This is a genomic window from Paenibacillus sp. Soil766 (assembly GCF_001428105.1).
In the GTDB taxonomy this organism is placed as follows: domain Bacteria; phylum Bacillota; class Bacilli; order Paenibacillales; family NBRC-103111; genus Paenibacillus_E.
Genome location: NZ_LMSJ01000058.1, coordinates 237,246 through 294,916, shown reverse-complemented (window position 1 = coordinate 294,916; position 57,671 = coordinate 237,246). Strand labels below are relative to the sequence as shown.

Here is a 57,671-nt window from a genome sequence, read left to right as displayed (position 1 = left end):
AATTGAATTAGGACAGCAATTCATTGTAAGATGAATGGATGAATGAAACATATCTCAGAAAGGTAGGTTTAACCATGGATACTTTGAAGCTTAAAATTCTCGATTTACTAAAGGAAGACGCCCGCAGGAGCGCGGATCTGATCGCCACCATGTTAGGAACGGCGGAGGCCGAAGTTGCGCGAGCGATAAGCGAGATGGAAGCGGATAAGGTCATTGTCAAATACGCGACAGTTGTGAACTGGAGCAAAGTAGATGACGAAAAGGTTACCGCCCTAATTGAAGTGCAAATTACGCCGGAGCGCGGGCGCGGGTTTGATGCGATTGCGGAACGGATCTATTTATATCCGGAAGTCAAATCGGTTTATCTCATGTCTGGAGCTTATGATTTACTCGTTGAGATTGAGGGGAGCTCGCTCAAACAGGTGGCTTCGTTTGTTTCCAACAAGTTGTCGCCAATCGACCGTGTGCTTTCTACAAAAACGAATTTTATTTTGAAAAAATACAAACAAGACGGCATTATTTTCGAAGATCAAGAAGATGATCACCGAATGCTTGTTTCGCCGTAAGGGAGAGGTAGCGCTATGATCAAGGATGGGACTACGATTCAATCAAGCAAAAAATCGATGAAAGACTACCTCGCTCCTGCGGTGCGAGAAATGAAGCCGTCAGGGATTCGGAAGTTTTTTGATCTCGTAAACAATAGTAAAGAGGACATCATCTCCCTAGGTGTTGGCGAACCTGACTTTTCCACACCGTGGCACGTTCGTGAAGCAGCTGTACATTCCTTGGAACGCGGCAGAACGAAATATACGCCAAACTCGGGTATTCCTGAGCTCCGCGAAGCGATTGCGAACTATTTGTATACCTCCTTTAAAGTGAAGTATGAGCCATCGAACGAGGTCCTTGTAACAGTAGGCGGCAGCGAAGCTATTGATCTAGCATTGCGTTCACTTGTTACACCTGGGGATGAGATTCTGATTCCGGAGCCATGTTATATCTCATACTCGCCAATCACTGCCATTAGTGGTGGTGTGCCAGTGGGGATCGAAACTTATGCAAAGGATCAGTTCAAACTGACCGAACAGGCACTTCGTGCTGCGATAACGCCCAAATCCAAAATTTTAATTCTATGCTATCCTAGTAATCCAACTGGCGGCATTATGACGTATGAAGATTGGCTGCCGATTGCTAAAGTTGTAGAAGAACATGATCTAATCGTTATTTCCGATGAAATTTATGCAGAATTGACGTACGGTCAGAAGCATGTGAGCTTCGCAGCAGTTCCGGGGATGCAGGATCGGACAATTCTCGTCAGCGGATTCTCGAAGGCTTTCGCAATGACAGGTTGGCGGATGGGCTATGCTTGTGGTCACCGTGAGCTAATCTCGGCAATGACCAAGATTCACCAATACACAGTCATGTGTGCACCTGTCATGGGGCAAGTAGCCGCTCATGAAGCATTGACGAATGGGTTGGAAGAGAAAGATCGGATGATTGAATCCTACAATCAACGGAGACGATTGGTTGTCAAAGGCTTCCGTGAAGTCGGGCTTGAGTGTCATGAACCACAAGGTGCATTCTATGCGTTCCCTAGCATTGTGGCAACGGGATTAACCTCCGAACAATTCGCGCAACGACTTTTATATGAATCTAAGGTGGCTGCAGTGCCTGGTGATGTCTTTGGACTAGGTGGAGAAGGATTTCTGCGGTGCTCTTATGCCTATAGTGTTTCCCAGCTGAATGAAGCATTAGAGAGAATCGGTAATTTCTTAAGGAAATTATAATATTCTTTGTAAAATCATATGTTCATTATGGAAGAAAGCTGTTATTCTTAGAGTAAGGAGGGATGAGCATGGCTTTTATGGAATATCAGCTTACTAACTTTCAAAAACAATTTCAAATTCGCGAGCAAGATTTCGGACAGCGTTGGCTGACCAGAAATGCCAAGAAGCAAAATTCCCTAGCTTTACTTGAAGAAGAGATCCATACGTTGAGACGAAAAATGGAACAGATGGTCATGGAAGGTCGAGAAATGACATCTGATGCTGTTGTTGAATTAAGTACGATGCTGGATCACAAAATAAATGAATATATGACATCTGGAAAGAAAAGTCGGTGAAAACCGACTTTTCTGGCGACTATCGATAAATAGAGAGAGTACTTGACGGAGGGAATTACATACATGAAGGCAAAATGGTTATTGGTTGTCATGCTAGGAATGATGTTGATGCTGATGACGGCTTGTGGTGGACCGAAGGCAGATGTATCGGTATTCATGATGGGACCTAACGGGTTCCCAAGTGAAGCGGCGGAAAAGTTGGAAGTGTCTTTGAAAGATAAGGTTGGGGAGCTTCCTACAGTAAAGCTGAATACATCTCCTATTTTTTCACTGGAAAAAATGATTGTTGAGCTAGCGGCTGGTGGTAACGGGATCTTCATCTTAGGAGAAGAACAGTTCAAAGGCTTGAGTAACCAAGCGGGATTTGTTTCTTTGGATAGCATCATTAATCCTAAGGATTATCCAGATGGGGTAATCGAAATTAAAGAAGAAGGTAAGGCGGCGGAGAAGCATTTGTATGGCATCCCACTTACCGGCAACAAATGGATGAAAGAGCAGGGCTTTGAAGGTAAAGGCTTATATGCGTTCATTCCTCAGAATGCTCCGAAAATGGACGAGGCGTTGAAAGTCATCCAAATTATTGCGCAAAAATAAGAGAAGCTTTATAATCGACAAATAGCTTGAATCTATAATTTGCAACTATAGGTACTAGTAAGCTTCCAATTGGAACCTTATTAGTTAAGGGGAAGCCGGTTCAAATCCGGCGCGGTCCCGCCACTGTATTTCAGTCTTGTGAAAGGCTGGAGAGTCAGGATACCTGCCTATGGTGCCGATACAACATCCTTCGAGGAAAAGGATCGCGTTAAATCAGGAAGCAGCACATGTTCGTCTGTTGCCCAATACCGCGATTTATCGTCTCCTTCGTTCCTAGTGAACAAGGGGACTTTTTTATTTGGCTATGTTGCCAACCCTAGGGCATCCTGATCAAGCGAATAACTGGATTTTCTGCAGCTAATTCAAGCGAAAAGAAATAGATGTAGAAAATCCAGTTAATCCCCAAAAGCTACCCAGCCTGAGAATGAATGCAAAAGAAAGAATCGTTACCTTCCAAGAAGGACGGTGTAGACAATTGTCTCATTTGGCTGTAGAACCAAAATAATGAAAAGAGGGTTTAAGTGATGAAACAGAGCAATTTCAAAAAGGGTCTAATTCTTACATTAGTGGTGGCGACCGCGATCTCGTTAGCGGCTTGTGCGAAGAAGGAAACAGAAATTTCGGATCCATCGAAACTAGGCGGGACGGGGACGAAGGAGCCAGTAACCTCGGCAACACCGGCCGCTGCGAAGAAAACGACATACCCTTTGACAGTAAAAGATGCGACAGGTAAAGAGTTTACGTTTGACAAAGCACCAGAACGAATCGCATCCGTGTCGCCGTCTGAGACAGAGTCGCTGTTTGCGATCGGGCTTGAAGCGAGTATTGTCGGTGTATCGGACTTCGATGATTATCCCGAAGCCGCTAAATCGAAGCCGAAGCTAGGCAGCATTACGAAGCCTAATATGGAAGCAGTCATTGCTGCGAATGCGAGTATTGTTATCAGTGGTATTTCTATGGATGCTAAAGCAGTTGATGATCTTCGTGCGGTGAACATTAACGTCTTTAAAGTAGATCCCAAAACGCTTGATGATGCGATTAACAATATTCAAACATTTGGACTCATTACGGATCATCAAGAGCAAGCGGAGAAAGTTATCGCCAAAATGAAGGCAGACCGTCAGAAAGTTGTCGATGCTGTAAAAGATGTGAAGCAAGAGAATAAGAAAAAAGTGTATATGGAGTTTGCACCGGGCTGGACAGTAGGAAGCGGTGTGTTCATGGATGAATTAATTACAATCGCAGGTGGAATTAACGTTGCTGCGGATAAAGCGGGCTGGTATCAAATCAGTGAAGAGAAAATCATTCAACAGAACCCGAACGTCATCTTATTCGCAAATGGGATCGTCGATATCAAGAGCAAGAAACCATTAGAAGAGATTATTCGTACACGCGGTGGGTGGGATGCGATTGACGCCGTGAAAAATAAACGTGTGATAGGTCTTGACCAGAACTCCGTAAGTCGCCCAGGTCCGAGATTGACGGATGGTCTACTGGAAATGGCGAAAGGGATCTATCCTGAATTGGTGAAGTAATGAAAAGAAAATTGATGCTTGGAGGAGGAGTAGGCATTATACTCCTTCTTCTTTCTATTGTAGTGAGTTTATCCATTGGGTCAGCGCAACTCCCTATTTCACAGATCGTGGGGATTCTGGCGAAACATCTACCTTGGATAGGTAGTCACATCGAGGTGAACTGGCCGCAATCTTCGGAACAAATCATTAATAAAGTAAGAATTCCTCGCGTGTTACTGGGTATTCTTGTAGGGGCTGTACTCTCCATAGCTGGTGCTGGTTTTCAGGGGGTTCTGCGCAATCCGCTTGCCGATCCTTACTCGTTGGGCGTATCTTCAGGAGCTTCTGTTGGGGCTGCTGTTCTTATTTATTTTGGGTTGCAGTTCGCTTGGTTCGGGCAATGGTCGATCCCCATTATGGCTTTCGCGACGGGGCTTATTTCTCTGTTCCTGGTCTTGAAGCTAGCCATGATTGAAGGAAAGCTAAAGATGGAAACGCTGATTCTATCCGGCGTTGTGATGCAAGCCTTTCTAGGGGCGTTTGTGTCGTTCTTAGTTTCGATTTCGAATCAAACGGTTAATGAAATTATTTTTTGGCTCATGGGCAGTCTAGCGATGCGTGGATGGGCATATACGTATATGATTTTACCTTATCTACTAATCGGTATGGTGATTCTGCTAAGCTATGCGAGATCATTAAATCTGCTAGCCTTAGGAGAGCGTCAGGCTGCACATCTTGGTGTACATGTTGAGCGTACGAAACTGATCGTACTGATCGCTTCGACGTTGATCACAGCTGCAGCCGTGTCTGTGGCAGGGGTAATCGGCTTTGTTGGCCTGATTGTGCCGCACTTGGTGAGAATGTTGGTAGGTCCAGATTATCGACTCATCATTCCTTTATCTGCAATTGGCGGTGGGATTTATGTCTTATGGGCAGACACGTTGGCTCGAACACTACTTAGTCCTACGGAAATTCCACTTGGGGTCATTACTGCATTTCTAGGTGCACCATTTTTTGCCTATCTGCTCCATAAAGATAAGAAAACGTTAAGAGGTTGATCACAATGATTCAAGTGGAGGGGCTCTTTCAGAGCTTTCGAGAGCAACAAGTGTTGAATAGTATGAGCTTTGAGGTCGGGCAGGGGGAGTTTTTTGGGATTATTGGTCCTAATGGCAGCGGAAAATCAACGTTGCTGCGACTCCTATCCGGCATGGATCCGGTCATGCATGGTAATGTGCTTTTAAAAGGAAAGCAGGTTTCTTCGTATTCACGCAAAGAATTAGCCAAGTGGCTCGCTGTTCTTCAGCAAGATGCATTGCCACCAGTTGGCTTCACGGTTCGTGAAGTCGTTGAAATGGGACGCTATCCGTTCCAAAATTGGCTTGGCGAAGATATGGCTGAATCGGATGGACTTATTGATGCCATTATCACAAAGCTTGAGCTGGAAGGGCTTATAGATCGTACGATTGAGCGTCTGAGTGGTGGAGAACGTCAACGGGTTGCTCTGGCCAAGGTGATGGCCCAGCAACCAAGCTTGCTCATGCTCGATGAGCCGACTACCTTTCTAGATATCGGTTATCAGATACAGATGATGGATTATATACGTTCTTGGCAGCAAGAGTCGGAACTAACGGTTATTGCTGTTTTGCACGATTTGAATTTGGCAGCGCAGTATTGTACGAGATTGATGATTGTCCATGAGGGGCGAGTAACCGCCATTGGAACGCCTGCCGAAATTATTACGAGTACACAAATAGCTGAAGTATACGGAACAGAGCCGATTGTACTTAAGCATCCTGTGAGTGAAGTACCGCAGATTTTATTACAACCTGGAAAATAATGAAAGTTCGGAGGAAGACGATAATGAACAATTTACATAATTTGATTAACGCGATTGCACCTATCCATCAAGAGGTGGCTCTTCAAGCCAATGACCATTTGAACCAATTGACGAAGCCGCAAGGAAGCTTGGGAAAGCTTGAGGATATTGCACGCCAAGTAGCAGGGATTACAGGTGAAGTGATGCCGACTTTTGAGCAAAAGGCGGTTATTGTCATGGCTGGTGATCATGGTGTTTGTGAGGAAGGCATCAGTGCCTTCCCAGCGGCAGTGACACCGCAAATGGTGCTTAATTTCCTCTATGGCGGGGCTGCTGTTAATGTCCTTGCTAGACATGCCGGAGCTGATGTGGTTTGTGTGGATATGGGGGTTAATGCAGATTTAGAGCATCCCAATCTCGTCTCTCGTAAAGTTAGAAAAGGCACGCGCAACATGGCGAAGGAAGCGGCACTTACCCTGGAGGAGACCACTCAAGCGATTGTAGCAGGCAGTGAAATTGTGGACGATTTGGTGGCAAAAGGCTACCGACTTTTCGCTACGGGTGAAATGGGGATTGGCAATACGACGGCGAGCGCAGCTATCTTGTGTGCGTTGACGGGGTTAGACCCTGCTCTCGCTGTGGGTCGTGGGACGGGCATCGACGATGCGACTTGGCTGCACAAGCAGTCGGTTGTGAATACGGCGTTGGCCGTGAATGGGTTGCTTGGGCGTGAGGCAGGGGTGACAGAGGCGAGTGCAAGTGCAAGTGCAAGTGCAGGTGCGAGAGAAAGTGCAAGTGCGAGTGCAGGTGCAAGTGCAAGTGCAAGTGCAAGTGCAAGTGCTGGCTCAAGCGGTGATTATGCGCTTGAGGTGTTGAGTAAGGTAGGCGGCTTGGAGATCGCCGGGCTCGTTGGGGTGATTCTGGGCGCAGCGAAGCATCGCTGCCCGGTTGTTGTCGACGGCTTCATCTCGTCGACCGCGGCGCTCGTGGCGAGCCGATTAGCTCCGCTAAGCGCGTCCTACATGCTCGCCTCGCACTTATCGCAGGAGCAGGGACATAGGAAGGTGCTCGAATCGACTGGCCTCGCAGCGATGCTGCAAATGGATATGCGACTGGGCGAAGGCACAGGAGCAGTGCTTGTGTTCAACTTGATCGATGCCGCAGGCAAGATCATGAAGGAAATGGCGACCTTCGAAAGCGCAGGCGTTTCGAGGGAGTAACAGACAGAGAGACGGAGGCGAACACGATGGCGGTTCTGGTAACGGGCGGGGCGCGAAGCGGCAAAAGCTCCTTCGCGGAGAAGCTGACGATGCATCGCGGCAAGCAGGGGATTTACCTTGCGACCTCCCACATCTACGATGAGGAAATGAGGGAGCGGATAGGTTTGCATCAGCAGCAGAGGCACCATTCGGGATTCCCTTGGGAAACTCGGGAGGAACCGTATGCGTTGCGAGACTGTCTCACGCAGCTTCACAAGAGCGGTGAGGGTGCTGTGGTGTTAGTGGACTGCCTGACGCTATGGCTGACGAACTGGCTGCTCTACTACGAGCAGGAGAGCAATGCGGTTCAACTCGTATCCGATCAAATTGACGAGCTCGTGAATGTCGTGTCCTCCTACAGTGGACAACTTATCTTAGTTACGAATGAGGTAGGGGATGGTATTGTGCCTGAATATCCGCTTGGCCGCCAATTCAGAGATTTGGCTGGACGGATGAATCAGCGCGTGGCCGAAGCTTGTCAGCAGGTGTTTCTGGTCACAGTCGGTATCCCGATCGAATTAAAAAGTAGAGCTTATATGTTAGACGAATAGATATAGATACTTGAAGTAAGTACGGAATGGTGAAGCCCTTATGTGGATATATTCATGGCAGGAAATCGTCTGGATGACGGCAACTGCAATAGCATTGGACTGGCTGATTGGTGATCCGAAATGGCCCACTCATCCTGTTATTATTATTGGACGCTGGATACGATGGGTGGAGGATAGGTTGCATCCACGGAAAGTTACATCAAGCAACCAGAAGGATGAACACCCTTCACGCCTGCGAGCGAAAGGCCTCTTGCTCATGCTTTCTACAATTACACTGAGCTTTGTTGTTGTACTTGTGCTGGTCCATTTCGCAAATGATATTCATCCCTGGCTAGGGTACGCCGTGTCAACGTGGCTGATCTCCACGACGGTGGCGATCAAAGGCTTAAAGGATGCCGCGTATTTGGTCTACAATCCGCTGCGTACAGGCAATCTCGCGGATGCTCGCAAGTACACCGGCTACATCGTAGGCCGGGATACGGATGCGCTCCACGAGGAGGAGCTCACGCGAGCCGTCGTGGAGACGGTCGCGGAGAACATCGTGGACGCGGTCATCGCGCCCTTGTTCTATGCGCTCATCGGCGGTGCGCCGCTGGCGATGCTCTACCGTGCATCGAATACGCTGGATTCGATGGTCGGCTACCGAAATGACAGATACCGTCATTTCGGTACCGCGTCGGCCCGCTGGGACGACGCCCTGAACTGGATTCCGGCGCGGCTCACCGGGATCCTGCTCATCCTCGTGGCCCTGGCGAAGCCGGGCCTCTCCGCACCGCGCGCGGCGGCGGCGATTCGCCGCTTCGCGCATCTACACCCCAGCCCGAACAGCGGGATCCCGGAGTCGGCGGTAGCCGGGGCACTCGGGATCGAGCTCGGCGGGCTGAACGTCTATGGCGGCGCGGCGAGTGAGCGCGCCCGCCTGGGCTGGCCGCTGCGTCCGCGAACGCAGCGGGATATCGTGAACGCCGTTAGTATGCTCTACGGCGTAAGTTTTGTAGTGATGGGAGGACTCCTGTGCGTCGTACTCATGCTTTGGTAGACTGGCTGCGAGCCTGTCTAGCCGCCTTTCAATTCCTGACGCGTCTGCCGATTCCGGTGCAGATTGATTATACGGAGCGCGTGTTTCAGCGCAGCTCTATCTATTACCCGCTTGTTGGCTTCGTGATCGGATTGCTTCTCATGTTGGCAGGAGCTGAGCTTTCCTACGTTCTGCCAACCATGCCGGCAGCTGTTTTGCTTCTAACGATCTGGGTTATCCTCACAGGCGGACTGCATCTAGATGGCCTAATGGATACCGCAGATGGGATCCTCAGTCACCGTCCTCGCGAGCAAATGCTCGAGATTATGAAGGATAGCCGTGTCGGTGCGATGGGCGTTATTGTGTGTGTCCTGCATCTATTACTAAAATTTTCCTTGCTCTATACTTTGTTGGATGCCAGTCAAGCAGAGGGACAAGGAAGTCTGCTTGTCCTACTGGCTATCGTTCCCATATGGAGTCGTTGGTTCATGGTTGCAGCTATTCGAATGTGGCCTTACGCAAGGCCGAATTCGGGGTTAGGCAGTCTGTTCCGTGGTGTAAACAGCACGCATGTCACAGTATCACTTATAGTAGCCCTATTAACAACCACGCTATGTATTTGCACCACAAACCCTACTTCGTTACCGAGCTGGAGTATTGTTCTAAGTTTTATGACCATCACCAGGCTAGTAGGAGGCGGGATTGCAGCTTATATCTCCTCCAAGCTTGGCGGACTTACCGGAGATACGTATGGCGCTTTAAATGAGCTGCTGGAAAGTGTGCTTTTGCTAGCTGTCATCGTAATCATTGGCTTGTAGGATAGGGTCTGTAATCTTTTCGTGAAAGGAATGACTATATATGTTAGAGCGTTACGGACACGGAGGTGATCTGTGGACAGCGGAGGAAGCTTGGCATCTGCCGAAGGAACAGTTTCTGGATTACAGTTCGAATATGAACCCTCTGGGGCCGCCTGACGTGGTCAAGGAGATTCTAACAGCGAGTTGGCGCGATATTGTCAAATACCCAGATCCTGCTGTACGTGAGCTTCGTCGAAAGCTAGCTCAGAAATACGAGATTGATCCGGAGAGTATTTTAGTTGGAAATGGTGCCGCAGAGCTAATTGATTTGATCATCCGTGTAGTTAAGCCAAATACGACGGGGCTTGCTAGGCCGTCTTTTAGCGAATACGAGGAAGCGGTTCACAAGACGGGTGGCAAGCTAGCCAATATCCCCCTACTCCCTCAAAATCAATTCGAACTACAATGGCAGGATGTGGAAGCAGTGCTGCCAGCTCTTGATTTGTTTTTCCTCGGGCATCCCAATAATCCGACAGGCAAACTGATTCCTCGCAACGTACTAAGCAATCTGCTTCAGAGTCAGCGGAAGCTTGTGTTGGATGAGGCTTTTATGGATTTTGTTCCACAGGAGTCAGAGCATTCGATACTGAAACTCGCCTCAACAAGCCAAGACCTCATTGTGATTCGTTCGATGACAAAGTTTTATTCGATCCCAGGCATTCGTTTAGGTTTTATGGTAGCTCACCCTGATCTCATTACACAACTGCGACAGCAGCAGGTACAGTGGAGTGTGAACTATTTGGCTCAACGTATGGGGGTTGCGGTTCTGGAAGATGAAGCATTTGAACAATCTACGAGAGAATGGCTGAGCATTGAGAAGCCTTGGCTAATCGAGCAGCTGCGCCACATTGGCTTGGAAGTTGTACCAAGTGATGTGAACTTCTTGTTATTTTCATTTCCGGTGTCGAGTGGGATTAGCGTCAAACAGGCCCAACAGGTTATGGGTCGCCAAGGAATTCTGATTCGGGATGCATCGTTATTCGAAGGGCTGAATGAACGTTATTGTCGCGTAGCCATTCGTCTTCGTGAGGATAATGAGCGGTTATTACAAGCCTTACGCAATATGATGAACGAACTAACAAGAAGCGGAGGTACAGGCCATGCGTGAATCCAAATCAGCGGTTCTTATGATTCAAGGTACAGCTTCTGATGTTGGCAAAAGTATTCTTACGGCTGCCTTATGCCGTATTTTCTTACAGGACGGCTGGCAGACAGCGCCTTTTAAATCGCAAAATATGTCCCTCAATTCTTACATCACGTTCGATGGCAAAGAAATAGGCAGGGCGCAGGGTGTGCAAGCAGATGCTTGCCGAATTGTCGCTACAACAGATATGAACCCGATTCTGCTCAAGCCTAAGCAAGACATGGTCGCACAAGTTGTTGTTCATGGTAAGCCTTATGCAGATTTGGATGCAAGGACGTATAGAGAGTCTTATCTGCCACAAGCGGAAGCGATCGTGAAAGATGCCTTAGAACGCGTACGCAGCGAATATGACATTGTGGTACTGGAAGGGGCAGGAAGTCCAGCAGAGGTCAATCTGAAAGATCGCGACATTGTCAATATGAGGCTTGCTGGTTGGGCAGATTCACCGGTTCTGTTGGTCGCTGATATTGATCGTGGCGGGGTGTTTGCTTCGATTGTGGGAACGCTTGACATCTTGACCCCAGAGGAACGAGATCGGGTGCAAGGCTTTATCATTAATAAATTTCGGGGGGATGTCAGTCTGCTGAAGCCAGGCTTAGATTGGCTGGAAGAGCGTACAGGGAAGCCAGTTCTTGGTGTCATTCCTTATATGCAGCAGCTGGGTATTGAGGACGAAGACTCGGCTTCACTTGATTCCAAACGTGCACAAACCAGAAGATCCCCGAGCAGTCAAGGAAAACAAGCAGATCAATTGGACATCGCAGTAATTCGCTTGCCCCGCTTGTCTAACTTTACAGACTTCGATCCACTCCAAGAGGAATCCGATGTGCATTTCCGTTATATTGAGCATCTCGCCCAATGGGGAGAGCCGGACGTCGTTTTACTTCCAGGAAGTAAGAATACGATGGAAGACTTACATTATCTGAAGGAGTCGGGTCTCGCTGCGCGATTAGTTTCTTTTGCTCATGAGGAGAAGGGGTGGATCGTAGGTATTTGTGCAGGTTACCAAATGCTAGGTGTCACACTCTTGGATCCTGGCAGGTATGAGTCGGAGCATGCTGAGCTTGAAGGCTTAGGTTTGCTTCCAACAGAAACGGTGTTCACGCCGGATAAACGAACTGTAAGGGTACAGGGTGTCAGCACGCTTTTCGCATCGAATTTAGTAATCGACGGCTATGAAATCCACATGGGACGGACGCAGTATGTGCATGAAACCGTACCTCCTTTCCAGATAGCTCCTCAATTAAGCACAGAGTCAACGGAGCCTCTTGAAACATGCTCACATCATGATGGAGCAACCTCACTAGATGGCCGAGTGTGGGGAACATACATCCATGGAATTTTGCACAATGATGATTTCCGTAGAGCTTGGTTAAATGAGATTCGATTACATAAGGGTTTAACTCCTATCCTACAAGGACTACGTTATAAGGAACGCCGAGAAGCTGCGTTTGATCGATTAGCTGACCATGTACGAGCTCACTTGGATATGAAGCGAGTTTATGAGATGATGGATATCACACATCCTACGAAACGGGAGGGGTTCTAAGATGAAAATTTATACGCGTACGGGAGATGCTGGCCAAACTGGTGTGATTGGTGGACGTGTGGACAAAGATGATGATCGCGTCGAGGCCTATGGAACGACAGATGAGCTGAATAGCTTTCTAGGTCAAGCGATGAGCTTCATGGATCCGCAGAAATACCCGGATTTATTGCCTGAGTTGCTGCAGGTTCAACATGAGTTGTTTGACTGCGGTTCCGATCTTGCGCTGCTGAAACAGGATTTGCACCCTTATAAAGTAACGGCAGATATGGTAGATGCGTTAGAAGTTTGGATTGATAAATATGACGCCGTGACGCCAGATATCACTCGTTTTATTTTGCCTGGTGGCGGGACGGTATCCTCTTCGTTACATGTTTGTCGTACGGTTTGCCGGAGAGCCGAACGTCTTGTCGTTACACTTGCCCGCACACAGGAGATTAATCCCGAGGTTCGCCGATATTTGAACCGGTTGTCGGACTTTTTCTTCACGATTGCTCGTACAGCAAACTTCCGTGAGGGAATTGCTGATGTAGAATACATACGCAGTGCTGAGGTGTTTAAACGTAAATCATGAGTTATTATGAACCATTAGTATACGTTGTCCCGCCAGAGGAAGAAGGCTTTATTCTCAAAACGGTGCTGCAAAAAAGATTGATGGTCTCACGAAAATTGTTATCTCGCATCAAGCTTACTGAGCAAGGGATTACGGTTAACGGGGAAAGGCAGTACATCAATATCAAAGTGAAGGCTGGCGACCGTGTAGAAATTCGGATGGAAGAAGAGCAATCTGAGGATATTCTGCCTCAAGATCTCCCGCTGCATATTCTTCACGAAGATGAGCATCTGCTCATCCTTGCTAAGGATGCGGGCATCATTGTCCATCCAACACATGGTCATTATGTGAATACGATTGCGAATGGGGTCGTGTATCACTGGCAGCAAGCGGGGATTACGTGCCGGTTCCGTCCGGTACATCGACTAGATCAAGAAACCTCTGGCGTCCTGGCCATTGCCAAAACACCTTATGTACATCAGCAAATTTCCGAGCAAATGATTCAGCATCTCGTGAAAAAAGAGTACCTCGCATTCGTCTGGGGCACGGTAGCCTCACCTTCAGGGACGATCAATGAGCCTATTGATCGGGATCCGGAGCAACCTCATGTAAGGATTGTACGTCCCGATGGATACCATGCGGTGACGCATTATGAGGTTGTGAGACAATTCGAGAAGGGAGCACTCGTTCGAATTTGGCTGGAAACGGGTCGTACGCATCAGATTCGTGTGCATATGCGCCATTTGGGCCATCCGCTGTTAGGGGATAAGATGTACACGCTGGAGCAGTTCGGAGACGATGCAGCTGAACTTGAAGCCAGCGATCGGTTGCATCGTCAGGCGTTGCATGCGTTTAAACTGGCCTTTGTGCATCCAGGTACAAGGGAATGGACCGAATTTAACGCGCCGTTACCTGCCGATTTATCCGAACTTGAGCAATGGTTAGCCGAAAAAAGGTAAAAAATCGAAAACCATGCCAATTTATGGATGGTTTTTCTTTGCAATTACTTGACTTTCCTTAGCAATTAGCCCAAAATTTTAATTAGTTCTAATTAATCATCATACGGCATAAAGGAGTTATTACAACGTGGGAGTTAAAGTGTATGGTTACGATAAATGTGGGACGTGCAGGAGTACAGTAAAGTGGCTGAAAGCACACGAAATTGAGATTACAGACCAGGTCGCCCTATTTGAAACGCCGCCTTCAGCGAAGGAGCTAGCAGATTTGCTTCAGCTAAGTGGCTTTGCGATTAAGAAGTTTTTCAATACATCAGGGGATGTTTACAAAGAGATGAATTTGAAAGATAAGCTGCCAGGTATGTCACAAGAACAAATGCTTGATTTGTTAGCTTCGAATGGGCGATTAATTAAGCGACCTATTGTAACCGATGGTCACAAAGTGACCGTAGGCTTCAAAGAAGATGTGTTTGAGGACGTTTGGGCGAAAGGGTGATAAGGACGTGGAAGACAACCAGAAACCAACACGCAAGAAGTCACCACTGGCCATCGGCGGATTCATCGCTGTTCTCTTATCGCAAGGCAAGCTGCTGCTTGCCGCTTTGAAGTTTGGGAAAGTTGGCGGCGCTGTCATCTCGATGTTTATCACGATCTGGGCTTACGCGTACTTGGCGCCATTGCCGTTTGCGATTGGCCTGGTACTTATGATCCTCATCCATGAGTTAGGTCATGTGCTTGCAGCGAAGATGAAGGGTTTACCCGTCTCAGCACCGGTCTTCATCCCATTTCTCGGTGCGTTGATCACGATGAAAAAAAATCCAACGGATGCAGCGACAGAAGCCTTCATAGGCATTGGAGGTCCTGTTCTAGGGACTCTAGGAGGCGTAGCCGCTTTTGGTGTAGGTGTGTATTTGGATTCAGCAGTGATCGTTTCTGTTGCCTACGCTGCATTTTATCTGAATCTGATTAACTTGCTGCCTATACACCCCTTGGATGGCGGGCGAATCTCAACAGCCGTAACACGCTGGTTATGGTTGGTTGGTTTAGTTGGCGGGCTCATCCTCATTGTGTATCTCGATAGCTATTTCTCGAGTAAGATTATTTTCTTGATCATATGGGCGATGTTTGCCTGGGATTTGTACAAGAAATACGTGCGGTATCGCCACAAAGAAGAGCGCGTAACCGTTGCTACACGATTCGAATTTCCAGCCAATCATTTGCTGCAACAAGGTTATATGATCCCAGGTGAGAGTCATACGCGTGACTTGGACTATATCACCTATTCGGAATTGCAAGGACCAGGTGCGGGCCGACAAACCTTGAATATGTCATGGCCAGCGATTGGATTCGAAGGGCACGCCTATTTGCCTGTGCAAGCGATTGTGAAGAGAGTGCAATTAGTAAAAGCAGAACGGATGAATAAAGAGGACGGCTTGCACCTAGGTCTTCAGGTTCAAGTGGAGTACTCACCACTAGGGATGCAAGAGAGTTATTATGAAGTACCCGTTAAGACTCGCTGGAAGTTTGGGATTTCGTATTTGGTATTAATCTTATTTCTACTTTATATGATAAGACTTGTTCATCAGGTCGGCATCATTACCTAACATCACATTTCACATAATGAGGAAGCTATCCATGACATTTAAAGGATCTAGACGGCTGCAGCAGCTAGGCTCGGCTATTTTTTCGGAAGTAGCGCAATGGAAGAGAGAGGTTATGAACCAAGGGGTTGACGTCATAGATTTAGGTATAGGAAGTCCTGACCTGCCTCCCTCTGATCGCATTTTGGACGCAATGGCAGAGGCAGTTCGTAATCCTGCACATTACGGTTACCCAACATCTGAAGGAAGTTTGGCCTTTCGCGAAGCGGTAGCCAAATGGTATAACTATCGCTTCGGTGTCCAGCTTAATGCTGAAACGGAAATCTTAACCTTAATGGGCTCACAAGATGGGCTTGCTCACTTAGCGCTTTCTATCTGTGATCCTGGGGATATAGCCATTGTCCCTGATCCAGGTTATCCTATATATTCGGCAAGTCTTGTTTTGGCAGGGGTTGACCCCTATTTATTACCGCTGCGTGCAGCAAATGATTTTTTACCCCAACTAGAAGACATTCCAGATGACGTGGCTGCTAAGGCGAAATTCATCTTGCTTAACTATCCAAGCAATCCGTTGTCTGCTGTTGCAGATCGTGCTTTCTTTGAGTATTTGATTTCATATGCGAAGAAGCATGATTTGCTTATAGTACATGATCTTGCCTATTCCGAAATGGCTTTTGATGGCTATAAACCCATGAGTATTTTGGAGATTGAAGGTGCTAAGGAGGTTGCTATTGAATTCCATTCTTTATCGAAAAGCTTCAATATGGCTGGTTGTCGCATCGCATTTCTAACCGGTCATGAGGATGCCGTTAAGGCACTGAAGACGCTGAAATCGAATATTGATTACGGGGTGTTTGGGGCTATACAAGCAGCAGGTATTGCAGCATTAGAAGAAGATATGGAAAGCGATCATTCTGTCTCAAGTAGGTATGAGAAAAGACGAAATTTATTTATTTCGGCACTAAATGATGCGGGTTGGATCATTCCACCGCCGAAAGCAACGATGTTTATTTGGGCTCCAATCCCTAAGGGGTGGACGTCTCGACAAATTTCCCGGGAAATGTTATTTCAGACAGGTGTTGTTGTCATACCTGGCGATGCATTTGGCGCTGAAGGAGAAGGATTTGTCCGTATTGCTTTAGTGCAAGAAGAAGCTCGATTACTTGAGGCAGCAAGGCGAATAGGAGATTGGCTTCGGACCTTAGAATGAAAGTTAGAGATTTTGGTAAAAATAGGAGAATGAGAGACATATTTAGGTATAAGGTTGAGACGAAAATTTATACGTTGAAAGGGGTAAGTATATGGATGCCATTTCTTCACTATCGGAGCTGTTAGCTGAGCAGAAGCCGTCATCGTACGTAGAGATTCCCGGAATTTTAGGACAGACGTTCGGTCAAGCGACAATCGCTGCTACATTACCTATTAGCAAACTATTTTCTATTTTTGAGGTGGATTTAGAAGTACAACGTGCGATCATTCCGCGGAACCTCTCTAAGTTAATTGACTATGTGAATTTATATTTGGAAGATCGCCAGCCAATCTATTTCCCTGGCATCATTTTCTCAGCAAGAGGCGCAGGACATTATGATGAAGACCAACAAGCCCTCCGCTTACAGCCAATTGAGAAATTGTATGTTGTTGACGGTCAGCATCGCTTAGCAGCTTTCCAACGGATTATGGAAACGCTGCAAAGTCAGATGGCACGAGCCAAAGATCGCCGTGAATATGATAAAATGGATGAGATTACGGAGAAGCTACGCCGTTTATATGCGTTCCCTATCTCAACTATGACATATTTAGACATTAATGCGCGTCAGGAACGTCAATTGTTCTCTGACATTAACAAGCTTCCTCGTAAGCTTGGAGGTAACTTGGCTGTTCTTCGTGATCAACGCCGATTCTATCATGTAGCAGCCACGGAGCTAGCAGCGAAAGCGCCTGCGATGCAGAAGCTGACTGTCGATATGTTCTCCGAGCGCGGCAAGTCGCCGGAGTATTTATTCTCCTACCACTTGTTAATTGAAATTCTAGTGGGATTGTTTGAAGGGCGAATGAAATCTGCAGCTCGTAATAACAACTATCAATATGCAGATAAGGATCTGCAGGAGCTTATTTCGCTAGCTGGCGGATATTTCAACGGATTATTGACGCATTTACCTTCACCGACTAAAGGTGAAATCGTGTGGTCTGAGAATATCCAAATTGCGTTAGCTCTCTTCATGCATGAAGAAGCGACGAAAACAGGCAGCTTTAATCGCTATGCACTTGAGCATGCATTGAAAATATTACCGCATGTGAACTGGAATAGTATTTATGCTGGGGAAGAGAAGGATCGTCTGCCAAGACGTACCCGGATCATGAAGGCTTACAACCATATTAAGAGCTTCTATCAAGATCAGAATGCGTTCCTGATCAGTGAAGCTGACGACTATAAAGCTAGTTTTGCTAATAAGGAGGACGTGAGCTAATGGAAGGATTACGCCTAAAAATGACTATCCATCCTTTCTGCGAAAAGTTCGGTCTCGCGACTGTAGCCTTGCGCGTTCAGGACTTGCTGAATTATACGATGATCGATCCGATGGTTCAACGTAAGCTGAGTAATATGCAGCGCCGGAAGATCTCTACTTATTTGCAAGAACGCGAGCTAGACCATGTTTTCTTCGGTCCTGTCACTCTATCGCTTCGCGAGGTGAATCAACTCTCTAAGGGTGCGAAGGAGTTCCTATTGCGCCATGGCTCGAAGCTTTCCATCCTGGATGGTCAGCATCGGATCCTAGCCCTTGGTTATGTGAATGATCAGATGCAGAAAGAAGTACGTCGCTACGAGAAGAAGCTGGCGCTGCTGAAAATTAAGCAACGGAAGTTTAGTGATGATGCAGAAGTTAAGCAAGAGGTTGAGGAAACAGAAGGCACGATTAATCAACTTGAAGGCAGACGTTTGGACCTGATGGAAACACAGCTTGCTGTGCAAATCTATATCGGCTTAACGGAGGAAGAAGAACAGCAGCTATTTGGCGATATCAACTCCAAAGTGCAGCTAGTTAGTAAGGAACTCGGACATTCCTTCGATTCTATCGATCCGCTTAATCTGGTTATTCAGCAAGTTGTGGATCATAATGTGTATCTGAAGGCAGCAGGTGTGGAGAGACGTAGTAATTTGACCTCCTTTAACCGTAACTTTACATGTTTCAGCTGGTTGTATGCGACGGCGACGATGCTTTTCTCTGGTAGAATGCAGCCTTCTTATGAACTGCAACGTAAAATTAGACATGATCCATCAACTTATGTTGAAATCTTGCATCAATTCTTCAATACGATTCTGCCAATGATGCCAGAGCAACCAGGATTGGCGCAATATACTTCCGCGAATCGTGTAATTCAAGAGAGTATTGCACTGTATGCGAATCGCTTCTTATTCCCGAATGGCGAATACAATGATGAGTGGACTCAGTCTTTACAATTGCTAGAGGGCTTCGATTGGTCACATGACAACGAAGAGCTAATCTATGTATTCGGCTCGTTGGATAATGGCAAAATCAACCTTATTCACGAGAAATCGTTGAAAAAACATGTGAAACTCGTGCAATTCTTCCTAGAAGGCACGGATTCCGCTAGTGATTCCGAAGAAGTATCCTCTGCATAAGAAAGCCCAAGAACCCTTTCGATCTCAATTTATTGAGATTGAAAGGGTTCTTTTCTATTTTTAATAACCTACTTGAACTCATTAATCTCAAAATATACGCACCCTAGTATTCATTTGTCTATATCAAAAATAAAGAGCATGCATAAGATATCATATAAAGTTCGAAGGGAGGAAAACACAATGAGTTGCTCCGTATATGCTACTTTGGCTCATGTTGGACTTGGAACAGTTATCACAATTCACGCAGGTACTACACCGAATCATCAAGGTAGATTTCTAGGTATCCAAAACGGTAATGTTGTTATTGCGAATGGCGCTGGTACAGTATTCTATTTCCCAATTGATAAAATTGCTGTGGTTCATATTCCTTAATGATTATGCCTAATTGAAAGCAATAGAATAGCAAGAGAGCGGACGAGCTCTCTTGCTTTCTTCATTCACATAAAGCAATGACAATAATAGAGTAAGGCACTCAGGTAGACTTTGATGATTTCCTGTTTCGAGTCTCCTTACTTTGTCCATACTAGCTAATGAAAGCGACTCCATGGAGCAGGGAGGTAACAACGATGTTAGCCGTTCATCAACGTATGGCGGAATTATGGACACTACGCAGAGCCCGGGAGCTAACTCGAGGCGAGCAAGAGGAATTAATGCTATGCATGGAAGCTAATGCGACCTATGTTTGGAACAGGTTAAAACTAGAAAATTTATCGCTCTGCGCCTCCCTGACAGGGGATTATGAGTGGTTGCATGACATTTGTGAGCGCATCGAAAAGATTGAACCCAAGCACTGACTAATCGTCGGTGCTTTTTTCCTTTTCTGCAAGAGTGTGGACAGGTATAATGAGGATAGTTCAAAGCTAAGGAGATGTCGCATGGTCAGCTGGTTCAAGCAACGGGGAGTAGCTCCCTATACATTCTTTCTTTTAGGATTCATGCTTCTGATTGCTCTCATACTTCGACTTGTATTGGCCACCACATGGGTGGGTTATGATACGGACGTGCGAACGTTCATGGCCTGGGCAGACCGCGCTTACACGGTAGGTTTGAAGGACTTATATACGAATGCCAAAAATTATTTTCTGGATTATCCCCCTGGCTACATGTATGTCCTATACGTTGTGGGCTTTGTACATCATAAGCTGTCTATTCCCTGGGAAAGTGGGAGTTCCTTACTCATCCTTAAGCTGCCCGCAATCCTTGCAGATCTTGGAACGGTTTATCTGTTATTCCGTCTAGCGATTAGCAAGCACGAAGGTGCACGTTCATGGAAGCAGGCGCTCTGGATTGCTGCTCTATTTGCCTTCAACCCAGCTATTTGGGCGAATTCCGCTGTATGGGGACAGGTGGATTCTTTTTTCATGCTGTTTATTGTGGCTACATTATTGATGCAGATGAAAGGCAAACTACCGCAAGCCGCTTTTTTTATCGCACTTGCATTGCTACTTAAACCGCAGGCGCTGCTGTTCGGCATCTTCTTATTACTCGATGTGATACGGGCACGCAATGTGATGGTCTGGCTATTAAGCGTTCTGACAGGCATCGCCACCATGGTCGTACTCGCACTTCCTTTTGCAATGGGTAGAGGCTATGGTTGGATGATTGACTTGTATTCGGGCACGTTAGCTTCTTATCCGTATGCATCGCTCAATGCGTTTAATTTGTTTGCACTTCTTGGCGGGAACTTCGTGGACATCAATAGTGGATTCTGGCATTTGTCTTATAAATGGATTGGACTTGTATTGATGGTGTTGTCCATTCTCTATGTGTGTCTGCTTTACTGGCTAGGTAAGGAGCGGCGAGGTGCCGTGTTATACATATCGTTCTTATTTATCACGGCTATGTTTATGTGTATGACCAAAATGCATGAGCGCTATTTACACTATGGCTTATTGTTAGCATTAACGAGCTTCATTTATTTGAAGGATCGCCGGATTCTATGGTTGTTTATTGGCTTTAGCATCACGCATTTTATCAACATTGGCGATGTGCTCCTTCGGAGCTTTCATCAGGACTATCACATTCCGCGATACAATTCTTTGATGCTGACGATTTCGGCGATCAATGTTATGATGTTTGTCTATGCTTGTATATTGGGATGGAGGCTTTTCGTGAAATCAGATCAGGATGAGACTATGGAGGAGACGAAACCTCTAGTTGACAACAAGCTCGAAGTGCTTCCAGCGGAAGATGACCCCCAAGTGAAAGCAACGAATGTAAGAGAGACCTCGCTATGGAAAGCGGTTTTCCATCCTACAGAGGATCATATAGAAAGAAGTAAGCGCGGGCGCTTCTTCTCACGTAAAGATGCGCTGTATCTAGGAGCTCTTGTGGTAGTGTATACGATCATTGCGCTGTTCCATCTCGGCGGACATAAGGATCCAACGACTTTCTGGCAGCCATCACGTGGAGGAGAAACGGTTATTGCTGATCTTGGCAGCCCGCATCAGATTACACGTATTAATAGTTTTGCTGGAGTCGGGGAAGGCGCTTACTCCTATTGGTTTTCGAAGGATGGTGAACAGTGGCAGGACGCCATGGCAGTTAAATCTGACCATACGAAGGTGTTCACTTGGCATACGGTAGAAGCTAATAAAGAAGCACGATATGTGAAGCTTGTAATCGACACGCAAGAGAGTGCGAAGCTGCATCTTCATGAAATCGGGATTTTTGGGGATGGGGGAACGACACCTTTACCGATCGCTAGCGTGAAGGAAGTGGATGTCGATGCCTCCGATAAGGGGACAACTGAACATTTATTTGATGAGGCAAGTGTCGTCCCGTATACGCCTTCCTATATGAATGGTACTTATTTCGATGAAATTTACCATGCAAGAACAGCTTATGAGCATCTCAACAAGATCGAGCCTTATGAAAGCACACATCCGCCGCTGGGCAAAATATTCATTTCCATCGGTATTAACGTGTTCGGTTTAAACCCTTTTGGCTGGCGTATTATTGGTACACTATTCGGTGTAGGCATGATTCCTATTATGTATGTGTTCGCTAAGCGGATGTTTGGCCGTTCCGAATATGCCCTTATTGCTGCCTTTTTACTTAGCTTTGATTTCATGCATTTCGCCCAAACACGAATTTCCACGATTGATGTGTACGGTGTGTTTTTCATTATGCTGATGTTCTATTTCATGTATCGCTACACGACGTTGAGCTTCTTCCGTGAAAAGCTTTGGGCGACACTAATCCCACTGGGACTTTCAGGGTTATTCTTCGGCATCGGTGCTGCTTCCAAATGGATCGTCATATACGGCGGTGCCGGCTTGGCCGTCCTATTATTCATCTCGCTGTGGGAGCGGTATAGAGAATACCAATTTGCCAAGCGGGTATTGAGGGAGAATAGTCGTGATGAATGGGAAGTGGAGGAGAGTGAAAGCGTTTATGAAGATCTTCTCTCTGCTGAGGAATCCACGAAGCTCCTTCGCGTACAGAAGCTTTTCGTACGAAATACACTGCTTACTATCCTGTGGTGCGTACTCATGTTTGTTATTGTGCCGTTAGGAGTCTACACATTATCCTATATTCCTTTCATGATGGTGCCAGGTCCTGGACATCAGTTGAAGGATGTTGTGACTTATCAGGTACATATGTACAAATACCATAAGGATCTGGTTGCTACGCACCCGTTCTCCTCACCATGGTGGGAATGGCCGATGATGATACGCCCGATCTGGTATTATCAAGCGAAGCTGATGCCGCAGGGTATGCTTTCGAGCATCGTTTCATTCGGGAATCCGCTAGTATGGTGGCCAGGCTTTCTTGCTGTGCTGATGTCTTTCTATCTCGCGTTCAAACGCAAGGATAAATTGCTGCGAGTGCTGCTCATTGCCTACTGCTCACAGTACCTGCCATGGATGTTAGTGCCGCGACTTACGTTTATTTATCACTATTTTGCTATGGTACCGTTCCTAGTTCTGATCTTGACCTACTACATCAAGGACTATTTGGAGCAAGATCCGCTGCAACGGAGAAGATGGGTCTACGGCTACTTAGCCGCCGTCTTCGTGCTATTCGCACTGTTCTACCCGATTCTATCGGGGATGATTATACCGGCAAAATACTCGTTCTTTTTACGATGGATGCCGGGCTGGAATTTCTTTTGAGATGACGGATTGACGTCCATTCGAAGCCATGGTAATATAATTCCAAGTGAATTACTTTGAATTAAAATAAGTCGACCGAACAGAAGGAGACTCTCGCTATGTATCGAAAACATAGAGACAGAGTCTCTTTTTTTACCACAAAATGCTAATGGAGCGTGAATTAAATGTCTAAAGTAGTAATTATTTCAGGAAGTCCAACCCCTACCTCCCGATTACATGGTGTAATTGAAGTGGCGAAGAGCGAGCTTGAGCAAGCGGGTTTGGAAGTAGATTGGATCAAGGTTCGCGACCTGCCCCCTGAGGATTTGTTATATGCCAAGTTCGACAGTGCAGCCATTGTTGAAGCGAGTAAGCGTGTGGCAGATGCCGACGCTGTATTCGTAGCTACGCCAGTCTACAAAGCTTCCTACACAGGTGTGTTGAAAGCATTCTTGGATCTGCTGCCGCAAAAAGGACTCGAGCGTAAAATTGTACTTCCATTAGCGGTTGGAGGAACCTACGCGCACTTGCTAGCGATTGATTATGCACTCAAACCGGTATTGTCAGTCCTCGGTGCACAGAACATTTTGCAAGGCGTGTATGTACTTGATAAACAAGTAACATGGGGAGATCAAGGACAAGCAATTCTTGATGATGAAATCACTTCCCGTTTGAAGGAATCCGTAACGGAATTCATCCAAGAAATTAAATGGCATACGAGCCGCTAATAGTAATAAGCTTGCTATAAAGGAATAGGAGTTGTCTCAGAAGGTCTTCATGACCGAGGGACACTCCTTTTTTTGCGTTAAAGTGGAGTTGAATAATGCAAACATCCAATAATCGCTATTTTGTTGATTTTCATCATTTTTAGAATCGTAGTTAACTAGAGTTGAAAATCGGGATTTTAACGAAAATTGGCGATTGAACGGGGGATTTATAGACGATATAGTGAGTCCAGAAACGGATGAAAAAGCTAACAAGATAGGGAGATGTGGAATCCGAATCTTGTGTTGTGTATATCCCTTGGGTGAAGCCTGAGTTTACCTATCAAGTAACACTGTTATTCACGGATTGCGAAGTTGGAACATTCTCAGGACGTGAATTGCAAGAGGGTGCTTGTGTCTTATTGCTGCCCATCTATGGTCAGGAAATCATTGAACTTACCAAATGCTAGAAGCTAGAGCGCATTCCATACAGACGACCAATATATGGCGGGTGTTTTTCGTAGATAATTTCGACTAAAGGTATATCCATTCTGGAGAAGGTCTGGTATCTTTAATAGAGTTATTTAATTAAACATGTGGAGTGTACTTATGGAAAATATAAATCGAACATTACTTGTAGACGGCATGGCTTTATTATTTCGCGGTTTTTATGCTACTTCATCTAGTGGTTACATCATGAGAACTGAGAACGGCGTACCAATCAACGGTGTATACGGATTTCTGAAATATTTGCTCGACGCGATCGGTACGTTCAAACCGACACACGTTGTGTGTTGTTGGGATATGGGGAGCAAGACCTTTCGTACGGAGAAATTCGAAGCGTACAAAGCAAATCGCGGACCTGCCCCTGAAGAGTTAATCCCACAATTTGATTTGGTTAAAGAAGTGACAGCCAGCTTTAACATCCCGAATATCGGTGTTGTTGGCTATGAAGCTGATGATTGTATCGGCACGTTGGCTCGTTCCTACAGCCCTCACACGAAAGTCCAGATCCTAACCGGGGATCATGATATGCTCCAACTGGTGGATGAGAATACCGAAGTTATTATTATGAAAAAAGGGCAATCCAACTACATGGTGTATACGCTAGAAACACTGATGGAAGAGAAAAGCCTAACTCCAGCTCAAATCATTGATCTGAAGGGATTAACGGGTGATACTGCAGATAATTATCCAGGGGTCAAAGGAATTGGGGAGAAAACGGCGACCAAATTGCTCAATGAATATGTGAACATAGCTGGCATCCTAGAGAACTTAGCTGCACTTCCGAAGGGCGTGCGTGCGAAGATCGAGGCTGAGCTGGAAATGCTGCACCTTTCGCTTGATTTGGCAACAATACGCCTGGATGCACCGGTCGCTTGTGCGCTTGAAGATTGCGCCTGGGCAATGGATCGGGAGAAGGTCATTAGCAAATTCGATGAAATTGCGTACAAAGGATTAATAAAATTGATCGGATAAGACTTCAAATAGGGACAGTGCCTGTAATCGGGTACTGTCTTTTTTTCTTGGGAAAGCCTTGCCCCTAATAAAATAGGGGAATGGTGGGGGCTATTGGTTTATTGTTATGCAATGTGTATTAGAAACTGAAAATTGAACAAAGATGACGGTTTTTTTAATTACCGAATGTTATTTTATAGCTGATAATAGAAATGTAAGCGATTACGGTTTCCGAAATGTATGTATAAAGGGGAGAAAAACCATGAAAAAGGCAGTAGTCACATTAATGTCATTATCCATGATTTTCACAGCAACCGCTTGTTCTTCGGGTACATCTAGTAACCAAAGTGGAGGAGCTACAACAGCGCCAACTACAGCAACGACTCCTAGTGCAACAGTAAGTGCAAGTAAGGAACCAGTAAAGCTTCGCATGGCCTGGTGGGGCGGTCAAGCGCGCCACGATTATACGCTGAAAGTTATCGAAATGTATGAGAAAGCACATCCGAACGTGAAAATTGAAGCTGAGTATGCGGCTTTCGATGATTATTGGAAGAAGCTTGCTCCACAAGCAGCTGCGAATCAACTGCCAGATATTATACAGATGGACATCTCATATTTGACACAATACGGTGGAAGAAACCAATTAGCGGATTTGACGACTTTTACAAAAAGCAAAGTTCTTAATGTGGATGATGTAAGCCCGAATGCTTTATCAGGTGGTCAAGTGGGCGGGAAGCTCGTCGCTATGAACTTAGGGGTTAATGCTTTAACTAGCATGATGGATTTTGAGATGTTGAAAAAAGCAGGCATCGCGACGCCAGAGAAGAACTGGACGTGGAGCGATATGGACGCGATGGCTACGAAAGCGAAAGCTGCGGGTAAAATCATGGGCGGCTTCCGGGATGATGTTTTCTTCCCTTACTATTTGCGTACACTTGGTCAAAAAATGTATAACGCGGAAGGTACAGCACTAGGCTATACCGACGATAAGATGTTTATCGATTATTTTAATCGTATTCAAAAATGGTATGATGCTGGCGTCTTGCTGCCACTAGATAAAGCTGCACAAAAGAAAGGCACTCCTGAGGATGATGAAATGACTTTAGGGAACTCCATTTCCTCCAATGGTTGGTCTAATCAATATATTGGTCTAGCAAACGCAGCTAAACGTGATCTTGTTCTGCAGCCAATGCCAGGTCCAGATGCGAATAAAGGCTTGTTCTTGAAACCAAGTATGTACTGGTCCGTATCCAGCAGTTCCAAAGCACAAGAAGAAGCTGCTAAATTTATTGATTTCTGGATCAATGATATTGAAGCGAACAAAATTATTAAAGGCGAGCGCGGCGTACCTGTAGCTTCCAAAGTGAAAGAAGCTTTGAAGCCACTTTTGAGCCCGAATGAAATCAAAGTATTTGACTATGTCGCATGGGCTGAGAAAAACAGTTCACCTATGGATCCTCCGAATCCAGTGGGCTCCATTGAAATTGAGAAGCTGTTGAAGGATACAGGAGAGAAAATTTTGTACAAGAAAATAACGGTTCAAGAGGCAGCTGCCGCTTTCCGTAAAGATGCAACAGTTATTTTGGAGAAAAATAAAAAGTAATACATGATCTAGAAACAGGTACTCATGGTCGACACTATCAAAAAGTGTTCGTACTGTGGGTACTGTTTTACGTATTTCACTTCTCCAGAAACTACTGCTGTGCTGGTTATATCGAAATGATTGACATATTCATATCAGCTTACTCCCCAGATGGCATGTAGTCCGAAATTGCCGAATTAATCTCACGATTCGCGTCATGAAATTCAATTTAGTCCTAATTAGCCGAACTAAATCACCATAAAGAACTCTCACTCAAGGAAAATGGGTAAATAATTCGGCAGAATCGGACTAATGGCCATTTTTACAAGTAATCCTCCTTTTAGTAAGAAAATATCGGACTAATGCAGCCTCAGGTGAAAAGTTATCAAGAGGTGAGGAGCTCAACTTGACTTTACTATGTCAAAACAGCCGACTGCCGATAACGCAGTGGTGTCATTTTCGTCATTTGACGGAACACACGTCCGAATTGGACGAGGGAGCCGAAGCCAACTTGTTCAGCGATTACGATGACTTTGAGCTTCGTTGTTGCCAGCAGCCGTTGAGCTTCTTGTACGCGAACAAGATTCACATATTCAACCAGCGAAAATCCAGTAATTTCCTTGAACATCCGGCTTAAATAAGCGGAGCTGATTTCGAATCGTTCTGCAAGCTCCTCCAGTCGTATCGGTTCAGCGAAATGAGCGTTGATAAATCGTACGATGGTGGATATTTTCCGGTGGAGAGGAGAAACGTGTTCTGGCGAAGTGACGGGATGTATGCGAACGAAACGTGCCGTGAATAATAACAACTCGATTAAAAAGTGTGTGATGGCAAAAGTCTGCCCCATCGCGGGCTCCTTGGCTTCATGAATTAATTTCCCTAGCATGTCTTCAACAAGCCGCCGAGTAGGGAAATCAAGCCGCAATACAGGCGTATCATGCGTGAATGCATCCAGCAAGAAAGGAGCCTCTTCTTTTGTTTTTTCCAAAATGCTGTCGCTAAAGTTAATAACAACTCTCGCATGACCGAGTTTATCTGAGTCAGAAGTGGCATGAAGTTCACGTCGATTGATGAGAACCAAATCTCCTGGAAGAATGAGATAGGAACGATCACGAATGAAATACATGCGTTCTCCTTCGTATAAATAATAGAGTTCGTACATATCATGCATGTGCTGGGTCCGCTCGAAAGGGCCAGAGCGATGAATATGTTGGATGTAAAAAGGGCCTTCATCTTCATTGCCGAAGGTGACGGTACGTGACATAGGCGCTGCTCCTTGTTTGGAAATGAGGTAACTGAAGTATATCATAAATTTTAGTGAAAAATATGAATAGTTTTTGGGTAAAATAGGAATAGATGATGAGAAAACGCTCCTTACTTGCGATAAAATGGATGTATAGATGGAATAGCAAACGCTTGCACAAATAGGAGGAAATTGATCATGAACGCACTTATAGAGGCAGTACGCGCAGGGAAAGTAAACGAGTTCTCATCCGAAGTTATTAAAGTGTACACATCTTCCTTAACTCAAGTGGGAGATACAACATTGTTGATGGTACGTACAACAGAGGGGAAACGACTAATCGTCGTGGGATCTGGCGAATTGTTCGACCAACTGCAAGGAGAAGTCGTAGATGGCGAGAAAGTAGCACTGCTAACACATGAAAATCGCTTGATTATCAATCAATTTTTGCCATACACAGCGCCACAAGCGTTCGGAACACAAGTAGCGACAATGGGATTAGGCGACCGACTTGGAATCGCAAGTCCTGGTCATATCCAAACGATTCGCGGCAAAGATATTCGTCCTGTTTTGGCGCAACAAAGTATTCGTGAGCTTGCTTTGACAGGTCGCACCTATGAGGATGTATTGGATGCAGCGGCTTATGCGGTTCTACAAGAGGGCTACACAGATGGATACGGCGCTGACGGTGACCACTTGAAGAAAGAAGAAGACATCGAGTACGCGTTGCGTCTTGGTTTCACGATGTTGACTTTAGATTGCTCCGAGAATATCGACAACACGATTGAATCCATGAGCGAAGCAGAAATCGCAGCGAAATACGAGCAACTACCTGCTAGCTTGCGCAGCCGCTATGAAGAGCGCTACCTGCAAACAGCACCAAATGTGCCAGGAGCTACTCTTGCCTACACTGCAGAAGCTTTGAAGAAAGATGTATTGATCTATGATGCAGCTATTAATTTCATGGAAGCGATCTACCGCAAATATATCGTTACACTTGATCGTGCGGTTGATTTCGAAATTTCCATTGATGAAACAGCGACACCGACTTCCCCTGAGGCACACTATTTAGTTGCGAATGAGCTTCGTGATCGCGGAGTTGCGATTTTCAGCATGGCGCCACGTTTCTGCGGCGAATTCCAAAAAGGGATCGACTACATTGGAGATATCGCGCAATTTGAGCGTGAGCTAGCTAGTCATGCGGCGATTGCTGTTCATTTTGAATATAAGCTAAGCATCCATTCCGGCAGTGATAAATTCAGCGTGTTCCCATTGATCGGGCAATACACGAATGGCTTGTTCCACATCAAAACAGCCGGTACGAATTGGCTCGAAGCGGTACGTGTTGTAGCGAAAGTAAATCCTACGCTTTATCGCCGCATGCACCAATACGCACTGGATCACTTTGTCGAAGCGACAGCGTACTACCATGTAACGACGGATATTAGCGCGATCGCGCCACTTAGCGCTGTATCAGATGCGCAGTTGCCTGATTACATGGAAGAAAATAATGCACGTCAATTGCTGCACATCACGTATGGTTTGCTTCTTCAAGCGAAAAATGAAGACGGAAGCCGCACATTTGCAGATGAATTCTTCCAAACATTAGCTGAGCAAGAAGATACCTTCGCAGAAGGACTTCGTCATCATATCGGCAGACACTTGGAACTACTGGGTAAATAAGCAACAAAAAAACGCCGCAAACATCATATTACTTGATGTTCGCGGCGTTTCGTTGTTTTAGGACAAGCCCTCCGTAGAATGATCGTTATCGAGTGCATCATCTGCTCCAGGATAGTCCCTTGTAATACCTTCGTGCAGCTCACGATTCTCATAAGCAAAACGGTTGGTAGGGCGTTGATCCTCTCGCCAAGGGGTACTTTTCCCAAGGGATTCTGACATCATACTTGTGCCATAGGGCCCTTCCGGAAATTCCTCGGGGATCATGTCATTCCGCTGCGATTCTACCGTCTCGAGGTCCGTGTAGGCAGCGAGGCGGTCTTCTGAGAGGAAGCCTAATCCCTCAATTTTGTTGGTGTATTGTGTCTTCTTACGCATGGATAAGCCTCCTTGTCAGGTTATGCTTTTTCCAGTGTCCCCCGACAATCCCTTAAATATCCGTGAAATGGATGGAACCGATAATTTGGGATAGGAATTCAGTAAGCTCTTGTGCTTGTTCCTCATTAATCTTAAACACATGCTCGAGGTAGCCTTCCTCGTCCAAATCATCCGGCCCAATAACCGCGCTGCGTCCCGATTGCAAATCGATGACCAGCTTTTTGCCATAGTAACGTGTCGTTGTCATAATAGCGAGGTCAAAGCGGTGTAAGGCTTTACCAACGAAACAGACAAATCGCGTTGTTGTTTCTTCTTGATGATCATATAAAAAGTCATAATCAGACATGAGTGCCCTCCATTCTCTTTCTAGTATGCTCCTATTATAACCGATAAGGGCCTGGGGGCAAAACGGTTCTTGCGCCTAACTGACAAACATGGTATGATTTGGATATTAGAAAAAGGAAGCACCTTTTCTGCCCTAACAGGCGGAAGAGGTGCTTTTTCGTTTTTCTTAAACAAAATTCGTTACAGGTCTGGAGGAATTGAAGGATGAATATTGTATTTCTGAACACGTTAGAGAAGAATTCGGGGGATGGGCAAGTGATTTCCGCGCAGGTATCGATTGTTGAGGAACAAGGGATTTGGAGTGTGTATTGGAGTGAACCTGACTTAGTTGGTAAGCTTGAGCAAGATGAATGGTTCCAAGGCATAAGCTGGGATGAGATGCTATTCTCATTCCGTCAAGGCTTACGTGAGAAAATTAGAAGTGGCTTCCGGCCGTTGGTACACACGGAATTGGATCTTACGCAAGGACTATCAGGTAAGGCGAAAATGACACAAATGCTAACCTATTACTGTGAGGAGAATCCGAATGAAGAGGTGTTCGAATCACTGCGTGCTTGGCGTCGTGAGCAAGCGGCTCGTGAGAAGAAGGCGCCATATATCCTCGCAACGAACCGTGTCCTACGGATGATTTCTGTATTCTTGCCGCAGACCAAGGAAGAACTTCAGCAAATTCCTGGGTTCGGTGAGCAGAAAACAGTGCAGTACGCCGATCAATTGCTTGGTCGGATTGGCAGTAGCGCACGCACGAACGGTTTTCCATTGGATTGGGTTGCCAACTATGTGGATACGATGAAGTTCGAGGGGTGGCTACTCGCTCAGAAGGAGCAAAAGCTGCGAATTGAGCTTGATCGAGAGGTTAGCAAACGCAAGTTGCTTGAACTGGTTGCTGGAGGCGGCAGCTTGGCCGATCTTCAGGCGAATTTGACGATGCCGCGGAGGGAATTGCTGCTGTGGGTTGAAGATTTGGACCGTGAAGGTTACGATATGGATCCTCTCGTGGAAGCCGAACTTGCTTCGATTCCTGAGGAAGAGCAGATTAAAGCGTGGAATGCGTATGAATCCGAGGGTGATCGCTATTTAAAGCCCGTTCTCAAGAGTCTCATCGGGACGGAGGAGCTGAAGGGGAAAGAGTTAGACCGTGCTTATGAATGGCTGCGTCTGCTTCGGTTACGTTATCGCAGAGAGAAGGAAAGAAATGCGATCCAAGCAGCTAGCTAATGTACATTGACAAAAGCCAGCGGAATATGATTAAATGTTCAATAATCTAATATCCGTCAAAGCGATGACGAACATGGGCGAAGCCCGAAGTAGGACAAATGCCGCTGGAGCAGAGAGTCGGTGGAAGGTGCAAACCGATGCAAGCATGTTGTCCGAATTACAGTTCTGAGTTGGTGGAGGGAACGTGCTCATCCGAGCATTAGTAGCTTGCACCCGGCAAATGATTTGTCGTTAATTTTCTAAGTGAAAGAGAAACCGCATGCCAGTAGGCGTGCAACTACTCTCTTTAATTAGGGTGGTACCGCGAGACAACCTTCTCGTCCCTTTGTGGACGTTGAGGTTGTCTTTTTTGTTTTCTTTATAACCAATCGAATGGAGGGATCGTATGTTGTTATGGGATAAACTTACTAAAGAGCAGCAGCAACAAGTGGAGCATCAATTGCATATCCTCAGACGCGGCGCAGCGGAAATTGTGCCGGAAGAAGCGCTGAAGATGAAGATTATGAAGGCGGTTGTGACAGGGACACCGTTGAAAGTAAAGCTAGGATTAGATCCATCTGCACCGGATATCCATATCGGACATACGGTCGTCCTGCACAAGCTTCGTCAATTCCAGGATTTGGGACATGAGGTGCAGCTCATTATTGGTGATTTCACGGGTCGAATTGGAGATCCGACTGGGAAATCCGAGACACGCAAGCAGCTTTCGGAGGAGGATGTGAAGCACAACGCGCAAACGTACCAGACACAGCTAGCCAAGGTGTTGGATTTAAACAAAACATCTTTCTACTATAATTCCACTTGGCTAGGTGAGCTGCGCTTCGATGATGTGCTAAGACTTGCTGGTAAAGTGACGGTTGCTCGCATGCTGGAGAGAGATGACTTTGCCAAGCGGTATTCGACGAATCAGCCGATACATGTGCACGAGTTTTTCTACCCGCTTATGCAAGGTTACGACTCGGTTTCTTTAGAAAGTGATATTGAGCTAGGTGGAACCGATCAGACCTTTAATATCTTGATGGGGCGTACACTTCAAGGGGCCTATGAGTTGAAAGAAGGTCAGGTGGCGATCCTGATGCCGCTACTCGAAGGACTGGATGGCGTGCAGAAGATGAGTAAAAGCCTCCGCAACTACATCGGCATCGATGAGCAGCCGAATGACATTTTCGGTAAAACCATGTCCATCCCGGATACGCTCATGCTCAAGTATTTCGAGTTAACAACAGCTTTGTCGAATGCGGAAATCGAAGAACTGCGGCATGGCCTTGAAGCGGGTACGGTCCATCCAAGAGATGCCAAACTTAGGTTGGCGAAGATGTATGTTGAGATGTACCATGGTGTGGAAGCGGCCGAGGAGGCGGAGCAGCATTTTATTACTGTTTTCCAGAAGCGCGCATTGCCTGACGAGATTGAGGAAATAAGTCTAGACAGCCATCTATTGGTCGAAGGACGGATATCGATTATTAAGCTGTTAGTCCATTTAGCTTTGCATGCCTCGAATGGGGAAGCTAGGCGGAGCGTGGAGCAAGGAGCAGTGAAAATTAACGAACAGAAGCTGACTGATATTCATGCGCAAATCACACCGGAGGATGGCGATATTCTGCAAGTTGGGAAGCGGAAATTTGTCAAAATCAAGCTTGCGTGAACTAGATACAAAAAAGGTGACCTCTCAGCATTTTGCTTGAAGTCACCTTGTATCTAATGATTCAGAGGATCGGCTCACAGCCATTCTTTCTTGCGAAACAGCACATACATGGCGATGCCGAGGACGCCCATAAAGGCTAGCACAATTTCATCCCCATGAGCGGTTAGATGCAAGCCGAGAATATTATCGAAATTCATCCCGAAGACACCCGTAATGAAGGTCAAGGGCATGAAGATCGTCGTCAATGCGGTAAACACACGCATGATATCATTGGCTCGGTTCGCGAGGCTGGATTGATAAGCTTCTCGTAAGTTCCCCATCAGGTCGCGCAGCGTATCGAACGTATCAACAATTTTGACGGCATTCTCATAGATGTCTCCGAAGTATTTCTGGAGCTGATGATCGATCAATCGGAGCTCTTTTTTACCAAGTGTCCCAATGACGTCACGTTGAGGAACTAGCACCTTTTTGAGCCATAAAATTTCAGAACGGAGACCGATAATCTCATTCAAATGCGACTTCTTCGTCGCCATCAGAATATCTTCTTCCAGCTTCTCAATTTTGGCTTCAATTCGGTCACCGACCGCCACATAGTTGTCGACAACTAAATCGACTAAGTGATAGAGAAAACGATCAGCGCTGTTCACTTCTTCCTCCCAGAGGAAGGGCTTGAGCGCGCGCAGTTCATTAATTTTTTGCCTCGTAACGGTAATAATGACATGCTTGCTGAGGAAGAGATTGAGTGCGCGGAGGAAAATTTCTTCATCATCGAAACGAATGCTATTAATCACTATGAAATAATGGGAATCATAAAATTCAATCTTAGGACGCTGTTCTTCCTCACTAAGACAATCTTCTACGGCCAAATCGTGCAAATGAAATAGAGGTTGTAGTAATTCTAAATCCTCGATCCCTGCATCAATCCAGTAAAAGCCTTGACTTGGAGGTGTAAGCGCAGCGGTCACATCTTCAACTAACGTAAAAATACCATTTTGAACCAACCGTGTTTTCATATGCCCACCCCTTTGATGGAATGATCCGGTTAGCGCATCTAGAAGAGCAATGCTCTGGATGATGGATGAACCGACTTCATTCCGACATTTTGAAATTGATAACTGATGACCGTGCAGGTACTACTCCTCGGTTCTCCGTCCAAGCGTATGCCCTCCTTTTTTCGTCCGTGTCGAATACTTGTCTAGTATACCCGTTCGTATACCCTGTTTCAAGCCAAAAAGTTTGATGAAATAAGGGAAATTGTCGTTAAGATAGCTTATGGAGATTTGGTTAAGACTGTGCAAAAAAATAAACCGCCAAAACTTACTTGGCGGCATTTAAAATCGTATTTTTGACGTCTGTGTACATTTGAATAATCTCAGGTCCGCCGCGCTGCATCAGATCCTCTTCACTTACTGCCCCATAAACGAGGTGAAGCTGTGAGACAGCGATTTCGGCTTGTTCTTGTGTGGGTTTGTCGGTTTCAATTAACGCAAAATAACGATGTAAGGAAGCGAATGCAGAGAAATTATCGGATGTTTGGGTTGACATCATAGCCCTCATTTCTTCGTCCACATTAGAATGTGATTTTCTCATAAATTCTTATTCGATTAAAAACATCATCTGTAAAGCTAATCTTTAATATTAACCTAAAGCACCACATTTGAAACAGCTTGTCACAATACAAATTGTATCATTTTATTGATTACTTGGCTACACATACTAATTTCTTGCAATCACGGAAACGTACAAGCCTAATCATCTTGACTTTCGTTTATTTTATAGTATGATAATGCTAATCGCATACGTTTTATTTTCTTATCAAGAGTAGGTGGAGGGACTAGCCCGATGACACCCGGCAACCGACAAACCTTTGTATAAAGGGGAGCACGGTGCTAATTCTTGCGGAAACGCTATTTACAGCGAATCTGGGAGATAAGAGAAGGACATTGACTTTGATTTTCTATGGCCTTTCTCTGATTCCAGAGAAGGTCATTTTTGCTTTTCATACAATTCGTACCTAACCTAAACCTAAATTAATGAAGAGGAGTGAACAGGATGCCGATCAAGATTCCTGACAACCTGCCTGCCAAAGAAATTTTAAACCAAGAGAACATCTTCACCATGGATGAATCCGTCGCGTATCATCAGGATATTCGTCCACTTCGCATTGCACTGCTTAACTTAATGCCGACTAAAGAAACGACGGAGACGCAGCTGTTGCGCTTGATCGGGAACACGCCACTGCAAGTAGAGTTCGTGCTGCTGCATCCCAAAACTCACACTTCCAAAAATACGTCCCACGAACATTTAGATATGTTTTACAAAACGTTTGATGATATCAAAGACGATAAGCTGGATGGTATGATTATTACTGGTGCCCCTGTAGAGCAAATGGATTTCGAAGATGTGAATTACTGGGAAGAGCTAACGCAGATTCTTGAATGGAGCAAGCGGAACGTCACTTCCACCCTGCATATATGCTGGGCGGCTCAAGCAGGATTATATCATCATTTCGGCGTACGGAAATATGCGCTAGAGAAGAAGACATTTGGTGTATTCCCACATACGGTGAGTGTTCCGAACACGAAGTTGTTGCGCGGCTTTGATGAAGTGTTCAACGTTCCGCAATCACGCCACACAGATATTACGCGTGAAGATATCGAGCGATGTCCGGATTTAGAAATATTATCAGAATCCGATGAGTCTGGCGTATATATCGTCGCAACGCGCGATGGTAAGCATATTTTCGTAACTGGACATTCGGAATATGATGCTTGTTCCTTGAAATGGGAGTATGATCGCGATGTGGCCAAAGGGCTGCCGATCGATATCCCGAATAATTATTACCCGAATAACGATCCGAGTAGACTGCCTTACAACACTTGGAGAGCACATGCGAATTTGCTGTTCTCAAACTGGCTGAACTATTATGTATATCAAGAAACACCTTTTGAATTGACAGTTAACATTAATGAAAGCTTGGCAAGTTCGCAATTGTAAATCGACCCCACATCCTGAGGAGGAATTCCCTTGTTGAAAATCGAAAGTCGTCTCGCTCAAATTGGCTCTATCGAAGAACCTGTTACAGGTGCTGTTAGCTTTCCTATTTATCAATCAACTGCGTTTCGCCACCCTAAGTTAGGACAGAGCACTGGATTTGATTATGCGCGTACGAAAAGTCCAACGCGTAAGGTACTTGAAGACGCGATTGCTCAGCTCGAGTCCGGAGATGCAGGCTTTGCATGTTCCTCAGGCATGGCGGCATTGCAAACGATTTTCGCCTATTTCAGCCAAGGAGATCATTTGATTGTTTCCTTGGATTTATATGGTGGTACGTATCGCCTATTGGAAAGAATTATGTCCCGCTTTGGTGTAACGGCTACTTATGTAGATACGAATGATTTGGATGCACTTGAAGGTGCTTATCAGGCTAATACGAAGGGCCTCGTTATTGAAACACCAACGAACCCATTGATGATGATCACAGATCTTGAACTTGTGTGTACATGGGCCCGTAAAAAGGGCATCGTCTCCATCGTTGATAACACGCTGCTAACGCCGTATCTACAACGCCCAATTGAACTTGGGGCTGATATCGTTATCCATAGTGCGACGAAATATTTGGGCGGACATAATGACGTGCTAGCAGGTCTGATTGTTACCAAAGGGAAAGAGCTTACGGAACAAATGGCTATTCTCCATAACTCCATTGGCGCCGTGCTTGGACCGCAAGACAGCTGGCTTCTGATGAGAGGAATGAAAACCCTCGCTTTGCGCATGGAACGTCATGAACAGAATGCTACAGCGATTGCGAATTTCTTGCTAACTCATGAGCTAATTTCAGATGTGTACTACCCAGCGCTGGAAACTCATCCAGGTTATGCGATCCAAAATAAACAATCCAGCGGGAATACGGGAATATTCTCCTTCAAAGTGAAGGATGCTCGCTTAATTGAACCGATTCTTCGTCATATCAAACTGATTGCTTTCGCAGAAAGCTTAGGCGGGGTTGAATCCTTAATGACCTACCCGGCTGTACAAACACATGCGGACATCCCGCTTGAAATTAGACAGCAAATTGGTGTCGATGACCGTCTGCTTCGCTTCTCCGTTGGGATTGAGCATATCGATGATTTGATCGCTGATTTATCGAATGCCCTAGATTCGGCGCAGGCCGAGCTGGAAGGAGCTTCGCAATCATGAGCAATTCCCCTTCAGACAAAGAGAAACGCAAAGCACATGGCAAATTTGCCACAAGACTGATCCATTTCGGCGCTGAAATTGATGAGGCAACAGGGGCATCCAGTGTGCCGCTGTACCAGGCTTCAACCTTTCATCAGGCTGATTTGGAAACGAACCAAGAGTATGACTACACACGGTCAGGTAACCCGACACGTCAAGCGTTGGAGGATTACATCGCATTGCTGGAAGGCGGTACGCGTGGCTTTGCGTTCGCCTCTGGTATGGCGGCCATCTCTTCTGCGTTGATGTTGTTGTCGCAGGGAGATCATGTGATTTGTACGGAAGACGTGTACGGCGGTACCTATCGTTTGCTGACTACGATTATGAATCGCATGGGCGTGGAATCTACATTTGTAGATATGACTGATATTGCTCAGGTGAGAGCGGCGCTTCGTTCGAATACAAGAGCCGTCTTCATCGAGACGCCTTCAAATCCTACGCTTCGCATCACGGACATCGGTGAGATCGCCGCTTTTGCAAAAGAGCATGATCTACTTACGATGCTGGATAATACGTTCATGACACCTTATCATCAACGTCCAATTGAGCTAGGCATTGATATCGTGCTGCATAGTGCAACGAAATTCCTTGGCGGTCACAGTGATGTGTTGGCTGGACTAGCTGTTGTAGCGAATGACAGCCTCGGTCGTCGAATGAAGCAAATTCAGAATGGCATGGGGAACGTGCTCGGCATTCAAGATTCATGGCTGCTCATACGCGGTATGAAAACATTGCAAGCCCGTATGGAAATGTCCGAGAAAGGCGCTCGCAGATTAGCACAATGGTTGACTGAGCAGCCAGATATCGACGTGGTTTACTACCCAGGTCTGCCTAACCACCCAGGTAGAGAAATACATGAGAAGCAATCGCTTGGCTATGGAGCTGTCGTCTCATTCGATGTTGGCTCTGGCGAGAAAGCGAAGAAGTTGCTTAGTAAAGTTAAGATCCCGCTAGTAGCTGTAAGCTTGGGTGCGGTAGAGAGTATCTTGTCCTATCCGGCTATGATGTCACATGCTGCTATGCCGAAGGAAGTTCGTTTATTGCGCGGCATTACGGATGGTCTTGTGAGATATTCGGTGGGTCTAGAAGATATTGAAGATATCATTGAAGATTTGGAACAAGCTTTGCGCGGTTAAGTGTCGCGTTATTCAGAAATTATTCATATTTGGATAGGAATTACGACTGGAAAAGCAGCCCCGTGCTGCTTTTTTGGCATGAATATGGTACGATTACTGGATACGAGCCTTCAGAAAGTAAAGGAGTGAGTTGCTATGAAACCGATCGATCGCATTTTAAATAAAGCACAAGCGGGCGGACGAATTAATGTAGAAGAATGTATTACGCTATTCGAATCCGATCAAATAGAGAAAATTGGCAACACGGCTAATCAGATTATGAAAAAGTGGCACCCCGATCCGATCACGACCTTCGTAATTGGGCGAAACATCAACTACACGAACATCTGTGATGTGTATTGCCGATTCTGTGCATTCTATCGCCCACCAGGCTCAGCCGAAGGGTATGTACTGCCAGATGAAACGATCTTCCAGAAGATTCAGGAGACCCTGGATGTCGATGGTACCGAGATTCTCATGCAAGGCGGTACGAATCCGAATCTGCCATTCAGCTATTATACGAATATTTTACGCGAAATTAAGAAGCGCTTCGATATCACGATGCACTCCTTTTCACCAGCTGAAATTATGAAAATGAAAGACGTTTCCGGCGGTTTATCGCTTGAGGAAATCGTTCGTCAATTGCATGAAGCGGGACTTGATTCCTTGCCAGGCGGCGGAGCAGAAATCCTCGATGACCGCACGCGTCGCAAGATCTCTAAGCTGAAAGGTTCATGGCGCGATTGGATGGACGTCATGCAGACAGCACACAAGCTAGGCATGCACACGACAGGAACGATGGTTATCGGTTTCGGCGAATCCATGGAAGAGCGTGCTCTGCATATGCTGCGTATCCGTGATGCGCAAGACGATGTGCTGCTGCAGAAGCTGAACACACCAGGCTTCCTGGCATTCATTCCGTGGACGTTCCAACCGGACAACACGAATATGAAGGCGGAGAAAGTTACGCCTGAGGAGTACTTGAAAACGTTGGCGATCTCCCGCATCATGCTGGACAACGTGCCGAACTTCCAATCCTCCTGGGTCACAATGGGACCTGAGGTTGGTAAGCAGACGCTTAGCTATGGCTGCAACGACTTCGGCAGCACCATGATCGAAGAGAACGTTGTATCCGCGGCGGGCACCACGCACAAAGTTAACGTGTCCTCGACATTGGACATCATCCGTCAAGCAGGCAAAATCCCTGCGCAGCGGAACACGAAATATCAGATTCTGCGTGTGTTCGACGACGAGAACGTGAAGATTGACCGTGATTTTGTGATGCAGAACTAAGATGTAGATGACAACGCTTATCATATATTAAATCCACTTGTGGATTTGTATGAGTAAGCGTTTTTTGTCTTGAGGTCGATGGCATCGAGATAGTCGACAAAACGGACTATCTCGTGTGAAACCGAGGCCAAAACCCACTATTCCTTCCACACTTTAAGCGAAAATTAATCTTAGCTTCAGGTAACCGGAGGTCAATAAGAGTACAATTGGGGAACACCACAAATTGAGATTGAAGATCGGAGTGATTTTTGTGAAGCTGTTGAAAAGCTTTATCCAAGGGTTCCTTTTTGCTTTCGTCTCCATTGGTGCTCTCCCTTTCTTACTGGTGAAGATTCTGTTAGAACAACTGTAAAAGCCATCCTTATTTTCGAGAGGGGCAGCTATGTGCTGCTCCTTTTTTGCATGCTTGCGCGCAGCTCGCTATTAAATCCCGTCATTGCTGCATGCAGACACGATCCCGCAAATGGCAAATTGTTCGTTGTATATCTCTCTCGCATCGACCATATACTCTTAAGAGGAGGATGCATAGATGGAAGGAGTGAGCACATGGAACTGTTTGCAATTGCCCTAATCAATGTCGAGGAATCCTATGTACGTTCGCTAAGCGCACAGGTGAATCAAGCGCTGCAGCATTTACATATCGCCCAAAATGGGTTAACGGCTACCTATACTTGGAGTGAAACACGTGCTTTTATTTATGTGGAAGCGGAAGCAGGAAGTGTGATCCACGATCCACATATTCATGAAGCTCAAATAAGAGCTTGCCTAGCTGAAGTGTTGGCTTGCCACATTGTAGCGGACAAGGAATCCAACATTTTACGTAACTTGATCACCAAGGATTTTAAGTACGAAAAGCAGACAGACATCGAGGCTATCGAAGGTTACTGTAAGCTATCCTTGAACCAAGAGAGCGGGTTGGAAGGGTTGCCGCTGATGAATAGCTCCCCAAGCCGGCTTCGTCGTATTGGGCTGCTCAAGGAGCAGATAAACGCATTGCTCGAAGAGAATCCGCAGATCAGCTTAGATGGCTTCCTCAAATTCCGAATTCAGGAGTACAGGGAAGAACTAAGGGAAATTGCCGAATATGCGATTGATGAGTTTATGATGGACCGCCAGTATCAGGAATTTATTTCACTCCTACAATATTTCGTCTACATTCAAGAGGCCAAGATACCCGCAGCACATCTCATTCACAAAGGTGGCCACGAGTTCGTCATTCTGAATGATCGAATGGAGCCCATTGATGCGAATGAATTCGATGCTAGCTTCCGAATGGAGATGTTGGAGAAGGACATCAATTTCGAGGATATGATCGTGAGTACACTGATCACGGTCTCACCTGCCAACATTTACATTCATACACGGGATCCTGAATTAACGATTATTAAGACGATAGGGCAAATCTTCGAAGATCGTACATCGGTGTGCAGTTATTGCCGCACGTGCGACCTTTATCTCGGAGATGCCAAAAAGCAGGATCAACTATCCCCTTGACCTTGTCCCTCTCGCCATTTATAATAGTGAGCGAAGGCGTTAGTATCAAAGACAAGAACTTTCTGTATGAACTGCTCAGAGAGAGGAGACCAGGCTGCAATCTCCTTCAGCGAATCGGATCGTTTACCCCTTTGTAGCCGTATTGTGGAATTCGACCTGACTTGCAGGTGCGATACTATACAGTACCGGAATCATTCCCGTTAACGAATGCTGATGAGGATTCGACTTACCTAATATAGGGATCTTTTAGCGGAGCTAAAAGTCTCTCAGTTTTGGGTTTGAGCGAATCGAACTAGGGTGGAACCACGAGCTGAGCGCACTCGTCCCTTTATGGGATGAAGTGTGCTTTTTTGCGTTCAATTCACTATTCACTTACACAATTAGGAGGCAGGGAAGATGGTTGTACAAGTAAAATTACCAGATGGCGCAGTGAGAGAGTATGCAGTGGGGACTACGATTGAGCAAGTGGCGGAATCCATTTCATCTGGTCTGAAGAAGAATGCAGTGGGTGGTAAAGTAAACGGCAAATCCGTGGATTTATCCTTCGCTTTGAATCATGATGCTGATGTTGAAATCTTAACGCTAGATAGCGAAGCAGGACTAGAAATGTACCGTCACAGTACAGCGCATTTGATGGCACAAGCGATCAAACGTATTTATGGCAATAAAGCCGTTAAACTAGGAATCGGTCCTGTGATTGAGGACGGCTTCTACTACGATATCGATTTGGAAACTCCGCTGAATCCTGAAGATTTGGTCAAAATCGAGAAGGAAATGGAACGCATCTCAAACGAAAATTTGGCGATTACACGCCGCGTTGTTTCCCGTGAGGAAGCGATTCGCATTTTCACAGAGATGGAAGATCCATTCAAGCTTGAATTGATCCGTGATCTGCCAGAAGATTCTGTTCTTACAATCTATGACCAAGGTGAATTCTTTGACCTGTGCCGCGGACCTCACTTGCCATCAACAGGACGCATTAAAGCGTTCAAATTGTTGAGTGTAGCTGGTGCTTACTGGCGCGGAGATGCCAAAAACAAAATGCTGCAACGTATTTACGGAACTGCTTTCCCTAAGAAAGCACAATTGGATGAGCACTTGCACTTACTAGAAGAGGCAAAAAAGCGGGATCACCGTAAACTAGGCCGCGAGCTCAAAATGTTCGCATTCTCACGTGAAGTAGGTCAAGGCCTACCGCTTTGGTTGCCGAATGGTGCGAAGCTTAGACGTACAATGGAGCGTTATATCGTTGATTTGGAAGAGCGTCTAGGCTACCAACACGTATACACACCTGTACTTGCTAACGTTGACTTATACAAAACATCCGGACATTGGGAGCACTACAGCGAAGATATGTTCCCGAAAATGATCATGGACAATGAAGAACTTGTTCTTCGTCCAATGAACTGTCCGCATCATATGATGGTATATAAGAGTGATATGCGCAGCTACCGTGATCTTCCGGTTCGGATTGCTGAGCTCGGTACGATGCACCGCTATGAAATGTCAGGCGCTTTGACTGGTTTGCACCGCGTTCGTGCCATGACATTGAATGACGCTCATATCTTCTGCCGTTTGGATCAAATTAAGGAAGAGTTCTCCCGCGTTGTTACGTTAATCCGTCAAGTGTATGCGGACTTTGGGATCACTGACTATCGTTTCCGTCTTTCCTACCGCGATCCGAAGGATACAGAGAAGTACTTCCAGGATGATGAGATGTGGGAAACTTCCCAACGTATGCTTCGTGAGGTTGTTGAAGAGCTTGGTTTGCCTTTCTTTGAAGCGGAAGGTGAAGCAGCATTCTATGGCCCTAAATTAGACGTTCAAATCAAGACAGCGTTGAAGAAGGAAGAGACACTTTCGACTGCACAAATCGACTTCTTACTGCCTGAACGTTTCCAGCTTGAATACACAGGCGAAGACGGTCAGAAGCACCGCCCTGTCGTAATTCATAGAGGAATCATCTCCACAATGGAGCGTATGACAGCCTTCTTGCTGGAGAATTTCGCTGGTGCGTTGCCAACTTGGTTGATGCCTACTCAAGCGAAAGTTATTCCAGTATCGCCAGCATTTGAAGAATTCTCGAATCAAGTAACAGACCGACTAAGAGAAGCTGGTATTCGCGTTGAAGCGGATAATCGGAACGAGAAGCTAGGTTACAAAATCAGGGAAGCCCAGCTGGAGAAAATTCCTTTCATGCTCGTTGTTGGTGAAAACGAAGTGAAGAATGACAGCCTGTCCATCCGTAAACGGGGTCAAGGAGATCTAGGTACACAGCCGATTGATCAAGTCATCAACATGATTCAAGAAGAAATCAAAAACAAATTGTAACTCCCGTTTGCTCCTATAAGAAGCAGAGAAGTGCTCGTCACTTCTCTGCTTTTTTGCGTTTCCATAATCCTTCTCGATGTAAATAAGTTGTTTGAAAATGTGAATAAGTGGTTAAAAGAAGGACATGTTATACAGTGAGTCTGTATGTGGAGGTTTAGTGATGAAAGGAAATGGAAAGCCTACATTAGTAGGGGGAGGCTTAAAACGATGAAAATAACCGATACTTCGAAGCAATCCATATGGATTTTGGCATGGATGGTGCTTACCGTTATGGTCGTGCTTTTCGGAGAAGAGGCTAGCAATCAAGGGAACTATAGGGCGGCAAACACCGATTCCCATATACAAAATCAGCGGGACAATCAAGCAGGCGCGGTAATGCCGGTTGCACGCCCTGTTGCACAGGAGCATCAACAACAAGTAAGTTACCGCTTTATTCCCAATTTGGATTCTGATTTATCTAAATACACGGTAGTTGAAGTAACAGCGACCGGGTATTCTGCGGGTAAAGAATCAACAGGAAAGAATCCAGATCATCCTACTTATGGCATCACGTATTCTGGTATTAGGGTCATGCGTGATGATAAGGCATTATCGACAATCGCGGCAGACACCAGAGTGTTCCCGCTAGGTACCGTACTATTTATTCCGGGTTACGGTTACGGGGTTGTTGCCGATACAGGGAGTGCGATTAAAGGGAAGAAAATTGATCTTTATTTCAATACGAAAGATCAGGTATATAAAGAATGGGGTAAAAAGACGGTCAAGGTGTTCGTGGTTAAAAAAGGGAATGGCAAAGTCACAGAGGTTATTTGGAAGCAGCTTAAGGATGAAATACTGGCTCCAGCCAAAGCATTGTAATGTTCAATTTTGTAAAAAAATAAATTCATAAAAAAACCTGTTTGGGAAAAGATACTCATACAGGAGGTGATTGATATGGCAAAGAACAAGAACAACAAGAAAGCAGCGCAAGACACGGAATTTGCTACTGAAGTAGCGGTACCTAATAAGCAGCAACAACAAAACAACACTCAAAACCAAAATAAATAACAAATAGCTATGTTGGAAAAACGGAGATCCGAAAGGGTCTCCGTTTTTTACTGCATTGGAATGTATGAGTTTTTCTCATTTCATTTCAAGCCCTCCTGCGATATAATGTAACAAAAACTAACATTTTGTTCCTTTTGGGAGGAGTTCCGGTTGCTCATGTGGACGGATTCAAAGCAGAGAGCTTGGTTCTACGTTTTTGTACTTATTGGTATGCTTGTAAATGTGTTCGCTTTATTTTCTGCTTCGAAATGGGTTGCCGTAGGTAGTGTCGCTGTTTTTCTCTTAATGGGTGTAGGTGCATTACTAAGTTCAAGAGCATCTGGTATTGAGCGAGAACAAGGGGCGCTCCATCACGAAGAACAATTCCGTACATTTATTCAAGAATCTCAGGTCGTTGCGGATCGACTAGCAGCGGCAGTAGAAGAAGTCAATCGTTCCATCGGACAACTTCTCCAAATTGCGGATGCTTCCATCCAAGGAGAAGAAGAGTTGAAGGGGCGAAGCCAACATGCCGCAGGTCAGCTTCAAGAAGCCTTTGCTGCGATTCAGCAAGTGGCTGCAGCTGCCGATCAGATTCTGGATTCGTCGTTACATATGCATCGTGAAAGTGAACAAACCAAAGATACGGTAGTGGACGTCTGTCGCTCCTTGAATACAACAGATGAAGTAATGAACGATTTACACCTGAACAATGATACGATGCAGAAGAAAATTCAAGATTTAACTGATCATACGTCGAAAATTGAAGAGATCAATACGTTCATTACGGAGGTCGTTGCCCAAACGTCATTGCTTGCTTTAAATGCATCCATTGAAGCGGCTAGAGCTGGTGAGCAGGGAAGAGGCTTCTCTGTAGTAGCACAAGAGATTAAGAAGCTAGCTGCGCAAAGTCATGAAGCTGTTCAGAAATCATCTGAGCTTCTTGCTGATATTGAAAGTGGTGTTGCGCAAGTTGTCGCTGCAGTCGCAGAAGAGAAAGCTTCAGTGACACATGGTATTGATGAGATGAAGGTGATGAAAGGCAAGATCGATACGATCTTTTCATTGATCCTGCATGTGAACAGCCTAGTGGCAAGTACCACGAGTTCAACGAAACACCAGTCCACTCTGGTAACCGGGACAAGGACATCCCTAGGGGAAGTTGTGGATTTGATGAATGAGACCATGTCGAGTGTTGAGCATACGCTTGATCAAATGAAGAAGCAAAGGCACGAGGTTTCAAGATTGCAACATATTAATCAGAATTTAGATCGTTCATCCGCCGAGCTGATCACGGCCATACAAGCTGTTGGAATGAAGAGTAAGCAGGGTATCATTCACGTTAATATTGACGAAATGAAGCAATTATTGAACGCGCTTGTTCGGGTTCCTGACATCAAATCCCTGGTGGAAGATAAACATGCCGCGCATTTACACGGGATTTTGAAGAAAACAGCAGGGATAGAGGCGATATGGTCGAATCGTGGGGATGGCACCTTCATCTACTCTCAGCCAGAGGCAGGCTTAGTGAATGCCAAGGGAAGAGAGTGGTGGAAGCGAGCAATGGCAGGTGAACTCTTCATTTCCGATGAATACGTGTCAGCTATTACGAAAAAACCATGCATAACGTTGTCGAAATCCATTATAGATGACATGGGAACCCCGATTGGAGTCGTTGGGATTGATTTATTGTTAAATTAGTAGTTCTCAAACCATTCTTTTTAGTGTAAAATAAGATTACTGTTATAAATCTTGACACGGAGAGATAGGTGATGGAACATGCTGCAAGCATTACGGTCGGATGGTATGCCCTTAAGAACAACAAGGAAAGCTGCGGAGGTACTTCCCTTCTTGGAGGCTTTTATTACGCGGAAAGAGCAGCAAGCTCGGGAAATTGAGCAGGTTGTTGAGCGATATGAAGTGAAGAGAATGAAAGAAGAGCGAGCTTATCAAACCATGTCATCTTTTCGACGTATGTTATCCGGTAAGAAACCTGATCATCATCTTGCTGTTGAATATATTCATTATGTGAAGAAACCTATGGAGCAAGTAAGAAAGCTCCGTGCCGAAATTGAGCAAGCTAGACAAATTATGAATGATTCTAAGCCTGGGGACGATATTACGTTTCCTGAGGAATTTGAAGACATATTCTCATCCTAAACCGAAGAAGAGGACACTGCATATGCGGTGTCCTCTTCTTTCTATTCATTGATTATTCTTTAAGTGTTGTAAGTCCAAGAATCCTTCTTCTTGGCTATAGGCAGGAACCCCGTGAGAGCCAACATCTAGGCCAATTAATTCTTCGTCGCGACTTACGCGTAAAGGAACAATAAGCTTAATGAGCTTCAAGAAAACCCAAGTGATGAAGAAACCCCACGCACAGACGGTAACAAGACCAAGTGCTTGGACGCCTAGGAGGTGGAAGCCTCCGCCGTAGAATAAGCCAGCTGTTCCTTCGCGGATGGCATCTGGTTTCGCGCATAGGCCTACAGCAAGGGTGCCGATACTACCGCTGATGCCATGCACGGGAAAGGCACCAACAGGGTCATCAATCTGTCTGGCTTCCAGCATTTCCGTTGCGTAAACCATGGCGATCCCACAGATTGCACCAATGCAGATCGCAGCGGCGTCACTGACGAATGCACATCCTGCCGTAATCCCGACGAGTCCGGCGAGTGCGCCATTAATCACCATGGGCGGATCCGCTTTGCGGTAACGCATCATAGTGAACAGAATGCAGGCGGCACAACCGGCTGCGGCGGATAGCATCGTGGTGACCGCGATATGCCCGATCGAAGTATTGGTAGCGCTTAACGTACTCCCGGAGTTAAAACCAAACCAACCGAACCACAAGATAAATGCGCCTACAGAGGCCAGTGGCAAATTAGATGGCGGGACAATGTTAGCTTTACCATCGGCTGAGAACTTACCAATTCGCGGCCCAATGATAATGGCTGCGGCGAGCGCGGAGAAACCGCCCAGTCCGTGGATGACTGCGGATCCAGCAAAGTCAACCATGCCAAGCTTGCCGAGCCATCCGCCAGCACTCCAGACCCAATGCCCCGCAATAGGATAGATTAATCCGGTCATGGCTATTGTATAAAGAATATAAGCGCGAAAATTGATGCGTTCTGCTACAGCACCGGATACAATTGAAATAACGGCGATAACAAAAGCGCATTGGAATAACCAATAGGTATCATGTGAGATTGTCAACGCGATGTGTGATAAATCTCCGCCCATGAAAAAGCCTGTTGTACCAATGATACCTCCTACGTCTTTACCGTACATAAGTGCAAATCCAAAAAAGTAAAAAATAAGCGCACCGAATGAGATATCGACAAATACTTTCATGATAATGCTTACGGCATTTTTTTGTCTGACAAACCCTGCTTCTAGTAAGGCGAAGCCGCCTTCCATCAATAAAATCATGGCAGCAGTCAATACGACCCAAATGGTGTCCAGGCCAGAAGTAAGTTGTTGGATTTGATCCATTCCTGTAATCTCTCCTTATAATACTTGCGTTCTCAGCACCAATTATACGGTTCTGATGATAACCATGTCAACGGAATACGTAAGAATACATAACATCAACACTGGAATGTTCATCTTATACGACACTCATGTTAGGTTTGCTTGTGAAGACTTTTGAAATATCGGTCTCGAGGCGGAGATCACCTTCAATCTAACGTCTCTTTTCATTCCACCTTGTATCTTATAAACTAGAGATATCTTAACAACGCTTTACACAAATGGAGGAAGAACGTATGAATCCGCATATGTTTCAAAGAATGATTTGGGGGCTAGTTCTCGTGTCCGCGGGTACACTCTATTTACTAAATCAATTAGGAATTATTCAAATTGATATCGGCTATCTGGTATCCACGTTTTGGCCTGCGATTCTGATTTTTTATGGGCTCATTGGCTTTGTCTCACAGCGAAAGTATCATTGGGGTGGATCCCTAGGCAGCTTGATAATGTGCGGCGTAGGAACCATATTTCTTTTGAAAAATCTAAATGTAACCGATCTTTCTATTGGAGAAATGTTTAAATTTCTTGCGCCGGTTGCTTTAATACTTTTTGGTTTAAATGTGATTTTTAAACCGGGCAAGAAAGAGTCGCCTGAGTGGCCTTCCATTAAGAAAGCGAAAGAGGAAGAAAGACAAGCTCGGCGAGAAGCGAGTCGAGTGCGGCATTCCCAATATAAGAAACAATGGGAGTCTGGGAATTGGAACGCCACTAGCGATCTCTCTGGAAATCCGAAAGAACACATGAATCCTACTTCAGCGAGTAATATGAAACAGGGTCTTACTGACGAAGAAAAGGAAGTACTGAAGGACATCCACGGCACATATCCCAAGGACGAAGAACATGGTGAATGGACGGACCCTCAAAATCAAAACCAACAACACAAATATGATGGCTTTGTTCGTAATTTTGATTCACGTAATGTGCTGCACCGTCATGGTTTTATTGGCGATGTTCATCTTGGCCAAGAGGCTTGGGAATTAAAGCCTATCCAGATCTCTCATTTTATTGGCGATTCTGTGATCGATCTTACGCGTGCTTCAATTCCACGTGGTGAAACTACGATTCATGTTACGGCTTTCATTGGCGATGTGAAGATTTTCATCCCGAACGATATGGATGTTGAAGTTCGTGTCATGGCAAGCTCCTTTATTGGTGATATGAAGGTTCTTGATCGGCGTGAAAGTGGTTTTCTCCGCAACATTAGAACGCAAACCTCTCATTATGAAGAGGCGGAATATAAAATCGTCGTGACAACAAGTATGTTTATAGGCGATATTACCATTAAAAAGATAGGTTAGGATGGAGCATGTACAAATTGCGAATGTTCAATATGAAGTGGCAGCTGCTGAATTACTTTCTAATCTCGAGTGTAGTAACGGTTTCAGGTATTTATATCGTACTTGAATATTACGAGAAGGAACTGAGTTCTTGGGAGTTCCGACTGTGGTTCGCTCTTGCGATTCTTGTAGTGAGCTTGACTGTAGGCTTCATTGCAACTAGAAGATGGCAGCGCAAGGTAGACGAGCTTCATGTCGCGATGCTGGAATTGTCGAAGGGGAATTTCTCTGTTCGGATCGATATGGAGCCAGTTGAGCCCTTCTTGTACTTGTATGATGCTTTTAATAGCATGGCAACCTCGATTGAAGAACGCGTGCAGTTGATGCAAAAGCTAGGGGAAGCCGAAGCGATTCGGGATCAGGAGCTGACAGAGAGCGCCGTAATGGAAGAGAGACGCCGACTTGCCAGAGATCTCCATGACACAGTGAGCCAAGAGCTATTCGCAATCCACATGTCAGCTTCCTCACTTCCCAAAATATTAGAAAGAAACCCAGCGGCTGCACCAGCGTTAATGAACCAGCTCATTGAGATGTCCCATCATGCCCAGAAGCAGATGCGAGGCCTCATTTCACAACTAAGACCGATCGAACTCAAAGATATGAGCTTACAAGAAGCCCTGGAGAAATGGTTTCCGGAATATTGCCGGACCCATGAACTTCAGGGTCAACTTGATGTTTCGTTGCCTGAAATCATTTCGGAGGCGATCGAACATCAGTTTTTTCTCATTATCCAAGAAGGACTTGCGAATGTCATTAAACATGCCTCGGCAAAACAAGTTCGATTGGTGATCTACGAAAGAGAGCATCAATATGTGCTGCAATTGCAGGATGATGGTCAAGGTTTTGAACGAAGAGATATTCCTTCTGCTTCCCACGGCCTGTCAACCATGAGAGAACGAGCACAAAAGCTAGGCGGAGAAGTGGAGATTGATAGCAAATTAGGCTCAGGAACTCGCGTGCGTGTTCGTATTCCGCGATTTTCAGGGCATTCAGGGGGAAAACAAGAATGAATCCGAACATTAAGGTGATGATTGTTGACGATCACGACATGGTACGAGTGGGTCTGCGTACGTACATTTCATTAGAGCCTGGGTTAGAAGTAGTGGGGGAGGCGTCGAATGGTCAAGCTGCTTTTGATCAGTTGAAGGAAGAAAGTCCTACAGCACTGCCTGATGTCATTCTCATGGATTTAACGATGCCCGTGCTGGATGGGATTGGTGCGACGAAGCTCATTTGTGACAAGTTTCCACAGATAAAAGTGATCATGCTGACCTCATTTCTGGAGGAAGCTAAGGTGTTGGAAGCGGTTGAATCTGGCGCTATTAGTTACATGTTGAAGACAGTTTCGTCCGATCAATTGATTCATGCGATTCAGAGCGCGTATCGCGGCATGCCAGTTATGAATGCAGAGGTGTCACAAGCTTTGACTAGAGGTATCAGACAGCGGAGTGAATTACCGGAACAGGAAGGATTAACAGCGAGAGAACGTGAAGTACTTCTCTTGATTGCCGAAGGGAGAAGCAATAAGGATATTTCCGAAGAGCTTTTTATTAGTATCAAAACGGTTAAAACACACGTCAGCAACCTGTTGATGAAGTGTGAGCTTGACGATCGGACACAACTCGCGATATTCGCTCATCGAAAAGGATGGGTTTAACAACATGAACAAATTGAGGGACTATCGCACATAAAAACGTCAATTTGGCACATTCTATGCGTAAGTAAAATAATATGAGCGCTTAAGGAGTGTCCATTCGCTATGAAACCACTAACATCCTCACTGGAGCAGGTACACGAAACATTTGATAAGGTGCGTGCCCAGTTAGAACAATTTAATTTTAACTTAGGTGGCGGTTGGGATTACGACCATGGCTACTTTGATCGTTCGTTGGATGAAGCGAATAAAGTGTGGTTGCGAATTCCCGTTCAAGTCATCACGGGCAGAATTGAAGGCGATGTGGAAGCAACGGATGCCGTTGTTGAGGTCGGTACGCCTTTTGTTCTGAAACATGTCTATAATGAAGGGTTAGATCCAGAAGCCGATATAGAGACAGCAGGCGCATTGATTGATCAGTTCCAAGCACCGCTGGATTCTGATGCGGGGATTGAGGATAAATGGGTGAAAGAGGCCGCAAGCGTATTGAAATCAGTTGAAAGAGCATGGATTCATTAAATTATGTCCTATTTTTACCTCCATTTTATTGTTTTTTAATATTCGTTTAAGGTTGTGAGTGCATGATAGACACATAAAGAACAACATGATCCTTCAAGAGAACATGCACTTATAACTTTAATTATGGAGGTAAGACCCATGGATGAGAATAAAAAAGACTATAGCGACTTTTTCAAGCCGCAGAATAATGATAACAACGCGGATACTACGCAGGAGCAGTCTCGAGCGAATGAAGGGCAAGAGCCTAACAAAGAAAGACCTTCCTACTACTATTCCTATGGGCCATACAAATCTGCTTTTAACGAAGAACATGAAGGTCAATCCTTAACTACTTCTTCCACAAGCTCGGAAGGAACTTCGAATGTAGAAGTAACACCTCCCAAGACGCTTCGTCCATTCAGCTTTGGACCAGACAATGCACCACAAGGTCCAGCAGCTTGGGATCCGAACGCGAAGAAACGTTCCTCCGTCAAGAGCATATTTGCAGCCTTCATGGCAGGGGCACTGGTTGTTAGTGCATTGATGTTTACAGCGGATAAAACGAACATGTTCTCAGGTAACCAGCCGCTTGCTTCCGGATCGAATTCAGCGGCAACCGTAGCAGCTAGCGGTTCGAACAGCAATGGCGGCGAATTGAAGAAAGCTGCTTTAGATGTAGTTCGCCCTGGTAATATCGCTGCGATCGCTCAGAATGCTGGCCCTGCAATTGTAAAGGTTGAAGCACTCGTTAAACCGAAGACCTCAAGCCGCAGCAATGGTGGCAACTCATTGTTTGATGATCCTTTCTTCCGCCAGTTCTTTGGCGATAATGGCGGTGGTCAAACCACGCCTAAGAGTGGTCAAAATGACACGGGAAGCGGACAACTGCAACCAGCGGGCATGGGAACTGGCTTTATTTTCGAGAAAACAGGGTATATTCTAACGAATGAGCATGTGGTTGATGGCGCGGATGAAATTCAAATCACCGTAGAAGGCTACGACAAGCCTTTTAAAGCAAAATTGCTAGGTAACAGCTATGATTTGGATTTGGCCGTACTCAAAATTGAAGGCGACAAAGATTTCCCGATCCTTCCTCTTGGTAGTGCAGATGATGTCAACGTAGGTGATTGGGTTGTTGCGATTGGTAACCCTTATGGGTTCGACCATACAGTAACTGTAGGTGTGCTTAGTGCGAAGGAACGTCCAATTAGTATCCCTGATGAGAAAGGGACGCGTGAGTATAAACATTTGCTACAAACAGATGCTTCCATTAACCCTGGTAACTCAGGTGGTCCACTCTTGAACCTTAACGGTGAAGTCATTGGGATTAATACAGCCGTAAGTTCACAAGCACAAGGGATCGGTTTTGCGATTCCAACAAGCACGATCTCTTCCGTTCTAGAGAATTTGAAAAATAATGTAACGATTCCAAAAGAACCAGTTCCATACCTTGGGGTTGGTCTGCAAGATATCGGTCAAGATTGGGTTAGTGAATTGAAGCTTTCTAACACAGATGGCGCTTTGGTTGGCAGTGTTACACGTAAGAGCCCAGCATTCACAGCAGGTTTGCGTCAATATGATGTGATCGTGGACTTGAATGGTACCAAAATCAAGAACTCACAAGAGTTGATTACGAAGGTGCAAGCAACGAAAGTTGGCGACAAAGTAACGCTAGGCATTATTCGTGATGGCAAGCGAACAGAAGTCCCAGTTACGGTGGGAGATAAAAATACGCTTGCTGAGACACCAGCTCAGTAAGCTGCTAGCTCTTAATTGAAGGGAAGTAGAGTCCGCGGCCTCAAGCTTGCAGGCTCTGCTTCTTTTTGCTAGGCGGTAATTTTGCTACAATAGAAGGTAGAATGGGGGCGGACCGATGAGAGAGAATATTATGGTTATTGATGATGATGAGAAAATCACATCCATGTTGAGACGTGGACTGGCTTTTGAAGGTTATTTGGTTACCACAGCAGCTAACGGACTAGAGGGTCTTAAGCAAATGTTGGTGACAGAACCGCAGCTTATTATTTTGGACGTTATGATGCCGCACATCGATGGGTGGGAGGTTGTTCGTAGGATTCGTGAAAGTGGCAGCGAAGTGCCGATCCTCATGCTGACTGCGAAGGATGATATTAGTGATCGTGTCAAAGGTCTAGATTTGGGAGCAGATGATTATTTGGTCAAGCCATTTGCTTTGGAGGAGCTGCTCGCGAGAGTTCGAGTATTACTTCGTCGAAGAACGGAAAGACCTGAACAGATGAACAATCGGCTTAGCTTTGAAGATGCGATCTTGGATTTAGATACACGCGAGGTTTTCCGTGGCGAGAAGCTAATTGAATTAACGACAAAAGAGTTCGATTTATTGCATCTATTCATGCAGAATCCGAAACGTGTACTATCGAGGGATATCATTATGGAGAAGATATGGGGCTACGATTACAGCGGCGAGTCTAATGTCTTAGAGGTTTACATAGCTTTGTTGCGCCAGAAAACAGAAGAGTTTGGCCATAAACGTTTAATTCAAACGGTCCGAGGAGCAGGCTATGTATTGAGAGGGGAAAATTAAGATGTCGCTTCGCCTGCGGCTTACGCTATGGTATTCAGGCATATTGGCTATTACGATGTTGCTGTTTGGGATTGTGCTCTATTTCTTCTTGAACTATTTTCTCTATGATCAAATTCGTCAGGATGTTAAGAGGGAAGCAGAAAATAGCTCTACTCGTATTCAGAAAAGCATCGCGCTTTCACAGAAAGGGCTAGTTGTTGATCTTGAATTAGAAAGCAGAGACATCTACACAACCAATACCTTTTTACAATTATATAATATCAAGCTAAAAAGCTATAACCAATCAGTAAATTTACAATTTTATGATCAAACGCTGCCTATAGGCCAATCGACAATTGATAAACTTCAACGTCAGGTGGATAAGCAAGAAGATGAGATTGGTTTTTTTGAGAAAACGAAAATACTTAATCAGGATTTTCTGATCTACAATCTAGGTATAACGGATAATAAATTACAGCTCATTGGCATACTGCAGTCGGCAGTACCTATTGGTAGCTACGAGAGAACGGCCGTCACACTGCGTTACACACTTATCATTTGGGCTATTTTAACGATTATCGCTGCAGCTTCCCTAGGTTGGTTCTTGGCACGTAAGGCATTGAAACCAATTGAGCGCGTTATTGACGCCGCGAATCAAATCGAAAGTGGAGACGATCTAGAAAAGCGCATCCACTACGATGGACCTCTAGATGAAATAGGACGGTTGACGAATACGATTAATGGCATGCTTTCGCGCATCCAAATTACGTATGTGGAACTAGATGAAGCCTATCGCGCACAACGGAGATTCGTATCGGATGCATCGCATGAGCTTAGAACGCCTCTAACGACCATTCGAGGCAATGTGGATTTATTGGAGAAAATGTGGAAGCAAACCTCGGGGACACAAGCTTTAGCTACGCCTGACCAGGTTCAAATGTCCTTGGAAGCCATGCATGACATTGCTGGGGAAGCACAGCGGATGAGCAGGTTAGTCAATGATTTACTTGCACTTGCGAGGGCAGATGCTGGTGTTCTTATGGAGAAACATCCAGTTGAGTTCAAGCCGCTAGTTCATGAAGTAGTAAGAAGGGCACAACTACTTGAACATACGGCTGAATGGCAAATAGGGGATCTTGATGCACTAGAAGATGCGGTGGTTCAAGGAAACCGTGATTATCTGCAGCAATTGTTGTTCATCTTTATTGAAAATGCTTTTAAATATACGCCTACGGGTTCGGTAACTATTGAGGCGATACGCAGAGACAGTTTTATTGGCATACGGATCTCGGATACCGGCATAGGGATGGATAAAGAGGATATCCCTCATATTTTCGATCGGTTTTATCGTGCGGATTTATCCAGAGGGGTTACAACAGGTACAGGTCTAGGTTTATCTATTGCCAAATGGATCATTGACGAGCATGGAGGGTCTGTTGAAGTCACCACTCGGAAGGACGAAGGAAGTACCTTTTTAATCTGGCTGCCGGCAAACTTCCCTCATGCCATATAATCAGATATAATTAGAAGAAATACGATGGCTTAGGTAGGTGGAAGACATGGAAGTTGTTCGAATATCCCCCAGAGGATACTGTTATGGGGTTGTAGACGCTATGGCGCTCGCCATGCAAACTGCTAAAAATTTAAATCTTCCCAGACCTATATATATCTTAGGAATGATAGTTCATAATGCGCATGTGACCGATTTCTTCAAAGAGGAAGGAGTCATTACGCTTGATGGAGAGAATCGCCTTGAAATTCTGCAACAAGTAGAGACAGGGACTGTTATTTTCACTGCGCATGGTGTTTCTCCTGAGGTCAGACGTTTGGCACGTGACAAAGGGCTTACTGTGGTGGACGCAACTTGTCCGGATGTGACGAAGACGCATGATTTAATTCGTGAAAAAGTAGCAGACGGATATGACATTATTTATATCGGGAAAAAGGGGCATCCAGAGCCAGAAGGTGCTATTGGCGTAGCACCAGATCACGTGCATCTGATTGAGAAGCTGGAGGAAGCCGAACTACTTAATCTGAAGTCGAATCGAATCATCATTACGAATCAAACCACGATGAGTCAATGGGATATTAAACATATTATGAATCGGTTATTAACGCTTTTCCCCAAAGCTGAAATTCATAATGAAATTTGCTTGGCAACGCAGGTTCGTCAAGAAGCCGTCGCGGAGCAAGCGAAGGAAGTTGACCTTGTCATTGTTGTTGGAGATCCGAAGAGCAACAATTCGAACCGTTTGGCTCAGGTTTCACAAGAAATCGCTGGCGTTATGGCGTACCGAATTTCAGACGTTTCTGAATTGAATAGAGAATGGTTGGCGAATGTCCGTAAAGTAGGTGTAACCTCAGGGGCTTCCACGCCTACACCGATTACCAAAGAGGTCATAACCTATTTGGAAAACTACGATGCGAAAGATGAAACCAGTTGGGAAATCGTACGTACTATTAATATGAAGAAACTGATTCCCACTGTTAAATCCAAAGCAGCAAGTACCCTGTAATTCCTGCTTATTCCACTCGACGGGATTGAAACTAGCATGCAAAGTACTCAGAAGGTGAAAATGATGAAAGCTCGCTACGATTGGAAAAGTACTAAACGTTGGTTCAAATTCAAATATTTACTTCTTTTACGTGCCAAGGGCGGTCCTTCCATGGTAGCAAGAGGCTTTTCGATTGGTTTATTCGTTGAGATGTTCACATTACCGACTGCAGGATTTGCGTTTGTTCTTATCTTTCCATTGGTTTATCTACTGAGAGCGAACCTGCCTGCGGCTTTAATAGGCTTTGTATTCGGTAAAGTCATCTATATACCATTTTCTATTCTTAATAAGCAGGTCGGGGAATATTTAGTGCCGAAGCATTTTAAGATCTATCTGATCCACCATCTACCGCATCTCCTCTCTAATATTATTCGTAGCGGTTTGGATTTAATTGTCGGTGGGATGGTCGTTGGTCTTTTTCTTGGTATTATTGCCTATTTCCCAGTCGTGCTCCTGCTCAAGTACCACACGAATCGCCGAAAAGAAAAACGTAGAATACGTAAAGATCAGTTAGCTCCAGCGGAATCAAAAG

At 45.5% G+C, this 57,671-nt stretch carries 54 protein-coding genes, 2 riboswitches and 1 other annotated feature (1 of these 57 only partly in view); of the genes, 48 read left to right on the top strand and 6 right to left on the bottom strand.

What is annotated here, in order from left to right; all coding sequences use genetic code 11:
• Nucleotides 1–74: 74 nt before the first annotated feature.
• The 27 genes from ASG89_RS32340 to ASG89_RS32210 all read left to right on the top strand — a co-directional run bounded on the left by ASG89_RS32340 (nt 75) and on the right by ASG89_RS32210 (nt 27,036).
• Complete coding sequence (locus ASG89_RS32340) at nt 75–566, top strand: Lrp/AsnC family transcriptional regulator (RefSeq protein ID WP_056609404.1); 492 nt, start codon at nt 75–77, stop codon at nt 564–566.
• 15 nt (nt 567–581) lie between these two features.
• Nucleotides 582–1,784, top strand: coding sequence for an aminotransferase class I/II-fold pyridoxal phosphate-dependent enzyme (locus ASG89_RS32335; protein WP_057315449.1), 1,203 nt, complete (start codon nt 582–584; stop codon nt 1,782–1,784).
• A 68-nt stretch (nt 1,785–1,852) separates the two neighbouring features.
• Entirely contained in the window at nt 1,853–2,119 is a 267-nt protein-coding gene (locus tag ASG89_RS32330) for an aspartyl-phosphate phosphatase Spo0E family protein (protein ID WP_057315448.1), read from the top strand.
• 63 nt (nt 2,120–2,182) lie between these two features.
• Nucleotides 2,183–2,713 (top strand): hypothetical protein, encoded by a 531-nt coding sequence (locus ASG89_RS32325; protein ID WP_057315447.1) that lies wholly within the window; start codon nt 2,183–2,185, stop codon nt 2,711–2,713.
• 32 nt (nt 2,714–2,745) lie between these two features.
• Nucleotides 2,746–2,899: riboswitch (cobalamin riboswitch) on the top strand.
• Nucleotides 2,900–3,237: 338 nt separating this feature from the next.
• Nucleotides 3,238–4,248: an ABC transporter substrate-binding protein gene (locus ASG89_RS32320; RefSeq protein ID WP_057315446.1), complete on the top strand. Its 1,011-nt coding sequence runs from the start codon at nt 3,238–3,240 to the stop codon at nt 4,246–4,248.
• Nucleotides 4,248–5,285, top strand: a complete 1,038-nt coding sequence (locus ASG89_RS32315) for a FecCD family ABC transporter permease (protein ID WP_057315445.1) — start codon at nt 4,248–4,250, stop codon at nt 5,283–5,285. Before ASG89_RS32320 ends, ASG89_RS32315 begins: the two co-directional genes overlap by 1 nt.
• Nucleotides 5,286–5,290: 5 nt before the next feature.
• Nucleotides 5,291–6,067: an ABC transporter ATP-binding protein gene (locus ASG89_RS32310; protein ID WP_057315444.1), complete on the top strand. Its 777-nt coding sequence runs from the start codon at nt 5,291–5,293 to the stop codon at nt 6,065–6,067.
• Between the two features lie 23 nt (nt 6,068–6,090).
• Complete coding sequence (locus ASG89_RS35955) at nt 6,091–7,266, top strand: nicotinate-nucleotide--dimethylbenzimidazole phosphoribosyltransferase (protein WP_057315443.1); 1,176 nt, start codon at nt 6,091–6,093, stop codon at nt 7,264–7,266.
• Nucleotides 7,267–7,292: 26 nt separating this feature from the next.
• A complete protein-coding gene (cobU, locus tag ASG89_RS32300; RefSeq protein WP_057315442.1) occupies nt 7,293–7,856 on the top strand; it encodes a bifunctional adenosylcobinamide kinase/adenosylcobinamide-phosphate guanylyltransferase in 564 nt (187 codons plus the stop codon).
• 40 nt (nt 7,857–7,896) lie between these two features.
• Nucleotides 7,897–8,895: an adenosylcobinamide-phosphate synthase CbiB gene (cbiB, locus tag ASG89_RS32295; protein ID WP_057315441.1), complete on the top strand. Its 999-nt coding sequence runs from the start codon at nt 7,897–7,899 to the stop codon at nt 8,893–8,895.
• The gene (gene cobS / locus ASG89_RS32290) at nt 8,871–9,692 is read left to right on the top strand and encodes an adenosylcobinamide-GDP ribazoletransferase (protein ID WP_063868254.1); all 822 of its coding nucleotides are present in this window, start codon (nt 8,871–8,873) and stop codon (nt 9,690–9,692) included. Before cbiB ends, cobS begins: the two co-directional genes overlap by 25 nt.
• Before the next feature lie 40 nt (nt 9,693–9,732).
• Nucleotides 9,733–10,839: a threonine-phosphate decarboxylase CobD gene (gene cobD, locus ASG89_RS38060; RefSeq protein ID WP_057315440.1), complete on the top strand. Its 1,107-nt coding sequence runs from the start codon at nt 9,733–9,735 to the stop codon at nt 10,837–10,839.
• Complete coding sequence (locus tag ASG89_RS38055; RefSeq protein ID WP_057315439.1) at nt 10,832–12,424, top strand: cobyric acid synthase; 1,593 nt, start codon at nt 10,832–10,834, stop codon at nt 12,422–12,424. The genes cobD and ASG89_RS38055 overlap by 8 nt, the downstream gene beginning before the upstream one ends.
• A 1-nt stretch (nt 12,425) precedes the next feature.
• The gene (locus tag ASG89_RS32275; protein ID WP_057315438.1) at nt 12,426–12,995 is read left to right on the top strand and encodes a cob(I)yrinic acid a,c-diamide adenosyltransferase; all 570 of its coding nucleotides are present in this window, start codon (nt 12,426–12,428) and stop codon (nt 12,993–12,995) included.
• The gene (locus ASG89_RS32270; protein WP_057315437.1) at nt 12,992–13,933 is read left to right on the top strand and encodes an RluA family pseudouridine synthase; all 942 of its coding nucleotides are present in this window, start codon (nt 12,992–12,994) and stop codon (nt 13,931–13,933) included. Before ASG89_RS32275 ends, ASG89_RS32270 begins: the two co-directional genes overlap by 4 nt.
• Before the next feature lie 127 nt (nt 13,934–14,060).
• Nucleotides 14,061–14,426, top strand: coding sequence for an arsenate reductase family protein (locus ASG89_RS32265; RefSeq protein WP_057315436.1), 366 nt, complete (start codon nt 14,061–14,063; stop codon nt 14,424–14,426).
• Between the two features lie 7 nt (nt 14,427–14,433).
• Nucleotides 14,434–15,534 carry a site-2 protease family protein gene (locus ASG89_RS32260; RefSeq protein ID WP_057315435.1) on the top strand — a complete coding sequence of 367 codons (1,101 nt, stop codon included), beginning with the start codon at nt 14,434–14,436 and terminating at the stop codon, nt 15,532–15,534.
• 31 nt (nt 15,535–15,565) lie between these two features.
• A complete protein-coding gene (locus tag ASG89_RS32255) occupies nt 15,566–16,741 on the top strand; it encodes an aminotransferase class I/II-fold pyridoxal phosphate-dependent enzyme (RefSeq protein WP_057315434.1) in 1,176 nt (391 codons plus the stop codon).
• A gap of 91 nt (nt 16,742–16,832) precedes the next feature.
• Complete coding sequence (locus tag ASG89_RS32250) at nt 16,833–17,999, top strand: DNA sulfur modification protein DndB (RefSeq protein ID WP_057315433.1); 1,167 nt, start codon at nt 16,833–16,835, stop codon at nt 17,997–17,999.
• Nucleotides 17,999–19,174, top strand: a complete 1,176-nt coding sequence (locus ASG89_RS32245; protein WP_057315432.1) for a DNA sulfur modification protein DndB — start codon at nt 17,999–18,001, stop codon at nt 19,172–19,174. Before ASG89_RS32250 ends, ASG89_RS32245 begins: the two co-directional genes overlap by 1 nt.
• Before the next feature lie 180 nt (nt 19,175–19,354).
• The gene (locus ASG89_RS32240; protein ID WP_056609441.1) at nt 19,355–19,546 is read left to right on the top strand and encodes a hypothetical protein; all 192 of its coding nucleotides are present in this window, start codon (nt 19,355–19,357) and stop codon (nt 19,544–19,546) included.
• 194 nt (nt 19,547–19,740) lie between these two features.
• A complete protein-coding gene (locus ASG89_RS32235) occupies nt 19,741–19,968 on the top strand; it encodes a hypothetical protein (RefSeq protein ID WP_057315431.1) in 228 nt (75 codons plus the stop codon).
• An 81-nt stretch (nt 19,969–20,049) separates the two neighbouring features.
• A complete protein-coding gene (locus ASG89_RS32230) occupies nt 20,050–23,292 on the top strand; it encodes a glycosyltransferase family 39 protein (protein WP_057315430.1) in 3,243 nt (1,080 codons plus the stop codon).
• A 164-nt stretch (nt 23,293–23,456) separates the two neighbouring features.
• Nucleotides 23,457–23,999, top strand: coding sequence for an NADPH-dependent FMN reductase (gene ssuE / locus ASG89_RS32225; protein ID WP_057315429.1), 543 nt, complete (start codon nt 23,457–23,459; stop codon nt 23,997–23,999).
• A gap of 263 nt (nt 24,000–24,262) precedes the next feature.
• Nucleotides 24,263–24,445 carry a hypothetical protein gene (locus ASG89_RS32220; protein ID WP_057315428.1) on the top strand — a complete coding sequence of 61 codons (183 nt, stop codon included), beginning with the start codon at nt 24,263–24,265 and terminating at the stop codon, nt 24,443–24,445.
• 139 nt (nt 24,446–24,584) lie between these two features.
• Entirely contained in the window at nt 24,585–25,454 is an 870-nt protein-coding gene (locus tag ASG89_RS32215; RefSeq protein ID WP_082593743.1) for a 5'-3' exonuclease, read from the top strand.
• A gap of 241 nt (nt 25,455–25,695) precedes the next feature.
• Nucleotides 25,696–27,036 (top strand): ABC transporter substrate-binding protein, encoded by a 1,341-nt coding sequence (locus ASG89_RS32210; RefSeq protein ID WP_057315426.1) that lies wholly within the window; start codon nt 25,696–25,698, stop codon nt 27,034–27,036.
• 394 nt (nt 27,037–27,430) lie between these two features.
• Here the strand turns inward: ASG89_RS32210 and ASG89_RS32205 are convergent, their stop codons facing one another.
• A complete protein-coding gene (locus ASG89_RS32205) occupies nt 27,431–28,279 on the bottom strand; it encodes an AraC family transcriptional regulator (protein ID WP_057315425.1) in 849 nt (282 codons plus the stop codon).
• A gap of 177 nt (nt 28,280–28,456) precedes the next feature.
• Between ASG89_RS32205 and ASG89_RS32200 the strand changes: the two genes are divergently transcribed.
• Nucleotides 28,457–29,941, top strand: a complete 1,485-nt coding sequence (locus ASG89_RS32200; protein ID WP_057315424.1) for a tagaturonate epimerase family protein — start codon at nt 28,457–28,459, stop codon at nt 29,939–29,941.
• A gap of 57 nt (nt 29,942–29,998) precedes the next feature.
• On the opposite strand, the gene ASG89_RS32195 is transcribed toward ASG89_RS32200, so the two are convergent.
• Both ASG89_RS32195 and ASG89_RS32190 read right to left on the bottom strand, forming a co-directional pair.
• Nucleotides 29,999–30,316, bottom strand: a complete 318-nt coding sequence (locus ASG89_RS32195; RefSeq protein WP_057315423.1) for a hypothetical protein — start codon at nt 30,314–30,316, stop codon at nt 29,999–30,001.
• Nucleotides 30,317–30,368: 52 nt separating this feature from the next.
• A complete protein-coding gene (locus ASG89_RS32190) occupies nt 30,369–30,662 on the bottom strand; it encodes a DUF3055 domain-containing protein (protein WP_028556386.1) in 294 nt (97 codons plus the stop codon).
• 203 nt (nt 30,663–30,865) lie between these two features.
• On the opposite strand from ASG89_RS32190, the gene ASG89_RS32185 reads away from it, so the two are divergent.
• Together ASG89_RS32185 and tyrS are read left to right on the top strand one after the other, a co-directional pair.
• A complete protein-coding gene (locus ASG89_RS32185; RefSeq protein ID WP_057315422.1) occupies nt 30,866–31,879 on the top strand; it encodes an HRDC domain-containing protein in 1,014 nt (337 codons plus the stop codon).
• A 65-nt stretch (nt 31,880–31,944) separates the two neighbouring features.
• Nucleotides 31,945–32,207 (top strand) — a binding site (T-box leader).
• 60 nt (nt 32,208–32,267) lie between these two features.
• Nucleotides 32,268–33,524 (top strand): tyrosine--tRNA ligase, encoded by a 1,257-nt coding sequence (gene tyrS, locus ASG89_RS32180; RefSeq protein WP_057315519.1) that lies wholly within the window; start codon nt 32,268–32,270, stop codon nt 33,522–33,524.
• Between the two features lie 74 nt (nt 33,525–33,598).
• Here tyrS and corA read toward each other — a convergent pair whose 3' ends face one another.
• Together corA and ASG89_RS32170 are read right to left on the bottom strand one after the other, a co-directional pair.
• Nucleotides 33,599–34,537 carry a magnesium/cobalt transporter CorA gene (gene corA, locus ASG89_RS32175; protein WP_057315421.1) on the bottom strand — a complete coding sequence of 313 codons (939 nt, stop codon included), beginning with the start codon at nt 34,535–34,537 and terminating at the stop codon, nt 33,599–33,601.
• Nucleotides 34,538–34,841: 304 nt separating this feature from the next.
• Nucleotides 34,842–35,081, bottom strand: coding sequence for a hypothetical protein (locus ASG89_RS32170; protein WP_235550004.1), 240 nt, complete (start codon nt 35,079–35,081; stop codon nt 34,842–34,844).
• A gap of 252 nt (nt 35,082–35,333) precedes the next feature.
• Nucleotides 35,334–35,460, top strand: a riboswitch (SAM riboswitch).
• 116 nt (nt 35,461–35,576) lie between these two features.
• Here ASG89_RS32170 and metA point away from each other — a divergent pair.
• From metA to ASG89_RS32125, 9 genes are all read left to right on the top strand, one after another.
• Entirely contained in the window at nt 35,577–36,521 is a 945-nt protein-coding gene (metA, locus tag ASG89_RS32165) for a homoserine O-acetyltransferase MetA (protein WP_057315419.1), read from the top strand.
• Nucleotides 36,522–36,554: 33 nt separating this feature from the next.
• Nucleotides 36,555–37,724: an aminotransferase class I/II-fold pyridoxal phosphate-dependent enzyme gene (locus tag ASG89_RS32160; RefSeq protein WP_057315518.1), complete on the top strand. Its 1,170-nt coding sequence runs from the start codon at nt 36,555–36,557 to the stop codon at nt 37,722–37,724.
• Nucleotides 37,721–38,899 (top strand): trans-sulfuration enzyme family protein, encoded by a 1,179-nt coding sequence (locus ASG89_RS32155; protein ID WP_057315418.1) that lies wholly within the window; start codon nt 37,721–37,723, stop codon nt 38,897–38,899. The genes ASG89_RS32160 and ASG89_RS32155 overlap by 4 nt, the downstream gene beginning before the upstream one ends.
• A 135-nt stretch (nt 38,900–39,034) precedes the next feature.
• The gene (gene mqnC, locus ASG89_RS32150; protein ID WP_057315417.1) at nt 39,035–40,171 is read left to right on the top strand and encodes a cyclic dehypoxanthinyl futalosine synthase; all 1,137 of its coding nucleotides are present in this window, start codon (nt 39,035–39,037) and stop codon (nt 40,169–40,171) included.
• A 546-nt stretch (nt 40,172–40,717) separates the two neighbouring features.
• Nucleotides 40,718–41,665, top strand: a complete 948-nt coding sequence (locus ASG89_RS32145) for a putative sporulation protein YtxC (protein WP_057315416.1) — start codon at nt 40,718–40,720, stop codon at nt 41,663–41,665.
• Nucleotides 41,666–42,061: 396 nt separating this feature from the next.
• Nucleotides 42,062–43,996: a threonine--tRNA ligase gene (thrS, locus tag ASG89_RS32140; RefSeq protein ID WP_057315415.1), complete on the top strand. Its 1,935-nt coding sequence runs from the start codon at nt 42,062–42,064 to the stop codon at nt 43,994–43,996.
• A gap of 207 nt (nt 43,997–44,203) precedes the next feature.
• Nucleotides 44,204–44,854: a 3D domain-containing protein gene (locus tag ASG89_RS32135; RefSeq protein WP_057315414.1), complete on the top strand. Its 651-nt coding sequence runs from the start codon at nt 44,204–44,206 to the stop codon at nt 44,852–44,854.
• A 345-nt stretch (nt 44,855–45,199) separates the two neighbouring features.
• A complete protein-coding gene (locus ASG89_RS32130; RefSeq protein ID WP_057315413.1) occupies nt 45,200–46,723 on the top strand; it encodes a methyl-accepting chemotaxis protein in 1,524 nt (507 codons plus the stop codon).
• Nucleotides 46,724–46,801: 78 nt separating this feature from the next.
• Entirely contained in the window at nt 46,802–47,182 is a 381-nt protein-coding gene (locus ASG89_RS32125; RefSeq protein WP_235550003.1) for a hypothetical protein, read from the top strand.
• Nucleotides 47,183–47,227: 45 nt separating this feature from the next.
• Here the strand turns inward: ASG89_RS32125 and ASG89_RS32120 are convergent, their stop codons facing one another.
• Nucleotides 47,228–48,517: an ammonium transporter gene (locus ASG89_RS32120; protein WP_057315412.1), complete on the bottom strand. Its 1,290-nt coding sequence runs from the start codon at nt 48,515–48,517 to the stop codon at nt 47,228–47,230.
• A 272-nt stretch (nt 48,518–48,789) separates the two neighbouring features.
• Here ASG89_RS32120 and liaF point away from each other — a divergent pair, with 272 nt between their 5' ends.
• The 9 genes from liaF to ASG89_RS32075 all read left to right on the top strand — a co-directional run.
• Complete coding sequence (gene liaF, locus ASG89_RS32115; protein WP_057315411.1) at nt 48,790–49,851, top strand: cell wall-active antibiotics response protein LiaF; 1,062 nt, start codon at nt 48,790–48,792, stop codon at nt 49,849–49,851.
• An 8-nt stretch (nt 49,852–49,859) separates the two neighbouring features.
• Complete coding sequence (locus ASG89_RS32110; protein WP_057315410.1) at nt 49,860–50,900, top strand: HAMP domain-containing sensor histidine kinase; 1,041 nt, start codon at nt 49,860–49,862, stop codon at nt 50,898–50,900.
• A complete protein-coding gene (locus ASG89_RS32105; protein ID WP_057315409.1) occupies nt 50,897–51,547 on the top strand; it encodes a response regulator transcription factor in 651 nt (216 codons plus the stop codon). Before ASG89_RS32110 ends, ASG89_RS32105 begins: the two co-directional genes overlap by 4 nt.
• A 102-nt stretch (nt 51,548–51,649) precedes the next feature.
• Nucleotides 51,650–52,063: a YugN family protein gene (locus ASG89_RS32100; RefSeq protein WP_057315408.1), complete on the top strand. Its 414-nt coding sequence runs from the start codon at nt 51,650–51,652 to the stop codon at nt 52,061–52,063.
• 138 nt (nt 52,064–52,201) lie between these two features.
• Nucleotides 52,202–53,800 (top strand): S1C family serine protease, encoded by a 1,599-nt coding sequence (locus tag ASG89_RS32095; RefSeq protein WP_057315407.1) that lies wholly within the window; start codon nt 52,202–52,204, stop codon nt 53,798–53,800.
• A gap of 115 nt (nt 53,801–53,915) precedes the next feature.
• Nucleotides 53,916–54,605, top strand: coding sequence for a response regulator transcription factor (locus ASG89_RS32090; RefSeq protein ID WP_057315406.1), 690 nt, complete (start codon nt 53,916–53,918; stop codon nt 54,603–54,605).
• Between the two features lies 1 nt (nt 54,606).
• Nucleotides 54,607–56,097: a sensor histidine kinase gene (locus ASG89_RS32085; RefSeq protein WP_057315405.1), complete on the top strand. Its 1,491-nt coding sequence runs from the start codon at nt 54,607–54,609 to the stop codon at nt 56,095–56,097.
• 46 nt (nt 56,098–56,143) lie between these two features.
• Entirely contained in the window at nt 56,144–57,100 is a 957-nt protein-coding gene (locus ASG89_RS32080) for a 4-hydroxy-3-methylbut-2-enyl diphosphate reductase (protein WP_057315404.1), read from the top strand.
• 36 nt (nt 57,101–57,136) lie between these two features.
• A protein-coding gene (locus ASG89_RS32075) for a DUF2062 domain-containing protein (protein WP_057315403.1) crosses the window boundary here: on the top strand, nt 57,137–57,671 show its 5' portion. It continues 5 nt past the right edge of the window; 535 of the gene's 540 nt are visible here — the first part of the coding sequence; the start codon lies at nt 57,137–57,139; its stop codon lies off the right edge, out of view.

Bases quoted from the DNA above. Each gene is read 5' to 3' on its own strand.
- ASG89_RS32145 (WP_057315416.1), top strand. From the start codon at position 40,718: ATGGAACTGTTTGCAATTGCCCTAATCAATGTCGAGGAATCCTATGTA.
- ASG89_RS32255 (WP_057315434.1), top strand. From the start codon at position 15,566: ATGACATTTAAAGGATCTAGACGGCTGCAGCAGCTAGGCTCGGCTATT.
- ASG89_RS32330 (WP_057315448.1), top strand. From the start codon at position 1,853: ATGGCTTTTATGGAATATCAGCTTACTAACTTTCAAAAACAATTTCAA.
- cobU (WP_057315442.1), top strand. From the start codon at position 7,293: ATGGCGGTTCTGGTAACGGGCGGGGCGCGAAGCGGCAAAAGCTCCTTC.
- ASG89_RS32100 (WP_057315408.1), top strand. From the start codon at position 51,650: ATGAAACCACTAACATCCTCACTGGAGCAGGTACACGAAACATTTGAT.
- metA (WP_057315419.1), top strand. From the start codon at position 35,577: ATGCCGATCAAGATTCCTGACAACCTGCCTGCCAAAGAAATTTTAAAC.
- liaF (WP_057315411.1), top strand. From the start codon at position 48,790: ATGAATCCGCATATGTTTCAAAGAATGATTTGGGGGCTAGTTCTCGTG.
- ASG89_RS32110 (WP_057315410.1), top strand. From the start codon at position 49,860: ATGTACAAATTGCGAATGTTCAATATGAAGTGGCAGCTGCTGAATTAC.
- ASG89_RS32085 (WP_057315405.1), top strand. From the start codon at position 54,607: ATGTCGCTTCGCCTGCGGCTTACGCTATGGTATTCAGGCATATTGGCT.
- corA (WP_057315421.1), bottom strand. From the start codon at position 34,537: ATGAAAACACGGTTGGTTCAAAATGGTATTTTTACGTTAGTTGAAGAT.
- ASG89_RS32250 (WP_057315433.1), top strand. From the start codon at position 16,833: ATGGATGCCATTTCTTCACTATCGGAGCTGTTAGCTGAGCAGAAGCCG.
- ASG89_RS32240 (WP_056609441.1), top strand. From the start codon at position 19,355: ATGAGTTGCTCCGTATATGCTACTTTGGCTCATGTTGGACTTGGAACA.
- ASG89_RS32105 (WP_057315409.1), top strand. From the start codon at position 50,897: ATGAATCCGAACATTAAGGTGATGATTGTTGACGATCACGACATGGTA.
- ssuE (WP_057315429.1), top strand. From the start codon at position 23,457: ATGTCTAAAGTAGTAATTATTTCAGGAAGTCCAACCCCTACCTCCCGA.
- thrS (WP_057315415.1), top strand. From the start codon at position 42,062: ATGGTTGTACAAGTAAAATTACCAGATGGCGCAGTGAGAGAGTATGCA.
- ASG89_RS32205 (WP_057315425.1), bottom strand. From the start codon at position 28,279: ATGTCACGTACCGTCACCTTCGGCAATGAAGATGAAGGCCCTTTTTAC.
- ASG89_RS32335 (WP_057315449.1), top strand. From the start codon at position 582: ATGATCAAGGATGGGACTACGATTCAATCAAGCAAAAAATCGATGAAA.
- ASG89_RS32210 (WP_057315426.1), top strand. From the start codon at position 25,696: ATGAAAAAGGCAGTAGTCACATTAATGTCATTATCCATGATTTTCACA.
- ASG89_RS32315 (WP_057315445.1), top strand. From the start codon at position 4,248: ATGAAAAGAAAATTGATGCTTGGAGGAGGAGTAGGCATTATACTCCTT.
- ASG89_RS32185 (WP_057315422.1), top strand. From the start codon at position 30,866: ATGAATATTGTATTTCTGAACACGTTAGAGAAGAATTCGGGGGATGGG.
- ASG89_RS32080 (WP_057315404.1), top strand. From the start codon at position 56,144: ATGGAAGTTGTTCGAATATCCCCCAGAGGATACTGTTATGGGGTTGTA.
- ASG89_RS35955 (WP_057315443.1), top strand. From the start codon at position 6,091: ATGAACAATTTACATAATTTGATTAACGCGATTGCACCTATCCATCAA.
- ASG89_RS38055 (WP_057315439.1), top strand. From the start codon at position 10,832: ATGCGTGAATCCAAATCAGCGGTTCTTATGATTCAAGGTACAGCTTCT.
- ASG89_RS32130 (WP_057315413.1), top strand. From the start codon at position 45,200: ATGTGGACGGATTCAAAGCAGAGAGCTTGGTTCTACGTTTTTGTACTT.
- ASG89_RS32340 (WP_056609404.1), top strand. From the start codon at position 75: ATGGATACTTTGAAGCTTAAAATTCTCGATTTACTAAAGGAAGACGCC.
- ASG89_RS32310 (WP_057315444.1), top strand. From the start codon at position 5,291: ATGATTCAAGTGGAGGGGCTCTTTCAGAGCTTTCGAGAGCAACAAGTG.
- ASG89_RS32090 (WP_057315406.1), top strand. From the start codon at position 53,916: ATGAGAGAGAATATTATGGTTATTGATGATGATGAGAAAATCACATCC.
- ASG89_RS32190 (WP_028556386.1), bottom strand. From the start codon at position 30,662: ATGTCTGATTATGACTTTTTATATGATCATCAAGAAGAAACAACAACG.
- ASG89_RS32155 (WP_057315418.1), top strand. From the start codon at position 37,721: ATGAGCAATTCCCCTTCAGACAAAGAGAAACGCAAAGCACATGGCAAA.
- ASG89_RS32320 (WP_057315446.1), top strand. From the start codon at position 3,238: ATGAAACAGAGCAATTTCAAAAAGGGTCTAATTCTTACATTAGTGGTG.
- ASG89_RS32270 (WP_057315437.1), top strand. From the start codon at position 12,992: ATGAGTTATTATGAACCATTAGTATACGTTGTCCCGCCAGAGGAAGAA.
- ASG89_RS32095 (WP_057315407.1), top strand. From the start codon at position 52,202: ATGGATGAGAATAAAAAAGACTATAGCGACTTTTTCAAGCCGCAGAAT.
- ASG89_RS32125 (WP_235550003.1), top strand. From the start codon at position 46,802: ATGCTGCAAGCATTACGGTCGGATGGTATGCCCTTAAGAACAACAAGG.
- ASG89_RS32135 (WP_057315414.1), top strand. From the start codon at position 44,204: ATGAAAATAACCGATACTTCGAAGCAATCCATATGGATTTTGGCATGG.
- ASG89_RS32235 (WP_057315431.1), top strand. From the start codon at position 19,741: ATGTTAGCCGTTCATCAACGTATGGCGGAATTATGGACACTACGCAGA.
- ASG89_RS32275 (WP_057315438.1), top strand. From the start codon at position 12,426: ATGAAAATTTATACGCGTACGGGAGATGCTGGCCAAACTGGTGTGATT.
- cobD (WP_057315440.1), top strand. From the start codon at position 9,733: ATGTTAGAGCGTTACGGACACGGAGGTGATCTGTGGACAGCGGAGGAA.
- ASG89_RS32200 (WP_057315424.1), top strand. From the start codon at position 28,457: ATGAACGCACTTATAGAGGCAGTACGCGCAGGGAAAGTAAACGAGTTC.
- cbiB (WP_057315441.1), top strand. From the start codon at position 7,897: ATGTGGATATATTCATGGCAGGAAATCGTCTGGATGACGGCAACTGCA.
- ASG89_RS32325 (WP_057315447.1), top strand. From the start codon at position 2,183: ATGAAGGCAAAATGGTTATTGGTTGTCATGCTAGGAATGATGTTGATG.
- ASG89_RS32215 (WP_082593743.1), top strand. From the start codon at position 24,585: ATGGAAAATATAAATCGAACATTACTTGTAGACGGCATGGCTTTATTA.
- ASG89_RS32195 (WP_057315423.1), bottom strand. From the start codon at position 30,316: ATGCGTAAGAAGACACAATACACCAACAAAATTGAGGGATTAGGCTTC.
- ASG89_RS32170 (WP_235550004.1), bottom strand. From the start codon at position 35,081: ATGAGGGCTATGATGTCAACCCAAACATCCGATAATTTCTCTGCATTC.
- ASG89_RS32230 (WP_057315430.1), top strand. From the start codon at position 20,050: ATGGTCAGCTGGTTCAAGCAACGGGGAGTAGCTCCCTATACATTCTTT.
- mqnC (WP_057315417.1), top strand. From the start codon at position 39,035: ATGAAACCGATCGATCGCATTTTAAATAAAGCACAAGCGGGCGGACGA.
- ASG89_RS32245 (WP_057315432.1), top strand. From the start codon at position 17,999: ATGGAAGGATTACGCCTAAAAATGACTATCCATCCTTTCTGCGAAAAG.
- ASG89_RS32120 (WP_057315412.1), bottom strand. From the start codon at position 48,517: ATGGATCAAATCCAACAACTTACTTCTGGCCTGGACACCATTTGGGTC.